Origin of the sequence: Limosilactobacillus urinaemulieris (assembly GCF_932750685.1) — a bacterium.
Taxonomy (GTDB): Bacteria; Bacillota; Bacilli; order Lactobacillales; family Lactobacillaceae; genus Limosilactobacillus; species Limosilactobacillus urinaemulieris.
In genome coordinates this window covers 1-57671 of sequence record NZ_CAKOBX010000002.1, presented here as the reverse complement: position 1 = coordinate 57671, position 57671 = coordinate 1, and the positions used below count along the sequence as shown (strand labels likewise).

The following is a 57671-nucleotide window of genomic DNA, read 5'->3' as shown; positions in this document are numbered from 1 at the left end:
GAAAAAGTATTTGCGTGGTCAACAGTCACCGTTAATGGTCAAAGTTTAGAAAGGGTGATTAACGGTCACCATCTTGACCAGAATAAATTAAGGGTTAATGCTGATATGGATAATTGGTACACCCTAAAAGGACTTGGGTATAATGCAAGTGCTGTTGTTACCTGGACGCTTCAGATTATTTCTGCAATCTTAGGAAGTGGTAATTTGACTGTTCCGTTAGCAATTTATCAGCCACAGTACGAGTGTTACGTTAGTTTTCCAACACTAATTAATCGCCATGGGCAAGGTAACCTAGTATTATTAAATTTATATCCTGTAGAAGAAGCTGCTGTTAAAACAGCAACAAGTGCAATCCAACAGCAAGTTACGTTCTTGCAACAAGGAGGGAAAGAAAATGATTAATTCATTAGCTGTATATTGTGGTGCAAGAGATGGTAATGATCAGAAATATTTAAAAGCAGCGCGACAGCTGGGTGAATGGATGGCTGCCCACCAAATTGATTTAGTTTATGGCGGTGGTCAATTTGGTTTAATGGGTGCCGTTGCTAATGGGGTTCTTGATAATGGCGGAACTGTTCATGGCATTATAACCGAAACTCTTGCTAGTCGGGGAGCAGCCTATAAAAAAATTCAGGATCTCAAAATTGTTCCTGATATGGATCACCGAAAGGAAAAAATGATGGCAATGGCTGACGGAATGTTGGCTCTTCCTGGTGGGATTGGAACTCTTGAAGAGATTAGTCAAGCTGCTTCGTGGATTACAATTGGTGAGAATCCGAAACCAGTTGCCTTTTATAATCAGGACGGGTTTTATTCACCACTTGAACAGGTGCTTAAACGCATGAGCCATGAAGGTTTTCTCGAGAAGATTTACCTTGATAGCATGTACTTTAGTGATGACTTTGATCAAATCCTTGACTTCATGGAGCATTACCATGCACCGAAGTATAGGACGTATGAGTAGGATGCGAATGCAAGCCGTGACGGGTTAGCAACTGACCACTAGGAGGAAGTTGCCATTACCAATCAACTTCAATATTTTCGATCAAAAAAAGCCACATCATCATTGTGGCTTATTTTAGTGGTTGAATTGTATAAACTTGATCGTCAGCCTCGTCAATTAATGAAACAGGACGCTGATCATTTGCTTGAATTGTAATGTGGTAGCCAAATTTATCAAGGTAAACTAATTTATCTTCACGAACTAGTTGAACTGTTGCGGGAATTTCTTGATTATCAATTCCCAATTTTAGTTCTGGAGAGATGGTGATTTTATGGGTTCGGTTGCGTTCTTGATCATAATATTGCCAAGTTCCGGCATAAAATATTGGCAACGCAGCCGATGTGTTACTTTTCTTCGCGTGACTGAACCCTAACGTACTAGAGAGCCCAGCCATTAATCCCGCGCCGAAAAGTAGCATTCCCTTTTTCTTCATATTCCATCAATCTCCTCAATTATGTGATAAGTCATTTTTCTACAAGCTTATTATACACATAATTATATGATCGAAAGATTTCATTTCTGTTAAAAACAAACAATAATTGGTATGATTAATGTAACAAGTTAAATATCTGATAAGGGAGTTGGCTTAAATGCTTAAGTTAGGAATTATTGGAACACATATTATTACGGATCAAATGTTAGATGCTGCTAAGACTACTGGTAAGTATCAATTAACCGCGGTCTATTCACGGACACTAGATCGGGCTAAGGAATTTGGTCAGCCATACGGTGCCACAGAATTTTATGATGATCTTGAAAAATTCTTTGAAGATGGTGACTTTGACGTTGTCTACATCGCGTCACCAAATAGCTTGCATTACCAACAGGCACGCTTAGCAATTGAAAATGATAAGTTTGTGATTGTTGAAAAGCCAGCATTTGTAAACCCAAGTGAATTTTCCGGGATCCAATCCTTACTGGCAGCTCACCCGAAGGCACGATTGGTGGAAGCTGCTCGTCATATTCATACGCCGCTCTATAAGGAAGGGCTAAAAAAAGTTGATGAAATGAAGGAACATTATGTTCAAGGCGCAACGATCACTGTGATGAAGTACTCCTCACGGTATGACAAGGTCTTGGCAGGGGAAGAGCCTTATCCAAATATTTTTACCTTGAAGTATGCTGGTGGTGCTTTAATGGATCTCGGTGTTTACGCAGTTTATGGTGCATTGACAATGTTTGGTCAGCCGCAATCGGTTGTCTATTACCCGACTCTATGCAAGACAGGGGTTGATGCTAAGGGTGTTGCCATTTTGAATTATGACAAATTTAGTGTGACCTTAAACTTTGGTAAGACAGCCAACTCATACTTGCCATCCGAAGTTTATGGATTAAAGGACACTCTCGTTTTTGATAGTATTTTTGAAACGCAAAAGGTAATATATTACGATGCCGATAAGAAAGCGCACCAACTTGATGCACCGGTAGAGAAGAATTCAATGACAGATGAAATGAACGACTTCGCTGACTTGTTCAATGATCCAGATAATGAAGAACAAATGAAGAAGTACAAGGGCTGGATGGATCTTTCAGAAATGGTTAACTCCGTAATGTACTCACTTCGACAATCAGCTCAATTAGAATTTCCGGCAGATAAAGATCAAGAATAGGATGGGGATAACATTTGATCGAACAATTTCAAGAAAAATTCAACCAGCAATTTAATCAACCGACTGCAATTCAAGAGGCGGTTGCCAAGCCATTAGCTGAGGATAAGTCAATTCTCGGCATCGCGCCTACTGGTTCAGGAAAGACGTTGGCATTTACCTTGCCGCTCCTTCCTAAAATTATGCCTGGAGCTGGCACCCAGCTACTAGTTCTCGCACCATCACAGGAATTAGCGATTCAGACAACTCGTGTAATGCGTGAATGGGCTAATATTATTGGCGTTAAAGTTCTCGCGTTAACAGGTGGTGCTAACCTTCGTCGACAAGTGATGAAGCTGCGTAAACATCCGGATGTCGTTGTCGGTACTCCCGGTCGAGTTCTTCATATGTTGGATAATCGCCACCTCAAACTTGGTCATCTTCAGACAATGGTCATTGATGAGGCCGATGATCTATTGCGTGACGATACCTTAGCCGTTGTTGAAGATATTGAACGTGCTACACCATTAAGTGCTCAGTTAGCATTCTTTTCTGCTACTAAGTCACCAGTGTTTAAGCAACTTTCAGTAATGTTCGGTCGGGATATCTTAACCCTTGATGTTACCGATAGTGATCATACTCGGGGAACTGTTCGGCACGGGTATATTGATGCACGGACTAATGCTCAAAAGACCGCTGTTCTTCGTCGATTGACCAGCATCAAGGATTTTCGTGGTCTAGTTTTCTTCAATAGTACCCGGACGCTGCATTATGCTGCTAGTCGTCTTCGCCATGAACATATGGCAATCGGGACTTTGGGTGGTCGCCAAAAGCAAACGCAACGTGAAAAGGCGATGCGGATGTTTCGAAAACGCCAGATTAAACTATTGTTGACAACAGATGTTGCCGCTCGAGGGATTGATATTCCTAAACTTCCAGCTGTTATTAATTTTGATTTGCCAACAGAAACGAATACTTATATTCACCGGGTTGGTCGGACTGGTCGACAAGGAGAACCGGGATTAGTGATTAATCTGGGGGATGATCATGATATTCGCGATTTAAAAAAGCTAGTGCAACCAACTGATTATCAGTTGGAGCACCTCTACATTGATAATGATCAGATTACGGATCAAAAACCACAAAGCGGGCAAAGGTCAGTTTCAGTTCGGCGACAAAACAGTCGACAATTACAACAAGAGCAGTGGAGTGACAGTACGAATGTTGAAAAAACTGTTCATCACACTCTTGGTAAGCCGACAAAGCCAAAGAAAAAGCCCCATAAGAAGAACCGGAAGAATAAGGGGATTCGTCTTAAGCACCGTCGTAAGAGTGGTATGTAATTGAGTCGGTACTTTGAATAATTAACGAAAAAGAGTAAAATTACCTTTACGAGTTCAGCCGTAAATGCGATAATACTCTTTGTCTGGTCCTATAGTATAACTGGATAGTACATCCGCCTCCTAAGCGGCCGATTCCGGTTCGATTCCGGATGGGACCATTTTGACTTAACCTAGATAAGAAAAGACGTTTTAGCAATGTATTTTCTTATCTATTTTTTTGTACTATTTTAGCGGTGCAATGAGTCATTGCTAGTAATGCTTATCGTTACTCGATATACTTAATCCAAAAATAAGGAGAGACCAATGAAATTTGGAGAACAAATTAAAGGACGACGACAGGAGTTAGGTTTGACACAAGCAGAGGTGGCCAAAAAGTTATTCGTCACTCGACAAGCAGTGTCCAATTGGGAGCACAATAAAACATATCCTGATTTGAATATGCTTGTAAAAATTAGTAATGTTTATCAAATTTCAATTGATTCTCTATTAAGGGAGGACCAAAAGTTGAAGAACTATTTAGAACAAGGGAGAGCAATGAATTCGTTTAGTGTCTCCTATGGCTTTATTTGGATAATGTTTGGGCTTAGTTATCTTCTTGATGATTCAACGAAAGTAGGTAGTGTTGCTTGGGATGGCATGGCAGCAATCTTTTTTCTTGCCATGATTTATGAAGAACTGGTAAGCCCGTTTTTTCTTGGGATCAATCGACGGACATTTTATCGGAGTGGTAAACGGCCTGACGAAAAATTATCAGTCTTTGCGAAATTATTCTACGGGGTATTTGTTTTAGCAGTTATTATTAGTGTGATTTTAGTTCATCAGGGAATGTCAGGGAGATATGCAGCTTCGGTTTTAACTATTCTAGTGGGATTTCAGTATCTTTTGCGAAAATATATATACGTGGTAAAAAGCTAAAATTAATTAGCTGTTAGAAATTTGGTTTTCTATTTCCCGGGAAATAAAGTTTATCCAGTGCAAATTTTCCCAGATATTATTAAATGTTGTACAATTAAAATAGTATTTTTGAAAAGGAGTTGTCACTGTGCAAAAGCCATTTAAAATTATGCTTTTATTTGGGACGCGTGCTGAAGCAATTAAGCTTGCACCAATTATCGAGCAAATGAAACGGTTTCCAAGTACTTGGAAACCATCAATTGTCATTGCTGCCCAACAGCGACGCCCGCTCCTTCAACAAACGATGGAGTTTTTGAATTTAACGGCAGATTTTGACTTAGATCTTTCTGGCTTAAAGAATACTGATTATGCTGAACAGTTAAGCCAGCTAATCCATAACCTTGATAACGTTATTAACGCTGGTCAACCGGATATGCTTTTAGTAGTGGGGGATGCAGTTACTAGTTTAGCTGCTAGTCTAGTAAGCTTTTACAACCATCTTCCGTTAGGACACGTTGAGGCGGGATTGCGGACTTATGATAAGTACCTACCATTTCCAGATGAAATGCACCGGCGGATTACAGATAATTTAGCTGACCTTTATTTTGCTCCAACAACTCGGGCCCGGGATAATTTGTTAAGTGAACACCACTCTGCTCAACAAATTTATGTGACCGGTAACCCGGTAATTGATTCCGTTAAGGAGCGATTAACAACTAATTTTCAGAGTGATCTCCTTGAACAGATTCCCGATGATCACCGCATTATTATTTTAACGATGCAACGGGTTGAAAGTATTGGTGCGCCAATGAAACGGGTCTTTCATACAATGAGAGATATTGTGGAGACCAATGAGGATGTTGACTTAATTTATCCGGTTTACCCCAATAGCGAGGTAATGAGTCTTGCTGATGAAGTACTGGGGAATAAAGAGCGGATTCATTTAATTCAGCCGCTTAATCATGGCGATTTCTTAAATCTTGCTGCACGGTGTGACTTTATTGTGACTGATTCTGGTGGGATTCAAGAGGAAGCGCCAGCTATTCATAAACCGGTTTTGCTTCTGCGAGAAAAAACAGAACGACAGGAAGCCGTCGATGTTGGTGCCGTTAAAGTTGTTGGTACTGATCCAACAAGTATTCAACAAGCTGTCTTTACACTGTTGAATGATCATAAAGCTTATAAAAAGATGGATCAGGCAGAGAACCCGTTTGGCGATGGTCATGCTAGTGAACGGATCCTTGATATTATTGAAAATTACCTAGATAGAAAATAAGAGCCGGTGAATGTCTTCACCGACTCTTTCTTTTAACTATCTAACTTTCTGAATTAACTCTAAAGCTTCATCGTGACTCATGTTATATGTTTTAGCTAATTCTGAAATAATCTTTTCTTGCTCTAAACCCAAATCCTTTAGCATCGTAACTGCTTTGACTTGTGCTTCCTCTTTACCTTCTCTTCGCGCATCCATCAGGTCAAGTTCATATTTCATAAAGCCATGCCTCCTTATCGGGTCTTCACGAATCCGTTTCATTTCAGTCTGTACTTGTTTGACAAGCTGATCACCTGTGTCAATTTGGGTTCCCATTAATTTGAGGAATCCCTTTAGCTTCATATTACCATGAAACTGGCTAGCCTTGGCATTGAAGATCGTAATTTGCCGTTGATCACCTAGCTTAAGCTTTGGATCATTAATACAGCGATTTTCAAACTAATATTTACTCCAGCCGCGACCAAAATAATCGAAATCGCAGAACATAATTATGTAGGTTGGATACTGTGCTAATTTTGTGTAATCGTCGCCAACGTTTAAAATATCGAAATCAATTTGCTGTTGGTAATAACGAAGCCGAAAGGGAAGATTGTGCTTATCCGCAACTTGCATTTCAACCATGAAAGTCCGCCGCTCTTCATCACGGATAAAAACATCAAACCGGACTGTTCGTGCACTGATTGGACCGGTAATTTGTTTCTGGGGAGTAATTCGCGAAATTGCTTTAATGTTTAGTTCTGGTAGGGAACGCTGAATAAGCTCTAAACAGATTTGTTTATTTTCCATTACCATCCCAAACATGATGTCATTCGTAATTGTCAAATGCTCCCATTTTTCCTCAAGTTGCTTTAGATATGATTCACGATAATCCATTTGCCACCATCCTTATTAGAGTTGAGGCTTTCAACCCTCCGAATATATAAGACGGCATTTAATTGTTTTTATATGAAAAGCAGCGAAGAAAAAATAGCAGGCTGCATCAATCACTGATTCAGCCTGCTAATATTTACTTATCTTCAATCCCACGATTATCCTTAAAGATTAACCACTTCGAGAAAATATAATTTGCGATTACAACAATAACGTTATCAATAAACTTAACAATAAACTGTTGTAATGGGGTATCGAACTTGAGAACTTGAATTCCAACATAGGTAATTACCATATCAATTACTAAGGTCAGTCCACGATAGAAAAAGAAGCGGAGAATTTCAACTAAGAAGTCACTAACGGTCGTGTAGTGAGAACCAAAGACCCACACTTTATTCGTGAAGTAGGCTACTAGGACAGAGGCAAACCATGCAATTACGGTTGCTACTTCAACATTCCAGTGAAGGCCGGGACTTAAAATTTGAAAGACCGCTAAGTTAACAACAGTAGTGACAACGCCCCAGAACAGGTAGGCAATGATTGACTTATACTTACTCCAGAGTTGCTTAATCATTACTTAGCCGCCTTTTTAACTAATTCTGCGACAAAGTTATCAAGGGTTTTAATATCATCCTCGTCTGGCGATAAGTTAATGTGGACATTATCGGTTCCCTTGGTAGCATGAGCTTTTTCAAATGCTTCGCCGAACAGGTCGACTGCCTTGCAATAATCATCAGCGTAGAAGGTATCGCCTGAACCAGCAACCCCGTAAACTTTACCAGTTAAGTCGGCTTCTTGAAGATCATCGTAGAAGTCTAATCCTTCATCTGGAAGAGCTCCTTCATCATAGGTATAAGGACAAACTACGCAAATGTCGACATCCTGAAAGTCTTCCACGTCAGCCATTGTAATTTCCGTCTCGTCGACTTCCACACCTTGATCCTCGAGTGATTCAGTAATGATATCGGCGACATCTTCGTTGTTACCGGTGATGGTTGCGTAAACAACAAGTGCTTTAGCCATTTTTATTCCCCCGTTTAAAATAAATTACGTTTCATAGTATAGCATGCTTTGCTACTTCTTTGGTGACAAGTGTTATACTAGTTTACGTATAAAATAATGAAGGGGACAATTTAATGATTACATTAAAATCACCACGCGAAATTGAAGCGATGGAAAAGGCCGGTGCTGCCCTTGCAAGTATGCATATTGGAATCCGGCAATTTATTAAGCCAGGAATTTCAAGTTGGGAAGTTGAAGACTTTGCCCGGAAATACTTTAAGGCTGCCGGTGCTAAAGCCGAACAAATTGGCTTTGAAGGGTATAAATACGCAACCTGTGTCAGTGTTAATGATGAAATTTGTCACGGCTTTCCACGGAAGAAGCTCATCTTTAAAGATGGCGATTTAGCTAAGATTGATACCGTTGTTAGTGTTGACGGCTTCTTCAGTGATTCCTGCTGGAGTTATGGAATTGGTAGCGTTAAGCCAGAAATTCAAAAGTTGATGGACGTTACCAAGAAGTCATTATTCATGGGGATTGATCAATGTGTTGCTGGCAACCGGATTGGTGATATTGGTGCCGTTATCCAACACTATACTGAAGATGAAAATGGTTATGGTGATGTTCGTGAATTTGTTGGCCATGGTATTCAACCAACAATGCATGAAGATCCAATGGTTCCTCATTATGGCGAACACGGGCAAGGACTCCGCTTAAAGAACGGGATGACAATTACCGTTGAACCAATGATTAATACCGGGACTTGGGAGGCCGATACTAGTGACCCAAGTGGTTGGCTTGCTAAAACTGCTGATGGTGGTTGGTCTTGTCAATATGAACACACGCTTGTCGTTACTGATAAGGGACCAAAGATCTTGACTTCTCAAGATCCTGAGACTGATGCTAAGTACATTTATGACGACAACTACGCCAAATACTTAAAGCATTACAGTGAAATTGCTAAAGACGTGGCTAGTCATTTTGAATAGAGTGCGAGCCAGCAGAGGGCTTGCGGAAAGCTAACAATTTCTCCCGACTAGATACTGAAAGCATCTGGGAGGGAGGTTGTTAGCTCTAGCAAGTTCCTGGCGAGCATGTTTTGACTTTGTTGCAGTCCATTAACCCATAAGAAAATAAAGCGACCGCTAAAGTTAAATAAAGAGAACGTAAAAATGCATAAATAAAATGGCAGATCTGCTAAAGAAAAATTAGTGATCTGCCATTTTATGATTTATGAGAATTGAAAGAGCAAGCTTTACTAAGAGTTATTCAAATAAAACGTTCATAATGCTCAACGATTATATTAATAAATATACATAAAACTATCGTATTAATCATTAATAATGTATTTTATGCGTGAATAAGTCGATTGATATGCATAAATAAAATTAGAAAATGATAAGAAATGTTGGAAAACTCTTTTATTTTTAGTAAAGAGGACTATACTTAAAATATTAAATAATTTCTTATTTTTATTTAAGAATCTTTGCGTTATATTATGGAGGTTTTTTATTTTGGATGAGCAGAGTAGTAATAAAAAAATGATTACTACCTTCGGCCTAGTGACGATGATCATTACTGCGATCTTTGGTTTTGGTAACGTATCAAACGCCTACTTGCAAATGGGCTACGGCAGTATTATCTGGTATGCGCTTGCAGGGATTTGTTTCTTCTTCCCGTGTGGCTTAATGATGGCAGAATATGGTTCTGCATTTAAGGACGCTAAAGGAGGAATTTACTCCTGGCTTGCCGGTTCAATTGGTGAACGAATGGCTTTTATTGGGACTTTCGTTTGGTTAGCTTCCTGGATTGTTTGGATGGTTTCCACCGCTTCCCGGATTTGGATTACTTTTTCCGCATTGATTTTTGGTAAGGATACCACTCAGCAGTGGCACTTCTGGGGAATGACTTCAACTGAAGTTATTGGTGTCCTTGGGATTATCTTAATGATTGCTTGTACCTACTTTAGTTCTCGGGGAATGACCGCGATTGCCAAAGTTGGTTCACTTGGTGGGATCTTCACCGTTGTTGTTAATATCATTTATGTGATTGCAGCTATTATTGTTTTGATTATTAACAAGGGTGTTTTGGCTCAACATTTTGATGGTGCTCAGAGCTTGATTATGTCACCTAATCCACAATTCCAGACGCCAATTGCGATTATTTCTTTCGTGGTTTATGCAATCTTCGCTTATGGTGGTATGGAATCACTTGGATCCGTTACTGATTCAATGAAGAACCCTGAAAAGACTTTCCCACGTGGCTTAATCATTGCTTCTATTTTTACAATCGGTGCTTATGTCATCATGATTTTGATGGCTGGTTGGTTTGCTAATTACAAGCATGACTTTGCAGTGTCGACAACTAACCTGGGGAACGCTACCTATGTCCTCTTTAACATCTTAGGGGTTAAATTAGGAACTGCCTTAGGTTTCTCTCACGCAGTTGCTCTCGAATGGGGTGCTGCCATGACACGGATTGTTGCCTTCTCACAGGCACTAGGATTCTTAGGGGCCCTCTTTGTTCTGATGTATTCACCAATTAAGGCCTTTATCCTTGGTTCTAACCCTGATTTATGGCCAAAGAAGCTGACTAAGCTTAATAAGGCGGGAATGCCTGCCAATGCAATGTGGCTTCAGGTTACAGTTGTTTCCATTATTATCTTCTTGGTTGCCTTTGGTGGTTCTGCCGCTCAACGGTTCTACACCATCTTAACCGATATGGCCAACGTTTCTACCTGTTTCCCATACCTCTTCTTAGTTGGTGCATTCCCATTCTTTAAGAAGCGGACAGATATTGAACGACCTTTCGTTGTCTTCAAGAACAAGGTATTGACTAATACGATTGTTTGTTTCGTTGAAATTATTTTGATTGTCGGGATTCTCTTTACCTTTATCCAGCCAATGTTAGACAAGGATTGGGAAACTGCCTTCTGGACAATCGCTGGTCCTGTCTTCTTCGCTGCAGTAGCTTTGATCTTCTACCAGATCTCTGCTAAGAAACACCATGTTAAGAATGTTATTAAGTAGGAGAGTGTGAGCAGGTAAAGAAGACTCGTAAGACAACAATTTCTCCTGACTGGATGCTGAAAGCATCTGGGAGGGAGTTTGTTGTCTATAGAGGCTTCCCTGCGAACACGTTATGACTATGTTGCAGTGGTAATGCTGGCTCTAGCAAGTTCTTGGCAAGCACGCTTTCTGAGTCGTTACCTCGAAGTATTAAAAATTAAATCGGTGCAACAAACAAGTTATCGGTGCAAAATCAGTCGATTTTGCACCGATAATCTTTAAATTGCACTGAAAAATCAGAAAAGTTTCGGTTAATTTCCGATCTTTTCTGATTTCTTTCGTTTTTAAATGGTGTGGGAATAAGCAATATTTCTTCTAAGACATTGAGAGGTGAGATATAATGTATATCAAATATATATTAACGGAGGGCGTTAAAATGACAGTTAAGATCAGACGCGTTGGAACATCGGATGTTCTTACCGTTCCTAAATCTATTAAGAAGCGGTACAAGGAATATGAGGTATACCAAGATCGAAGTGGGGCGATAGTGTATATGCCTAAACGTAGTAATCCTTTTAAGAATAGTGAATTTGTTGCAAAGCATCTTTATGATGGTGATGATACTGGCTTTATTGATGGTGGGGTAAGGGATGACGAATTATTACATTAATAAGTACCTTCCTCAAAAGCAGGATCTGATTTGGATTGATTTTGAGCCTTCTGTTGGTAAAAAAATTAAGGGGAGGCATCCAGCAATCGTGATGAGTTCTGCTAATTATAGTAAGGTCACCGGGCTGGTAATGGTCATGCCGATTACCCATGCCAAGAATAATCGATTGAGGGAGTTCTTCATACCACTGCATACAAAGGAAATCGAAGGCTATATTAATTCGCTTCAAATTTTTACGTTTAGTATTCGAAAACGCCGGGTAGAATTTACCGGAGAAATTGCTAATCCACAAGATTGGGCTCGCGCTTTGATGATCCATAATGAAATATTGAATAGCTAATAAGTGGAGGTGGCCTTTTCCCACAGTTCGCACGCAATTCAAAATAATGTATAATGAACGAGTATTACTGATGAGGAGTTGGGCAATGATCGGGAAGCTAAATAAAGCAAAATTAAAGAATTTAGTTGCAATGCTGGTCAAGCATTTTACCCTGGCCCAACTATCTAGTTCTGCGGCCACACTCGCGTACTATACGTTACTTTCAATTTTTCCGGCATTGCTGGTGATTGGGAACTTATTACCGATGATCGGTTTGGATGCGAATACCGTTCTTACCTACCTGCAAACGTTAGTCCCGGCAACGGTTTATAGCTTCATTCGGCCACTTGTCCTTGATTTTCTTCAACGAGGAAGTGGTGGTGTCCTGACCACCGGGGCTTTGATTGCTCTCTGGTCGACTAGTCAGGGAATCGCTGCTTTTCAACGAAGCGTCAATCATGCGTATGGAATTGCCGAAAATCAAAATCCAATTAGCAATCGGGTAATTTCGTTCATTTGGATGATTGTTGTTGTCATCATTATCTTTGTGATCGTCTTTCTATATGGTGTTGGTGAACAATTCCTGAAATGGCTTCAACCATTCTTGCACTTCAATCGGCACTACATCTTCCTGTTCAGCAGCTTGAAGTGGCCAATTACCTTTGCCGTTATCTTTATCGCTTTGACAATGCTGTATTACTTTGTTCCCAACGCTAAGGTTGGCCTTCGCTTTGCAGCAATTGGGGCATTCCTTGTTTCGATCTTCTGGCTATGGCTTTCCAAGTTATTTGGGTTATATACCGTTCTTTTCAGCCATGGTGTGATTGGTTATAAGACAATTGGGGCTTTCATTGCAATGATGGTTTGGCTGGACTTTTCTGGTTACCTCATCATGATGGGCGCGGCAATTAACGCAGCCCTTCAAGAAGCTCACGATGGGAAACTCGAAGAAAAAGAGCATTTCTGGCAGTTAATTAAAACGGAACATGATGATGCTCGTAAACGAATTGTAAGAAAATAGCGAGACTGGAGATAACCAGCCTCGCTATTAAGGTAAGGATTATTAAAATGGAATATTGCTATTCAGTTACGGGAGCCTTCTTTTCGTCATTGAAAAGGACTGTTGGAATTGTGTCAACATACTTCGCGGCAATTGGAGTAACGTACAACTCTTCACCGTCCTTGAAGAACAGGTGAGTATTAGTTAAGCTAATCATTGCTTGGCGGACCGTTTCAGCATCTAGTTGATCATTTGCATAGCTTAGCTTAAGAATATGTTTCTTACCAAGGCTACCTTTGAAAGTTAAATTAAGAGTTTTCATAAATTAAATCTTCCTTTCTAATCTTTAGACGAGGGAAATTGATTGAGTATTAACCACGTCTGCGCCAATCACTTTTTCGGTGGTTAGAATTTCCATGGCAGAGCTAAGGAGCTTAAACTGTTCTTCGCTGACATTTTCAGAAACGTTATTCAGGACATGCTTTACTCCCTTAGGGTGCTTTTCTCCGACTAACGTTAATTGAATCTTGGCTGCTTTGAACTTTCGTGACATGCTCATGATGAATTCTCCTTTGGTTTAATTTAATTGATAAGTAGCGGCCACTGCTTACACCTATTAACAACGAATGAGAAGCGGATTTGTAAAGAAGGAATTTTAAAATGGCAAAAATTACTAAAATTGAAGCGCAAAAAAGGCAGGGAAGGTACAACATTTACTTAGATGGTAAATATGCCTTTCCGGTAGCTGAGAGTGTATTGATCCAGTTCCGGTTGATGAAGGGGATGGAGATTGATCATGAACTCGAAGCCCAAATTACGACCGCTGATCAAATTGCCCGGGCCTATTCGCGGATGCTGGATTACTTATCTCACCAATTACGAACAGAAAGTGATGTGATCCAAAAGCTTCGGGATCTGGAAACACCAGAAGAATTTATTGAACCCGTTCTGCAAAAACTTCGTGCGCAAAAGCTGTTAGATGATCATGAATACGCTGCTAGTTACGTTCGTACTGAGATGAATACTGATCTTAAAGGTCCGGGGAATATTCGACAGAAGCTCCGTCTAAAAAAGATCGGTGAAAATGATATTGACGATGCATTAGCTCAATTTACTCTCAAACGACAATTAGAAAACGCCACAAAATTAGCCAAGAAGCTTTTTCGTCGTTACCGTTCGCAACCCATTCGTCGTCAGGAGCAAAAAGTTCGTCAGGGACTAATGACAAAAGGATATGCTAGCACGATTTATGATCAGATTAAGGACCAGGTTGAACCAGAAGAAGATCTTGACCAACAAGAAGAGCTGCTGAATCACCAGGCAGAGAAAATCTGGCACCGTTACCGTCGCTACCAAGGTTATGAGCGAGAAATGAAGTTTAAACAAGCAATGTACCGCAAAGGCTTTGATTTAGATGCTACGCAAGCTTGGCTAGATCGTCAGGATTCAGAGGAAAGCTTTTCAGACGAGTAAAATGCTGGTAAAATGTGTAAGATACGTAGAAAAGTACAAAAATAAAACTTAAAAGAGAAGTATAATGACACAAAAGAAAATTCATATTGATGAGAAAAAACTGCAACATCAGTATGGCTACCGGTTTATCAAGCGCCTTTTTGATGTAGTCGCGTCTTCAGTTGCGGTAGTGATTCTTAGTCCAGTTTTTTTAATCATCGCGATTGCAATTAAAGTTAATGATCCTGCGGGACCAGTTTTTTATACCCAGACCCGGGTCGGAAAAGATGGCAAGCCCTTCAAAATGTTTAAGTTCCGATCAATGGTTACTAACGCTGATGAGCTGTTAGAAAAGCTCCGTGATCAGAATGAGGTTGAAGGCGCAATGTTCAAAATGAAGGAGGACCCTCGGATCACCAAGGTTGGTAAGTTTATTCGGAAGTATAGTTTGGATGAACTGCCTCAATTATTGAACGTTGTTGGGGGTTCGATGAGTATTGTTGGCCCTCGACCACCGCTACCTTACGAAGTTAAAGAGTATACCGATTATGATCGCCAACGCTTAATGGTTAAGCCTGGTGCTACTGGGATGTGGCAGGTTGGTGGACGAAACGCCTTAAGTTTTGATCAAATGGTTGAACTTGATTTGACCTACATTAATGAACGTTCAGTGTGGCTTGATCTTAAGATTATGTTTGAAACTGTTAAGGTGATGATTAAGCCTAACGCTGCTTATTAAGGAGAACGACTGTGAAGACAAAAGTATTAGTTGCTGCCCATAAGAATTATGAGATGCCCAAAGACCCATTGTATTTGCCGGTCTTTGTTGGTAAAGAGATCCATCCTGATGTTAACCATACTTTCCAGGGGGATAATACGGGGGACAATATTTCAGCAAAGAATCCTTATTATAATGAGTTGACGGCGATTTACTGGGGATGGAAGAACTTAGACGTTGATGCAATGGGGTTAGTTCACTATCGTCGATACCTAAGTCTTAACCACCAAAAATCACTGGATGAGGTATTATCAAGTGAACAAGTAGCTGACTTACTTAAAGATCATGATATTATCTTGCCGCCTAAACGACGTTACTATATCGAGACAAATGAGTCTCACTACCTTCACGCTCATGAGCATGAACCATTTGAGGTAATGCGTCAGGTGATCCACCAAAATTATCCTGAATACGCAGCTGCCTTTGAAAAAGTTATGAAGCGGACATGGGCTCACATGTTTAATATGTTTATTATGAAGCGTAAACCGCTGGATGAGTATTGCACATGGATGTTTGACGTTCTTGGTGAAGTTGAAAGCCGGATTGATATTTCAAATTATTCAACCTACGAACAACGAGTTTATGGCTTTTTAAGCGAGCTACTATTGGATGTATGGCTTGAGGTTCACCCTGAATATTCGACGGTTGAAGTAAAGTACGTTTTCATGGAGCATACTAACTGGTTCAAGAAGGGCGGTAAGTTTGTTCTGCGGAAGATTACAGGACATGCGTAAAGAGGAGGCAGATTTAATTGCCTAAGTTATCCATTGTTGTTCCTTGTTACAATGAGCAAGAATCAATTCCATTATTTTATCCTGCTGTTGAAAAAGTTGTTAATAAGATGCCAGTCGAGGTTGAATATTGGTTTGTTAATGATGGTTCGGCTGATAAGACCTTGGATGAATTACGAAAGTTGCATCAACAAAATCCTGATAAAGTTCATTATGTATCCTTTTCTAGAAATTTTGGTAAGGAAGCTGGGCTATATGCTGGACTTGAAGCGACGACAGGAGATTATGTTGTTGTAATGGATGTTGATTTACAAGATCCTCCTGAATATTTACCAATAATGTATAAGTATATCTCTACGGGAGAATATGATTGTGTTGGGATGCGACGAACAGATCGTACTGGTGAAGCAAAGTTTAAATCATTCCTTAGTGATAAATTCTACGATGTTATTAACAAGATTTCCGATACTAAGATTGTTAACGGTGCTCGTGATTATCGAATGATGACTCGCCAAATGGTTAATGCCGTCTTATCTTTAAAAGAATATAACCGTTTCTCAAAAGGAATCTTTAATTGGGTTGGCTTTAAGACTAAATACCTATCATATAAAAACGTCCAACGGGTTGCTGGAACAACTGATTGGTCCACTTGGAAGCTATTTAAGTATGCTATGGATGGCATAACTGACTTTTCCGAAGCACCACTGTCAATTGCCACCTGGATTGGTGGAATGTCAGCATTCTTATCAATTTTAGGATTAATTTTTGTAATTGTTCGGAGGATTATTGAACCAAGCAGTAGCGCTTTTGGTTGGGCATCAATGGTTTGTATTATGTTATTACTTGGCGGATTGCAGCTGATGTGTATTGGAATTGTCGGCAAGTATATTGGTAAAATCTATATGCAAACTAAACAACGACCAATCTATATTGTAAAAGAGAAAAAGTAGGAGGGAAGTAGGGTGCAATATCTATCATCCAAATATCAACGGTTAATTAACCTTGAGTTAGATGGACAAATCCTTTATGAAATAGCGTTTGCCTTTTACTTTGTAATTGCTTTTCTTCAAACCTCAACCTATACTTTTTATTTTCCTGGTAACCTTCTACATCAAATTGCTTTTATTCCATTAGCGATCGTTTTGTTTAAGATTATCTTTTTTGATTCAAATACAATAAGAAAAATAACGGTTAATCTTTTAGTCCTTGCTATTCTATTCATTACTTGGCGGACATCAGGTGAGTTTATCCTCTTTCCAATGGGGATTTTTGTTTTAGGTGCTAGAAATGTAGATTTTAAGAAAATCATTTACTTATATTTAGTGTTAGGAACGATCCTTCTCTCGTTTATCTTTTTTACTTCTCTAATCGGTTTAACAAAGAATCTGATTTTCCATCGGGGAATTCATACATTAAGACGGGCATTTGGGATTATTTACCCAACTGATTTTGCTGCCCATATTCTCTACCTAGTATTGGCATATTGTTATCTTTACTTCAATAAGCTTTCGTGGAAGAGTTATACAGTATTTGTACTATTAGCAATCTTCCTCATTAAGTTTTGTGATGCACGTTTGAATGCCTATGCTTTGATTTTGGTAATTCCAGTAATGATGATCGGACAACGGGCACAAAAAGGATATATTGTTTCAAGATCGATTGCTATCTTTTACTGGGCCTTACCAGTATTGGCGGCTTATGTTACAGTTTTCCTGTCGTATCTGTATGCACCTGGACACAAGTTATTTGAACAAATGAATAGTTTATTGTCTGGTCGGCTATTTTATAGTCACGAAGCTATAAAAAAATATGGCTTTAGTCTTTTTGGTCAGCATATTCATGAAAATGGCCTTGGTGCTGTTGGTGGGATAAAAAATGCAGCTGCTGAGGGAGCAAACTATTTTTATATTGACTCAGCATTTATTCGTTTATTCGTTATCTATGGAGTAGTGATAGCTTTAGTGGTTATTATTACTATGACTATTGTTTCCTGGCAATCAATTAAACAAAGTGAATTTGCTTTAGCAAGCATTATGGTTATTGTAACGATTAGTGCAATTGTGGAACAACGTCTGCTAGATTTCGGCTACGATCCGTTTTTAATTGCTATTTTTGCGCAATGTTATTTATCAAACAAATTGATATCGGAGGAGAAAAATGAAAAACGTAACTTTAAATAATTTAATGAAAAAATACGGGAAACCAGTTTTAGTTGTTCTTATTTTTGCTATCCTCGGTGCTTTAGTAATGGGAGTAGATGCTAAAAAGAAAAAATCAACTACCTATACCGCTAGTCGCCAAATTGTAATTTCTCACAATATTCCTCAAGAAATGCGGACAATGTCAAGTGGTGCTAATATTTCAATTGTTGGTGAAGATAATAATATGATGCCAACCTATAAGGATATTGCTGAAAATGGAACCATTGCTCAAAAAGCACGAAAGCATTTGTCTAAGTCAATGAAGAAAAAATACTCAACAGATGATATTAAGAGTGCCATTGATGCTAAAATTTCACAACAATCGTTAGTGATGGAGTTAAAGGCAAAAACATCGTCTAGGGAAGCATCTGTAAAGATTGTTAACGCAACTGCAAAGGCAATGAAGGAAGAATTACCACAGCTACAACCGGGCTCGGGAAAGGTAACCCTTTTGCAAAAAGCAACCGTTAATAATACCGATAGTAAAACAACTCCTAGCACGAAAAAGTATGTAGTTGTTGGCTTTGCTTTAGGCGCATTGCTGGGATTAATTATTGAATTTGTTGTTTTTACAGTTAAGAATTTTGGACATAAAGAGTAGAAAAATGAAAAAAGTAGTTTTTACGGTTGCTGACTATGGAAAGGGCAATGATGCAGGACCAAAGGCAAAAAGAGATGTGGATTATTATTTATCACAATCTGGCTTTGAAGTAATTCATCAGCAATTAAACAACAAATCTAAGTTAGATAAAATTAAAACAGCATATTGGGTAATTCCGCGTCTATTTAACAATGTAGAAAAATTTGATGAGCTATTTTTCCAGTATCCAACTTATTCTAGCTATGTGATGAAAAAACTTATAAATAAAATGCGTTCAAAAAGTAAGAAGCTGTTCTTCATTATTCATGATGTTGAATCGCTTCGCCTTTTTCAGAATGACCAAACCTATTGGGATGGTGAACGAGCACTTTTTAACGCTACTGATGGCTTGATAGTTCATAATCATAAAATGAAACGATGGTTACAGGAAAATGGTGTTACTGTTCCAATGGTAGAATTGGGAATTTTTGATTACAACAATCCTCAAAAAATAAATCAAAATTCTGAATATGATAGAACAATATGCTTTGCTGGGAACTTAGCAAAGTCCAAGTTTCTTGATAAAATAAGTTTACAAGCTGGGAAATTAGAAATCTTTGGTTCATATCCAAGCGAACACTATTTAAAAGGCGTTTCTTATCATGGTCAAATGAGCCCAGATGAATTACCAAAGAAACTTACTCAAAATTTCGGGCTAGTTTGGGATGGCGATCAATTAGATACGTGTAGTGGTAAGTTTGGTAATTATATGCGCTATAATAATCCGCACAAGGTTTCCCTTTACTTAAGCAGTGGACAGCCGGTAATTATTTGGAAAGAAGCCGCTCTGGCTGATTTCATTTTGAAAAATAATTTAGGAATTGCAGTAAACAGCCTCGAAAATCTTGATGACATTTTAGAAAATATTACTAAGAAGCAATATTCTGAAATGAAGATGAATACTATTGAGATTGCTAAAAAGTTGCGAAAAGGTGACTTTATAAAGAGCGCAGTAAAAAAAATAGAAAATATTACTGAATAAAAAATATAGCCAGATGGTAACTGTAATTACTATCTGGCTATATTTTTAGTTTTGTTTAATTTTGTTTAACAATTTGGGCATTACTTGGTAAGCTTCCTGACCAATCCTGATAGTTTGTTTGTGAGCTACCTGCAATTGTTTGACGATCCATTCCGTCACTATCAACATGGTGAGTAACACCATATTGATCGGTCCAAACAGCAACATCGTTAAGCCCTAACTGTTTTTGACTGTTATTATTGACATTACTATTAGCAGTTGAAGAACTTGATTGTGATGATGATGTTACGCTAGCACTGCTACTAGTTGAACTTGTCTTCTTAGTAGAATTTTGCTTACTGTTTTTACTAGTCTTTTTAGTAGCTTTCTTAGTAACTTTTTCAGTTTTGGTATGTGAAGATGATGCTGTGTCCTTAGAATTCTTTTGTGAACCACAGCCAGCTAACCCAAATCCTAAGATTGTAACTAACATTCCGGACAAAAATAAACGACTAAATTTCTTCATATAAGTATCTCTCCTATATTGAAAGGTTCAAATCAACTATACTTGATAAGTATTTAATAGTATAATTATAGCATTTGCAGGAAGTTTATTACTAGTTGAATAAACGCAAACAAACTGATTTTAACATTATCTAAAATTTTCATCAATAAATAACGTTACATATGAAAGGATGAACATTCCATGACAAAGTATGACTATCTTGTAGTTGGTGCCGGTCTATTCGGTGCTACCTTTGCCTACGAAGCAGCTAAGCGTGGCAAAAAGGTCAAGGTAATTGAAAAGCGCGATCACATTGCAGGAAATATTTACACTAAGGAAGTTGACGGTATCCAAGTCCATCAATATGGTGCTCATATTTTCCACACTTCTAATAAGGAGATCTGGAATTACATTAATCAGTTTGCTGAATTTAATCGGTATACAAATAGTCCGGTTGCTAATTACAAGGGGCAAATGTATAATTTGCCATTTAATATGAATACCTTTAGTGAAATGTGGGGTGTTCGTACTCCAGCAGAAGCACTGGCAAAGATTAACGAACAGCGTCAAGAAATGGCTGGTAAGGAACCGAAGAACCTTGAAGAACAAGCTATTTCATTAATTGGTCGGGACATCTACGAAAAGTTAATTAAGGGTTATACCGAAAAGCAATGGGGCCAAAAAGCTACCGGATTACCAGCATTTATTATTCGGCGGTTGCCTGTTCGTCTGACATATGACAACAATTACTTCAATGATCTTTATCAAGGAATTCCAATTGGCGGTTATACTCAAATTGTTGAAAAGATGCTTGATAGTGAATTGATTGATGTTGAAACTGGAGTTGACTTTTTCAAGCAGAAGGACGATTATTTAGCTAATTATCCTAAGGTTGTATTCACTGGAATGATTGATCAATTTTTTGATTATCAACTTGGTGAACTTCAATATCGGAGTTTGCGCTTTGAAACTGAAGAAAAGAATGTTGGTAATTACCAAGGAAACGCGGTGATTAACTATACCGATGCTGAAACGCCATACACGCGGATTATCGAACATAAGCACTTCGAATTTGGTAAGGGCGACAAAGATAAAACGATTATTACCCGAGAATATCCAGCTGACTGGCATCGTGGGGATGAACCATACTATCCAGTTAATAACCAGCAAAATAATGAGCTTTACAAGAAGTATGCTCAACTTGCTACAGAGAAAGCTAATAATGTTATCTTTGGTGGACGGCTTGGTCAATATCGCTACTACAATATGGATCAAGTTCTCCACGCAGCCTTAGTTGCCGTAAATAAGGAGTTTAAGTAATTAGCAATGAAAGTTATCAAGAACTATTTGTATAATGCGGGATATCAAATTTTGAACATGATCATTCCATTGATCACCGTTCCTTATATTTCTCGTGTTTTAGGTGCACATGATGTTGGGATTAATGAATACACTAATGCATGGGTAACTTTCTTTTACCTTATGGGGCAAATGGGAATTACTCTTTATGGTAATCGAGAAGTAGCCTACCATCGTGATGACTTATATGAACGTTCGCGAACTTTTTGGGGAGTTGAAGCGTTACAATTATTGACCGTTTCTTTATCCCTTATTGCATATTTAGCTGCTGTTTTTCTTTTTAGTACGACTTTTAAATATTATTTTCTCATGCAGGGCCTCTGGATTATTGCAACAGGCCTTGATGTTTCATGGTATTTTATGGGGTTGGAAAACTTCAAAATTACGGTGGTGCGAAATGCACTAGTTAAATTAGCCTCTGTAATTTTGATTTTTACTTTTATCAAGTCAACAGCTGATTTAGGAAAATATATTTTAATTTTAGGTGGCGCCCAGGTTGTTGGTAATTTAACATTATGGCCCTATTTAAAGGGAAATATTGTTTGGGTTAAAATTAGTGATTGGCATCCATTTAAGCATTTTTATCCATCATTATTACTATTTATTCCAACTATCACCACACAGGTCTATCTTGTGTTGAACAGATTGATGTTAGGACATATGGATTCGCAGGCTGCCTTGGGGAATTTTGGACAATCAGATAAGATTGTCAAGTTTGTTTTAGCAATTGTTACCGCAACTGGAACAGTAATGTTGCCGCATGTGGCTAATAAGTATGCTAAGGGTGACATTGAAGGTGTACGAAATAGTTTGTATTCCTCTTTTGAATTTGTTTCATCTATTTCGATTCCAATGATGTTCGGGTTGATGGCAATTTCAAAACAATTTGCTCCATGGTTCTTAGGGAGTGGCTTTCAAATGGCTGGTCAAATTATGTTCCTTGAATCACCAGTAATTGTTTTAATTGCATGGAGTAATGTTACTGGTACTCAATATTTGATGCCGGTTAATCGAGTTAAGGAATTTACAACTTCAGTAACTATTGGCGCTGTAAGTAATGTTGCGTTTAATCTGGTTCTAATTCCGTTTTGGGGAGCTAACGGGGCAACTTTGGCAACAGTTGGCTCAGAATTCTTAGTTACTGCTTCTCAGCTAGCAATGATTAGAAAGACAATTAGCCGACGTAAGATGTTTGGGGAAGTTTGGAAATATGCAGTTAGTGGGTTAGTAATGTTTATAATTGTCAATCGAATCAGTAATACTATCCAAATGACGATTGCCAATTTAGCATTGGAAGTTGCCGTCGGAATAGTAATTTACTTATCTGGCCTGTTTATCCTTCATGCTAAGATTTTGAGCCAAGCAAAAAATATTATCGGTAAGAATTAATATATGACAAAAACCTAACAATTTTCTTGAGAAGTTGCGAGCATAAATTTTATCTTTTATACTTGACAAAGTGTTATGTTTTAAAAATTAATTTAAAAAATAGATTTCGTCCCACTTTTAGGAGGATTAAAACGTTTTGAATAGTCGCAAAAAAAGATTTAAACTTTACAAGTCAGGAAAGCAATGGATTACAGCAGCGATCGTTTCGATCGGTTTTATTGCTGGAACACAAGTAAAGCATGTTCATGCTGATACGACTAATAATCAGATCCAAACTACGCAAACTCAAACCACAGCAGAAAGTAATGCTTCTCAAAATATAACTTTGACTATTGCTAATAATGAAAATAGCAATTCTGCTAGTGCCTCAGTTGCAAGTGCTCAAGCTGCTGCAACCCAACAAAATCAAAATATCAATACTGAAACCTCATTTGCTCAAAGTAAGGTTGTAGTGAATACAACTAATCAAATAAATGCTAGTTCTCAAAGCTCTAATAATATCGATGCAGCTGATTTAAATAATCAGGCTAGTGATATTTCTGCTCAATCAGATGTTAAAAATACTGGTTGGCAAAAAGTAAATGATAATTGGCATTATATTAAAGAAGATGGAACTGCACAAACAGGTTGGTTTGAATCACCGGCTGGTTGGTGGTATTACTTTAATAATGATGGTCAATCACGGACCGGCTGGCAAAATATCAACAATAAGTGGTATCACTTTGATGAGGTTAATGCATCGGCTGATACTGGTTGGTGCCAAAGTGCTGCAAGTTTTTGGTACTATTTAGATCCAGAAAATGCTTGGGCTCATACTGGCTGGTACAAGTCGGCAGCAGGTTTTTGGTATTACTTCGATCAAAATAGTGCCAGTGGTGCAAAGGGTTGGCAGAGAATTAATAACAAATGGTACCATTTTGATGAAGTTAATTCTTCTGCAGATACCGGTTGGTTTAAAACACCAGCGGGTTTTTGGTACTATTTAGATCCAGAAAATGCTTGGGCCCATACTGGTTGGTATAAGTCAGCGGCAGGCTTCTGGTATTACTTTGACCAAAATAGTGCTAGTGGTTTACGTGGTTGGCAAAGTATAGATGGTCGTTGGTATTATTTTGATTGGAATAATGCTAGTGGTTTACGAGATTGGCAGTATATCAATAATCATTGGTACCATTTTAATTGGGATAACGCCTGGGCGGATACCGGCTGGCAAAAGATTAATGGCAAATGGTATTACATGGATCCAACTAATGCTTGGATGTTAACTGGTACTCAAGAGATTAATGGCAAGACTTATACCTTTAATTCTGACGGTTCTTGGGCTGATGGTTGGGATTGGCCATTCCCTCAAGATGGTGAAGGTTACTTTGGTGGTGGACAATTATTTGGTGTTCATGCCGGTGGTGAATTCCGATTAAATGGCTTTCATGATGGCTTAGATTTTGGTTCAATTGATCACCCAGGTAGAGAAGTACATGCTATTCACGGTGGTACTGTTAAGATTGTTGGATATGGTTCCGGATTAAGTTGGTATGCCGTAGTTGATACTGGTGAATATCTAGTTGTTTATCAAGAGGCATTCTCCAGCAAGAATAATATTCTCGTTCATGAAGGACAACAGATCAGTACTGGGGATGTTATTGGTATTCGTGATACTTCACACGTCCACATTGGTATTACCCGAGATCACAATTTTAACCGTGCTTTAGCTAGTTCATTTATTAATAATGGAACTTGGCTCGATCCACAGAAAATTATTCGTGAAGGACTATAATTTAATTAATCTGATATTTGATTAGGTATAACGAACTGATAGTTAGCGAGAAAGCTAATTATCAGTTTTTGATTAACAAGGAGTTATTGACTTATTTTTTGACTGCAATCATAAAGATATTTTATGAGAGAAGTTGGACTGGTGCTATGGCTGTTTACAATGATATTACGATGAAAAATTGAAGAGTTGTTGAAAAAATAATGCTGATTTCAATAAAAAAAGATGAGATTGGCCTAACTAACAAAACTATTATTAATATTTAACTTGCTGTTTCGTGTCAAATTGGGATAGAAAAGGCACATATTTTAGGTAAATTAGGGCTATTACAATGATGATGGCAGTTAATCTAATGTCTAGTAATGGATTAATGGGAAAACTTATCTGTTCGATTAATTCTAATTACCTAAAAATAAGTAAATATAGCAGATTTGATTTATGATATAATAACGTCGTTTCATTATAAAAATTAGGGAGGAACTTTAAATAATGAAAGATTTTTTCTGTCCAAATTGCGGTACAAAATTAAAAGCAGGAACTAAATTTTGTCCAAATTGTGGGCATAATGTTGAAAGATTTACTAAGAATAGCAATGATAGTAATCAAGATACTGATTATATTCAAGGTGCTCGAAGAGAGTCTTCAAGAACGGTTAAGTCATTTACTCAAAAATGGGGTTTTAATAAAAAACGTAATAATATTATTTTAGCTATCATTATTTTATTAATAGTCTTTTTAACATGGGGACACTTTTATTATCAAGAAGATAACCAAATGAACAGAGCAACTACTGCTATTGGAGACCCTGATAAAGCTGCTGCAAAATACGTTACTTCAACAACTTCACAAGTAAAAATTAATAATAGCACTGTTAAGCCAATTCAAAAATATTTCCAAAAATATCCTGGCGACTTAAGTAGTTTAAAGCAAAAGTTTAGTGAGGGTGAAAAATGGAACGACTATCAATTTATTCAAAAAGGACGCGCTTGGCTTATTTGGCCTCGCTATAAAATTCAGGCTGAACCAAATTATATTACAGTTAATACGGACCAAAAAGGAATGCTTATTAAAATGGACGGTAAGTCCTTAGGTACAGTTACATCTAATACTAATACAAGTGATAATGGTACTAGTGATGTTAATTCATCTGATAGTAGCAATAGTTCATATTCAAGATCATTTGGTCCATACTTGCCTGGCCTACATACATTTGTTGGTACAAAGAATGTCGATGGGCATCAATTAAAAACCACTTTAATTAGTTCAGATGATACTATTACAATTAATAATGGTATCTCAAATGATAATGCACAGTCTCTTTTATCAGGTGTTTTTCAGAATAATGTAGATGATGAAGATGAAAGTTTTGTTGACGGTCAAAATAACACTGGATACAAACAACTAGTTAAGATGTTTGATGGCTTTCAAGATGATGATGGTATTAGGAGTTATAATGCTAAAGTTAACGTTAATAGTGTTACACCAATTAGTGATAAGAAATTTAAGGTGAACTATCAGGTTAAATTCACTTTTGATAATCAAAATAATGATGACGATGATAATTCAACTAAAAAAATTCAGGTATTTAAATATACCGGTACTATCGTTAAAACCAATGATCAGAACAGTAATAATGGATTAAAAATCAAAGATCTTGGTCATGCTAAAAAGGTAAGTGAGTCAAACGAACATGAAGATTAACTTCTGACTTAACTAATATGTATAATAAAAGGCTTAGAGTTTGAAACATTCTCTAAGCCTTTTATTTGCTATATTGTTAGTTAATCTAATAGCCATGCATTATCCTGATCAAAATGATAAAGTTTACCATCAATATATTGGTAGCCAGTTACAGCATGCCCATCGTTATCAAAGTAATACCGATGTCCATTAATATTTTGCCAACCTGTTAGGATCCAAGCGTTATTCGGATCGAAGTAGTACCATTTACCATCTAATTTTTGCCAATTTGTATAAGCACTTGCATTAGTTAGATCAAAGTAATATTTGTGATTATTAATGGTTTGCCAGCCAGTTCGTGCACGACCATCATTGTCAAAATAGTACCACCAGCCACCTGGTGATTTGAACCATCCAGTAACTGCCCAGGCATTAGCAGCATCAAAGTAGTACCAACTATTATTATGACGGTACCAACCTCTATAATTAGAAGCATTGGTAGGATCAAAGTAATATTGATGTCCATTGATGGTTTGCCAACCAGTACGTGCTTGACCATTATCATCAAAGTAGTACCACCAGCCAGCTGGAGATTTAAACCATCCGGTAGCAGCATCACCACCGTTATTAAAGAAGTACCAATGGTTACTTAAGTTAAACCAACCAGTCTGCATTGCACCAAAATAGCCATTGTGGTTTGGCTGAAGATAATAAACTTTACCGTTAATTGTTTGAAGACCACTTTCTAATTGACCAGTACTTGGACTTAAGTAATACCATTGTCCACCATTGTAGCGCCAACCATGACTTAACCAGGCATTACTATCATCAAAATAATACCAAGCATTGTCTAAATATTGAAATCCTTTGAGTGCCCAAACGTTACTAGGGTCAAAGTAATAACGATTACCGTTAATTGTTTGCCAACCACGCAGCGCCCAAGCATTTGTTAGATCGAAGTAATACCAATTATTATTGATGTTCTGCCAGCCCTTGTCAGCCCATGCATTATTGTAATCAAAGTAATACCAATTATTATTAATATATTGCCAACCAGTTAAAGCCCAGGCATTAGTATAGTCAAAGTAATACCAGTTGCCAGCACCTGATTGATACCAGCCAGTTTGCGCGGTGCCATCTTGGTTGAAGTAGTACCAGTTATTATTTATTCGTTGCCAGCCAGTAACATTATTGCCATTAATTGAATATGACCATTTCCCATTATTGTTAGACCATTCGCCCGAGTTAGCTACTAACCCTTGATAATCGATCGAAATATCTAAGTCACCGTTATATCCAGGAATGCGCCCATGGGCGTTAAACTGCCATGCTCCATAGTTTTGGTTCCTTAGGTTAGCTGAAGATGGTGAATAAAGGTATTGGGCAACCCAAGTACGGTTTTTCCCGACTGTTGAACTGACATTATAAGTTTGATCATAAGAAGTTGAGGCATAGACTGCATGGTTAGTGAAGCCACGATTATTTAATTGATTCCAGAAAGCATTTAAATGATTAGCAACCCCGTAATATTTGGTAGTTGTATCTTCCATGTCAGCATAGATTAAGGTATTCTTGTCTAACCCTAATGCTTCCATTTCATTTGCTAAATAATTAGCCTCGTTGATAGCGGCATTTTGACTACCAAATTTGGCATAGTGATACACTTGAACATTTAAGCCAGCATTTTTAGCATAATTAATTTGTTGACCAGCATATCGGTTAATATAGTAGGTCCCTTCAGTAACCTTAACAATCGCTGTTTTAACTCCGAGATTTTTTAAGGTAACAAAATTATTAGGAGTCATACTAGCTTGATAACCACTAATATCAACTGCATCTACTCGAGGGTAGTTAGCGTCACCAATATTGATTACTGGTGTGCCATCATAAGCAGTTTGTGCAGCTGCTTTTACGGTTGTATATGCGGTTGCTGGTGCAGCCGAATTTTGACTGTTAATACTTAATGATTGCGTTGGTTCAGCAGTGCTTTCACTAGCTACATTATTGGAACTAGTAGCAAAAGCACTTGCTGAAGGGGCGCTTTGACTTTGTGTTGAAGCGGAATTAGCACTTAAATTGGCATTTGAATTTACTTGTTCGGTCTGTACCTGGTTAGTATCAGCTTGAACGTTTTTAGAATTTAAATATAACGAGGTTGATAAAGATAATAATGTTAATGTTGAAGCAAGATAGATATGGTTCTTCTGAGTCACTATAATCCTCCTAAAAAATTTATATAACGATAACTATTATAATTCCTAATACTAATTGTTTAATTTCAATAATATTAAGATCTGTTAACAAATTGTAATTTTTTTATGATTAACATGTAGGAAGAAATAAAAAATAGTGATATATTACTAGTGTTAAATTATTTTTATTTGGGAAGGTAATTATGAAAAAACATTTTAAGCTTTATAAATCAGGAAAGCTTTGGGTTACTGCAGCAGTTGCTGTATTATCATTTGCAGTTTCAGCTAATTTGAACCAAGCATCTGCTTCCGATAATACTGAAGTCACCTCGACTCAAAACGAGTACTTTTTAGGTAATAATGACAAGTCTCATGATTCAAATATAACTACTAACATTAACGGTTATACAAATCAAAATGGTACTTGGAAGAATACTAGTGGCCAAAGTGCGAATGGTTGGCAAACTTCTGGCAATGATTGGTACCACTTTAATAATGGTAATCAAAATAAAGATTGGCAAAACATTGATAATAACTGGTACTACATGAATCCAGATAACGCCAAGATGGAAACTGGAATTCAAAAGATAAATAATAAAACCTACTACCTAAACGAACAACATGATGGTACGTATGGTGCAATGAAGACTGGTTGGCAGTATGTTGATGGTAACTGGTATGGCTTTAAAGGCGATGGTAGTGCATATACTGGCTGGAACTATCTTCATGGTAATTGGTACTACATGAATCCAGAAACCGCAGTTCTAGAAAGTGGTATTCAGAAGATTAACAATAATTTCTATTACCTGAATGATAAGGTAGATGGGACATTTGGCGCAATGAAGACTGGTTGGCAGTATGTTGACGGTCATTGGTATGGTTTCAAAGGTGATGGTAGTGCATATCTTGGTTGGCAAAACCTTGGTGGTAACACTTATTACTTCAAACCAGAAAATGCGCAAATGGCAACTGGAGATACTTTAATTAGTGGTAATTATTATTACTTTGATCCAGCATCTGGACACCAGTTAAAGGGAATGTTAATTGATGCTAATACTAAGTTATTAAAATATTACGATTCAAATACCGGTATTCGGCAAACTGAACTTACGGTGAATGGTCACACCTATAAGTTCAATCCATTAACTGGAGTGATTGATACTACTACTCTTAATGATGGGTTAAATCAAATTGCTGGTCATGTCTATTATTACAATCGAAGTGCAAACAGCTTTGCCTTTAATAGCTGGCAAAAGCTAAATGGTGCTTGGTATCATTTCAACAATGATGGAACAGCTTCTATTGGTTGGTTCAAGTCACCAGCAGGCTTTTGGTACTACTTCAATAATGACGGAGCAAGCCTTCTCGGTTGGCAAAAGCTTAATAATAAGTGGTATCACTTTGATAATACTAATGCCTCAGCGGATACTGGTTGGTTTAAGACTCCGGCAGGTTTTTGGTACTACCTCGATCCAACAAATGCTTGGGCACATACTGGCTGGTTCCAATCACCAGCAGGTTTCTGGTATTACTTTGATAACAACAATGCTAATGCTTTAACCGGTTGGCAAAAGATTAATAATGCTTGGTACTACTTTGATAATGTTAATGCCTTTGCTTGGACTAATTGGCATCTAATCAATGGTAGTTGGTACTTCTTTGATTTAGCTAATGCTTGGGCTGATACTGGATATCATATTATCAATGGAATTGAGTATTACTTTGATCCGGTTAATGCTAATTTATACCAAAACCGCTGGGTAAATGTTAATAGCTGGACATACCATGCTGATAATAGTGGTCGTTTATGGTTCCCACAATGGTATAGCCAATTCCCAGTTGCTGAGGGATGTTCAGTTTATTCATTGGCAATGCTATTAAGTCCTAAGGAATATATTAATATGGGATATGCATTGAACTTATTACAACCACGTCAATCAGGTAACATTTATACAGGTGCTGGTTTTAGACTAGTTATTCAACCAGATTCTTTAGTAGATCTTGCTCATCACTTTGATTCTTCAGTTCGGAACATTTCAGGAAGCAGTGTTCAGGATATTATTAATATCATTAATTCTGGTCATCCAGTTGAATATTATGGTTACTCCAGATATGAAAATACTTACTGGGCAAGAAACCACTGTAAGGTAATTGTTGGTTATCAAAATGGGTGGTTCCGGATCTTTGATCCTTGTTACAATTACGCTAGTCAAGGATCGTTCGGCTGGAATGCATATGATTATGGTGCAAAAGGTTGGATCACAACCGCTCAATTTGCTCGTGAATATGCGGGACAAGCAATTACGGTTGATTAATTTATTGAGAGATTCTTATCAAGCTGATAGGAATCTCTTATTTTTTGTAAATTGTAACAATATCGGGAATAGCTTATAATTACTAAGTTAGAATAAAATAAAGCAGGAATAATATGAAACAATTAACACGAAAAGAAGTTAAACAATATTTACTAAATATCTTGGTTAATTTTGATCAATTTTGTAAGCAAAATGATTTAACAATGTACTTATGTGCGGGGACATTATTAGGTGCGGTCCGTCACCATGGCTTTATCCCTTGGGATGATGACATTGATGTGTGTATGGACCGTGAAAGCTACAATCGGTTAGTAAGTATTGCGAAGAAAGATCCAGTATTTGATAAATACTATAAGGTGATTGATTTTCAGTTTGGTGACTCGAATTACCCATATATTAAAATTATTGATTTGCGGACAAAAATGAGTCAACAATTTGGTAATGATGTGGCTGACTATTTATGGATTGATGTTTTCCCAATGGATGGGTTACCAGATGATGAAAAACAACAAAAGCGACTTTACAAGAAGATATCAACTATCCGTGAGATTTTAATGTTAAGCTTTGCCAAACCAGGACAGGGGCGAAGTTTTGCTAAGAAAGTCCTTAAAACACCATTGATCCCACTTGCTAAATTATATGGGCTTAAAAGAGCAAATAATCAATTATCGAAGCTTTCTCAGAGCTATGATTACCATAAGACGGGGCTAATTGGTGATGTTCTTTGGGGAGATTATGGTAAAGAAATTTTAACTGTCAAAGAATATTTTAAATCCACTAAGGTTACCTTTGAGGATTACACATTTGATACCTTTGCTTGTTGGGATAGATATTTAACTGAACTTTATGGTAATGATTACATGGAAATTCCACCAAAAAGTAAACAAGTTAACCATAACCTACAAGCATGGCTTAGATAAGATAATGGAAGGTAAATCATGCAAGCAGTACTAATTATCGTTCATAAAGATATTGATCAGGTTATTGAATTATCCAAAAAACTTAGACCAACATTTAAAGTAATTATTCATTTTGATAAGAAAACACCAGTTTCAGAAGCACAAAAACAGAAGCTTCAACAATTAGGTGTGGACTATTTTTCAAAAATTAGTGTTAATTGGGGAAGTTGGTCAATTGGGCAAGTTGCAGTTGAATTAATGCATCGGGCAATGCAAGATCCAGAAATTGATTATGTCCACTTGATTTCTGGACAAGATTGGCCTTTGAAGCCAGTTGAAGAGATTAAGAACTTTTATGAGGAAAATAATAATATCTATTTACGGTATTATAAAGCTGACGTAAAAAAGGGACGTGACAATGCTCTTAATTGGCAAAAGTTTTACTATAATTACGATAAAATAGATCGTCACTCTTTGTTTGGTAAAGTCTACAATCGTTTAAGCACCTGGGTTCAAAGCTTATTGAGGGTAAATAAGTTAAAGAAATTAGGAATTGATCTTGAAATCTATACGGGGGCTAATTGGTGTGACTTACCGCGCGATGCGGTCGAATATTGTTTGGATTATTTTGATAACCATGAAAACTTCCGTAAAATGTTAAAGACCGGGAGTTTCTCTGATGAATTCTGGGTACAGACAATTATTTGTAATACTCCACAATTTAAATCACGATTACAGTATGATTACCATCGCTTTATTAAGTGGGAGCATATTCATAATAGTTTTCCTGCAATTTTGGATGAACGAGACTATAAAGCAATTAAGAAGAGCAATGCGATGTTTGGGCGGAAATTTGAGAGTCCGTATTCAGATAAGCTAAGACAGTTACTACCTTAGATAGTGGGAGGAAGAAATGAAAAGAGTTCTTGTTGTTGGGGATTTTATTAGTGGTAGTGGTTTAACACAAGTTATTTTTAACGTATTTAGTCGATTTGATCCTGTAAAGTACAAAATTGATGCCGTAGGTTATGGAACTGATCCTGAAAATCTAACTGATAAAGAATGTGAAAAATTGGGATGGATGTTTGAGCGGGTTATCCCGGTTACTAAGAACCCAATTGAACACTGGAAATGGTGGAAAGCTTTCTTTAAAGAACATCATTATGATATTGTTTACTTTAATTATTCGTCTTCTTGGAATTATTTTCCCGTAATTTATGCTAAACGGTATGGAAAAGTAAAAAAAATAGTGTGCCATTCGCATAATTCTTATTTTAGTCATGAATTCTCTAATAAATTATTGATGAGAACTTTGGTGGCAGTGAATAACCACGGAAAAAGAGTATTTAGCAAATATTCAGATCAAAAAATTGCTACTTCAAAGGAAGCGGCAAGATGGATGTTCAATAAAGACGATGATGTATTTATTAGTATTAATGGAATTGACATTCCTAAATTCGCTTTTTCAACGGAGAACAGAGAAGGTATTCGGCATAAGTTAAATATTGATACTAAGACAAAATTAGTCGGCTTCGTTGGAGTCCTTCAAGACCGCAAAAATCCGCTTTTTGCGTTGGAAGTATTTGCAAATTACCATAAGTCAAATCCGAATAGTATATTTCTGATGTTAGGGAAAGGACCATTAAAAGAGCAGATCAATGAAAAAATTCAATCGCTAGGAATTAAAGATAATGTTATCCAATACGATTTTATTGCTGACGTTAATAGGTGGTATTCGGCAATGGATGCATTACTCTTTCCTAGTATGTATGAAGGTTTGTCATTAGTTGCATTAGAGTCACAAATTAGTAATTTAAAAATTTTAGCTTCAGATACTAATGTTGAGGCTATATTTGCGACTAGTAATATTAAAAAAATGCACGGATTGGACGTTGCTAAATGGGCTAGTGAACTGGAGAGTTCATTAAGTCAAAACAAGAAGCGTGATTATTTCGATAGTAATCTGGAGAAATTTAGTGTTGCTCGCCAAGCCGAAGATATAGAAAAGTTGATGTAGGGATATTTCTTACATCAACTTTTTTTAATATATTTCTTTAATAACATTATCTAATTTAGCAAAGTAATTGTCATTATAGAATTCAGCAATACTTCCTTGAATCTCTTTCTTGTCTTTAATATCGTTGATCTTACTAATTGTTTTAGTAAGTCCATCTATATTACCTGGTTCATAGGAGAAACCATTAATTTTTTCTTTGATGACATCATCATAGCCGTCAAATCGGCTGGAAATAACTGGTATACCACGAGAAATTGACTCTAAGAAAACCATTGGTAAACCTTCAAATTTAGAAGTCAAAATTACTCCATCAATGTTTTTATCTTTAAGGTAACGCCAAGGATCTTTTTGCCAGCCAGCCCAAGTAACTTTTGAAGTAATTTGATTTTTATCGATATAGGTCTTACATTTTGTTATTTCTTCTTTTGAACCATTCCCCACTATAAATAGGTTAGTATTAGAAGAATTTTTCAAACCGTCAAAAAGTTCTTTTAGATTTTTTTGGCCCTTAAAAGAGATCCTGCCAATATAGGCAATATTAACTCCATCATGTTGTTGAAAATGCCAAATATGTTCTTGCTTGATAGGATTATAAATCACCGCAACTTTTTTTTCTGACACTCCTAAACTTACCAATTGTTTCTTAATTTTATTACTGATTGCTAAATGGTAGTCTGCATATGTGATGTCATGCGGGTTAAAAAGATCTTGATCAACTAGAGAAAAGTGAATCCAGGAAATTATTTTAAAATTTGATAACTTAGCTTTACGAAGTAGTGAAGAAAGTTTAATAAATGATGGGCTAAGTGAAATAAGAAGGTCATTTTTCTTAATAGAAAAAGCTTCTTGTGTGAAAGAGAGTAGTTTAGAAAATTTACCTGAGTAATTTATAATTCTAACTTTTATATTAGAATTTAACTTACTTAACCAATAATCATTATCGGGAGCTTCAAAAATAACTAGTTCGACAGAGTTACTTTTAGCAAAATGATTGAGTACTGGAACTAACACGGTTTCAGTCCCACCATTTCCAGAGAGGTGAGATGCAACAAATTTAATCATTGGTACTTTCCTTCCATGACGTTTTAATGATTTAACTATACACCAGACATAAAGAACAGTAAATTTACTTTTAGCAATGATTGTGGATAGTTATTAGTAGTGGTAAAATAATTTTGTTCAATTTTATATAAAAGGATAGAATACATGAACAAACAATTACTAGATTTATTCAAATTAAAATTAAAAAAACCTCAAGCAACTCAAAGAGACTTGGCAACTCGGTTGAATATCTCTTTAGGAAAGGTTAATCAGTTATTAGATCAGTTGAAGCAGAATGGTTTCTTTAATGAGAAGCTGTCTCTAACGATTAAGGGAAAAGAGTACATTAAAAATCACCATCCTCAACAGGCAGTCATTTTAGCTGCTGGCTTTGGAATGCGAATGGTCCCAATTAATACTGAGGAGCCTAAAGGATTGCTAGAAATTAATGGAGAACCATTAATTGAGCGCCTGGTCAAGCAGCTTCAAGCTAAAGGGATCAAGCGGATTAAAATTGTTGTTGGCTTTATGAAAGAACATTATGAATACTTGATCGATCAATATGGGATTGAATTAATAGTTAATACTAAATACGGTGAATGGAATAACCTGTATTCATTGTATCTGGCCAATGATTATTTAGAAAATAGTTATATTGTCCCGTGTGATCTTTGGTTTAAGAACAATCCGTTTTCAGAGCTTGAAGATCAAGCATGGTATATGTTTAGTCGACAAACTAACTCGGATTCAAACTGGCAAGTAACCACTCGGGGAAACATTAAGCCGGTTAATCAAGATGGCAATCGAATGGTTGGCCTTGCATATCTGAATAATGAGTTAGGAAAACAATTAAAACAACGATTAATTGAACGGGTAGAATCTTGTGACGGGCTTAATCAGTTTTGGGAATCAACGCTAGACTTTCATGGCTCGGTGATTGATGCCAATTTGGTTGATGAGCATGAGTATGCCGAAATCAACTCTTATGAAGAATTGCGTGATCTTGATGGTAATTCCAATCATTTAAAAAATGACGCAATTGATGTGATTGAACAAACGTTAAACGTTCCTGGAGAAGCAATTAATCAGATTCACGTCTTGAAGAAGGGGATGACTAATCGTTCTTTCATCTTTTCTTGTCAGGGAAAACGATACATTATGCGAATTCCTGGAGCAGGAACTGGTCAACTAATTAATCGTCATCAAGAATACGATGTTTATCAAAAGATTAAAGAATTACCTTATGTGGAACGGACCTTGTATTTGAATCCTCAAAATGGATATAAACTAACTGAGTTTATTGAAAACTCCCGAAATTGTAATCCTAATAATTGGGACGATGTTCAACAATGCATGCACCTATTGAAACAAATGCATCAAGAGAATTTAAAAGTTGATCATCAGTTTGATTTAGCTGGTCAAATTAATAAGTATAAGCAGTTACGCAGTGCTCCTTCTGCTTATCGTGATTACGGTAAAGTTAAGCAACAAGTAGAAAAGCTCTTGCAATATATTGAGCGGTTAGATAAAGAGTGGACGCTATGTCATATTGACGCGAATGCCGATAATTTTGTGTTTGATCAACAAGGGAATATTTTCTTAATTGATTGGGAATATGCTGGAATGCAGGATCCCCATGTTGACATTGCCATGTTTGCAATCTACTCAATGTATGATCAGTCACAGCTTGATCACTTAATTGACTTGTATTTCGAACATCCGGTTAGTGAGGATATTCGGTATAAGATTTACGCCTATGTTGCTATTTGTGGCTTGCTTTGGAGTAATTGGTGCGAATATAAGCAGTCATTAGGCTTAGACTTTGGTGAATACTCATTAGCACAGTATCGGTACGCCAAAGAGTACAGTCAAAAGGTGCTTCGGTACTTGGAAAGGAAATAAGATGGCAGAAATAGAAAACGCAATTATTATGGCAGCCGGGTTGGGAACACGAATGCGTCCGTTAACCTATAAGACACCTAAACCGCTAATTAGGGTTGCGGGAAAGCCAATGGTCGAATCAGTAATTGAAGGACTGCACCAAAATGGAATTTATGATATTTCGATTGTTGTTGGTTACTTAGCCGAGCAGTTTAATTATCTGGGAGAAAAGTATCCCGAGGTAAAGCTAATTAATAACCCGTACTATAACCAGTACAATAATATCTCATCATTGTATGTGGCTCGTAATGAATTAAAGAACACGGTAATCCTCGATGGTGATCAGTTAGTAATGAATCCCAAATTATTAAAGAGGGAATTTGCCCATTCTGGATATGCCGGAGCAAAGATTAGTCAGTTTACTGATGAATGGATTATGCATCCCGATCAATATGGTAAGATTTTACAATGCGATCGTTCGGGAAATGATCATGGCTGGCGCTTATATAGTCTATCAAAATGGCAGGCGGAAGATAGTCTGCGTCTGAAAGACTATTTAGAAGAAGAGTTTGAACAAGCTCATCACTACGATATTTACTGGGATGATATTGCCATGTTTGATTACTTTGATGAGTTTTCATTATATGTAATGCCAATCACGGCTAACGATATTATCGAAATTGATAGTGTCGACCAATTGAAACAGGTTGATCAGCAACTGACAAAGAGAGGATAGGATCGTGAAAAAGTATAAACAAATTGACTGGTCCTTAGTTACTATTCCGATTATTGTTGTTTTTGGCTTGAGTTTTTTATTAGAACGCTTCCCTAAAAATTCACAACTCATTTTGGAAGATATTCGGTCATTCTTGAATAATCAATTATCGTTTCTCTATATTTTGGTGGGATTGTTCTTTTTTATCAGTACACTGTACGCTGCTTTTTCAAGGATTGGCCGAATCAAGCTCGGTGATTCAACAGACAAACCCGAATATTCAAATCTTCGCTGGGGAGTCATGATTTTTACTTCGACCATGTCAGCCGATATTATCTTTTACGCCTTATGCGAATGGCTGATGTATTCCAGTGAGCCGTTTATCAAGCAAAAAGGGACAACAATGGAATGGTCGTTAACCTATTCGTTATTTCATTGGGGCCCGATTGCTTGGTCGTTTTACCTAATGTTGGCGGTGGCATTTGCCTATATGCTATATGTGACCAAAAACAAACGACAGAAATTTTCAGAAGCCTGTCGACCATTACTGGGTAAATATACTGATAGCATAGCGGGAAAATTGATTGATCTGATTGCGATCTTTGCTTTGATCGCAGGAACGGCGACAACTTTCTCGATGTCGATGCCTTTATTGTCGCAAACGGTTGGTGTTCTTTTTGGAATCCGTCAAGTTAAGCAACTGTCGATTATTTTAATTTGCGTGGTTGTTTCAATTTATTTGATTGCTTCAGTGATTGGAATGAAGGCAATTTCGCGGTTAAGTACGATTTGTTATGTCTTCTTTATTGGCTTATTACTCTATGTTTTACTTTTCAGCGGTTCTTTTAGTTATATTGTCGATGCCGGTGTCCAGGCAGTAGGGAATTTAACCCAAAATTTCATTGGGATGGCGACGACAACTCATAGCCATAGCTTTACCCAAAACTGGACAATCTACTACTGGTCATATTGGATTGTTTGGTGTGTGGCCACGCCATTTTTTATTGGTAGTATTAGTCGGGGACGAACAATTAAGGACGTAGTTTTACGCGGTTATGCTTGGGGACTAGGTGGAACCTTCTGTGCTTTCATTGTGTTAAGTAGCTTTGGCATGTCACGCCAAGTACAAAGATTAGTCAACGCTACTCAACTAATCTCAGATGGCAAAAACTATGCCCAGGTAGCCATTAAGCTAATGGAGACTTTGCCCCAGTATCGCATTGCCTTGATTCTTTTGGCTTTAGCAATGATTGGTTTATATTCAACCGTGTTTGATTCCATTACTATGGTTATCTCTAAATATTCATATAAGCACTTATCAATCGAAGAAGAACCTAGTAAAACTATTCGAGGCTTTTGGGCAATTGTGTTTATGCTATTGCCAATGGCACTGTTAATCGGTAATAGTAATATGTATAATATTCAGTCGGTAGCTATTATAGCGGCATTGCCGACAATGATTGTGATGATTATGATCGTGGTTGGGTTTTATAAGGAGAGTAGAAGAGACAAATGACAAAGAGAAGTAGTCGAAATTCGAGTATTGAATTACTTCGGATATTAAGTATGTTTGCGATCGTACTTCATCACTATGCATTAAAAGGAACTTTTGATTGGAATCCTTACAATCCTAAATACTCTGGTGCAATTAAAGTTAACTTGTTCCTTCATTATTTTGGGAAACTAGGCGTAGTACTTTTTGTTATGATTGGAGCATACTTTTTATGTGAAAAGCAGTTTAATTTTAGACGCCCAATAAATTTGATCGTTACTACAGTCTTTTATAGTTTTGGATTATATTTCGTGTTCAAGCTATTTGATCCAACCGGAATATGGGGGACTGATAGTGTAGTTAGAGTGTTGCTACCATTTCCCTTGCCGAGTGGATATTGGTTTGTATATTCGTATATTGTAATGCTTTTTGCAATGCCATTTTTAAATATCATTATAAGAAGTTTAACCAAGCAAAAATTGTTATTGCTAATAATTGGCTTGATTTTATTGTGGTCATTTCTTTCAATTGGCTTACAAATATTTGATAATAAGCCTGATACATTTGTCGATAGTTTTGGATATACACCAACTACTTATTTCTTTTTAATATACTTTGTTAGTGCTTATATTAGAAAATATAGTGGAAAGATTTTAAATTCCAAAGGTTATACAATGATTGGTGCCTTAATATGCGTATTGATAGCGATACTTTTGTCAACTTTAGCAATTAATGAAAAGTTATTTAATGGAATTGCTGACTTATTTGATGTGAATAGCCCTCTTGTTCTACTTACGTCTATATTTATATTTTCTTATTTTAAGAACAGCCATTTTAATAGTAGGATAATCAATTACATTGCTGGTTCAATGTTCGGTGTTTATTTGATTCATGAGGACTCGTTTATTAGGCCATTCATTTGGCAAAATATTTTTTCTTCAAAGGTATATGCTGGATCTGGGATTAAATATTTGTTAGCAGGATTATTGTTTTCGTTAATTGTTTTCATTATCTGCATTTTGATAGACATTATTTTTAGAAGGTTAATTTTTGAAAGAATTATTAAAAAGATAGTTAAGTATATTGATGCTTTTCTTGTTAAAGTTGAATTAACTATTTTATGTAGAAGGTATAAATAATTTAGAGGTGAGTGATTTGCAAATGAAGCTTAGAAAGTATATGGGGGAGAAAGGAGAAATCTATCTACTCTCTTGCTTCTTTATACTGTCTTTTATAGTTACCTACTTTTATTTCTATAAGGGTTACTTTAAAGTAGGATTTGATGATATAGTTCATTTTCAAGTGTTTGAATCAATCGCTAATGCATTTGAGAATCATAGATTACCACCACTCGTAAATTTTATAGGCTTTTCTGCAAATGGTGAATCATTTAATGGAATGTACCCATGGGTAACTTCTCTTATTTTTGTTATACCTAGATTACTAATTAATAATGTGATTTTAGCATTGTATTTTTCAATGAGTATTTTATTATTTATAACTCTATTTAACTGTTGTTTACTTTTGAAAAACTTTACCAATAAAAAGAGCGTTTTATTTTTTGGCTCAGTTATATATAGTTTTAATCAGTATAATCTTATAAATATTTATAATAGGGGAGCTCTGGGTGAAGCATTGGGATTTGCTTTTTTACCATTAGTGTTTTTAGGAATTATTAAAATTTGGCAAAAGGAATATAGGGTAGGGAGTTTATTCTTAGCCCTTGGAATGAGTTTAGTAATTAATTCTCATATTTTAACAACAGTAATATGTTGCTTATATTTAATAATATTTGAGCTGTTTAGATTATTATTGAGGAAATTAGACTTTAAAGAAATAAAGTCTATTATTGTCGCTGCTTTTATTACTATAGTAGCTTCAGCTTATACTTTAAGTAATATAATTAAACTATCATTAAAAAACGATCTCACCACTCCTTGGCGAAACATCCTAACGTTAGATTGGAATCAATTTGTGGCTGGCTCAACCAAGGCCACATTAGCTTTTCAAACATATAATTATAATTTTGGTATGTTTATATTAATAATAATGATTGTTATGGTAGTAATGCTGTTTAGATCTTGTAAAAATACATCTTGGAAAAAGTGGATAATAATTTCATGCATAACATTTGTATTAACTTTTTCTTGGGTACCGTATAAGTATATAGGATTGACTAAAAGTCCTTTAGGTACCATTCAATTTGCTAGCAGAATGCTAAATTTTGTAATTCTATTTTTAGTGATTGGGGTAACTATTTTTATTGACAAGAATTATAGGAATAATTACAAAAAGGGACTTATTATTTATAGTCTTCTAATGTTACTGTTTGCGGTATTTACAGAAATTAACTACGTAAATAACAAAAAAGCTAGTTATAATTTAACAAATGAAAATATAAATAAATATGTATATGGAAGTAATTATGCAGAATCTGATTATTCACTTAAAGATAAACATAATCATAACTGGTCAGTAATTTATAAGTCAGAGGTTTTTCCATTAAAAGATAATTTACATGAGTACTATAATGGAGTTCAATTTAATGTTTATTCATCTCAAAGGAAGCCAAGTTATATAAGATTTTTGACTTATAATGGAATAAAATATGAGGTTTACGTAAATAATAAAAAAATAATGCCAAATTATAGCTTAGGATTATTAAGGGTGCCTCTAAATAAAGGGATAAATACTTTAAATATAATTTCTAAGGCTCAACTTAGCGAATATATTTTCTTTGTAATATCAATTATAAGTACTATTATGATAATTCTTACTTTAATAATGAAAAAAGAGATCTTTGATAAAAAAGAAGTGCCTTAAGGATTAGGGTTCCAATTAGCAAAAGAAGTTTTCACCTAATTGGAACCTTAATACTTTATTGTAAGTGTTTTTAGAATATATTAAACTAGTATAGATATTGCGCAAAAATAAATTATTTAATGAAAGGAAAATAACATGTCACCAAAACAACTTGCTGAAGCAGTTAATAAGCGGCGGACATTCGCCATTATTTCACACCCGGACGCGGGTAAAACGACAATTACTGAACAACTCTTACTTTTTGGTGGGGTTGTTCGTGAAGCGGGGACTGTTAAGGCCCGAAAGACTGGTAACTTTGCTAAGTCTGACTGGATGGAAATCGAAAAGAAGCGGGGAATTTCCGTTACTTCATCTGTTATGCAGTTTGATTTCCAAGGGAAGCGAATTAATATCCTTGATACTCCAGGGCACGAAGACTTTTCTGAAGATACTTATCGGACCTTAATGGCGGTTGACTCCGCAGTAATGGTTATCGACTCTGCTAAGGGGATTGAGCCACAAACTAAGAAGCTTTTCCAAATTTGTAAGATGCGGGGAATTCCAATTTTTACCTTTATGAACAAGTTTGACCGGGATGCCCGTGATCCACTAGACTTGTTAAACGAGGTTGAAGAGACTTTAGGAATTGAAACTTACCCAATTAACTGGCCAATCGGTTCTGGCCGACAATTTAAAGGAATTTATGACCGCTTTAACCGCCGAGTTGCTTTAACTCACCCCGCTGATGAAGATAATCCATATTTACCGTTGGACGATGATGGTAATGTTAAGGGCGATAATCCATTGGCTAATGATGGTGAATGGCAAGATGCTTTAGATGAAATGGAATTAGTGGATGTTGCTGGTAACCAGCTTGATCGGGATAAGATTGCGGCCGGTGACCAAACGCCAGTTTTCTTCGGCTCTGCATTAACTAACTTTGGGGTGCAAACTTTCTTGGAAACTTACCTTCAGTTTGCCCCAGCGCCAAGTGATCACCATACAGAAAATGATGGGGATGTAAAACCGCTCGATCCAGAATTTTCTGGTTTTGTTTTCAAGATCCAAGCTAATATGAACCCTCGACACCGTGATCGGATTGCTTTCGTCCGAATTTGTTCAGGTGAGTTTGATCGGGGAATGGATGTTACTCTTGAACGAACCAAGAAGCCAATTCGTTTGTCTAACGTGACTGAATTTATGGCAGATACCCGGGAAAACGTTGAAAATGCGGTTGCGGGTGACATCATTGGGTTGTATGATACTGGAAACTTCCAAATTGGTGATTCGATCTATACTGGTAAAAAAGACATTAAGTTTGAAAAGCTTCCACAATTTACCCCTGAATTATTTATGAGAGTAACGGCAAAGAATGTGATGAAACAAAAGTCCTTCCATAAAGGAATTAACCAGTTAGTTCAAGAAGGGGCAGTGCAGTTATTCCGTTCATACACTTCTGGAGACTATATTCTCGGTGCTGTTGGGCAACTTCAGTTTGAAGTTTTCAAATTTCGGATGCAAAATGAATATAATTCTGAAGTGGTGATGGAACCAATGGGGAATAAGACAGCCCGCTGGATCGCTCCTGATCAGCTTGATGAGAAGATGTCGTCATCACGGAATATCCTTGTTAAGGACATTCATGATCAACCATTATTCCTGTTTGAAAATCAATTTGCCGAGAACTGGTTCAAGCAGAAGTACCCTGATGTGAAGCTGATGGCGAAGTTGTAGGAAAAATATTGGGAGAAATTGATGGTAGGTAAAAAAGAATAGAATGGGTTGATATTGCTAAGGGAATTGCCATTTTGTTGATGGTAATCGGTCATGAAGTTCCTTCAGGTTTATTGTATGTATTTATTTTTTCTTTTCACATGCCACTATTTTTCATTCTTTCGGGTTATACATCTCGAAAGACGAAAACATGGCAAGTAGTTATTCAGAAGAGTAAAAAAATGTTTAAACAGGTATGGTTACTTGCGGCATTGATGATTGCTTTATTAGGAATTGAAACTTTGTTACTGAGACAGGTATCTTTATCAAAAATGGTTGAAAATGATATTCATGGTATATTTATAGGTGCAAATGCAGTTCCTAATGTAAGTGTAATGTGGTTCTTATTTGTTTTCTTCTGGTCTAAGTTACTTTTTGATGGATTACAAGTGTTGTTTCCTAATCAATACAACGGCATGATTTTAGGAGTTTTAGCACTATTTGGATACATGGTTTCTAAACATATTTGGTTGCCACAAGATTTTGATTTGGTACCTATCGCAGCTTTCTTTATGTGGATAGGGTCATATTGGAGAAAAATTAATGATAATGTGGATAATAATTCTATGGCTTATATGGGCGGCTTATTAGGATTATTCATCTTATGGATTTACTGTATTCAAAATAGCTTAAGTATTGAAATGGCTCTCAGACATTTCCCAAATTTTATCTTATGTTTATTGGAAGCAGTGGCTGGCACTGTAATTATTTCGTATATCTCTAAAGCGTTTAGTACAAAGAGATTCTTTAATGGGATTAAGCTAGTTGGAAAACATACATTAGCTGTATTATGTATTCATCATTTAGATTTATACTGGGTTTTATGGGGAAAGTTTATTTCAACATGGGAGCTAGCTGTTATATTGCGACTGATAGTTGATGTGACCATTCTAGTAATATATGTTATTATTCTGGGTTGGTTAAGAAAAAGAAGATTGGCTAATAAAGTGTACTAACATAAAAAGGCATTGAGTTTACTCAACGCCTTTTTATTGTTGAAAAACAAATAATACAATTACTCATGACTTACTTCTGCATTACTTGGTAACGGTCCCGACCAGTCTTGGTAATGAACTTCCGTGCTACCTAGGATTGTCTGACGATCCATGCCATCACTATCAACGTGGTGGGTAATTCCGTATTGATCGGTCCAGGTTGCAACATCACCAAGGCCTAACTGAACACCGTTATTATGTTGAATTTTATCTGATTGATTTGGAATAATTGGACCAGCGTTGTGAACAACCTGAGCGTTACTTGGTAAAGCTCCTGACCAGTTTTCGTAGTGATCTTGAACGCTTCCAGGAATAGTTTGATGATCTAAGCCATTACTGTCAACATGGTGAATAATTCCGTATTGATCAGTCCAAACGGCAAGATCATTAGTACCTAGTTGAGCAGCTTTTTGCTGTTGGGGAGCAACATTGTTCTTTGTGACTAATGCTGAATTATTAGCTTGCTTAGTTGTACTAATGGTTTGTTGATTCGTTGAGGATGGTTGAGCAAAGTTTTGACTAGGAGTATTAGCTGCTAATTTATTATTAGTAGTAGCTTCAGTTTCTTTATTAGTTGATGATTGGCTACTAGAATTTTCTTGCTTAGTTTCTGTAGCAGCTTTTTTATGACTGCTTTGTTTAGTAATCTTAGTACTAGTAGGTTCATGATTTGCCTTATGGGTAGCTACACTACTAGTTGCACAGCCACCTAACCCTAGCGCAAGTACACATACTAATAAGCTATCGATTATTTTATTTTGCATCTTTAACATAATGTAGCACCCCTTTCTAAGCTATTATCTAGTTTCCTTTCATCTATATTGTAACATTTTTGAAATATTTAAGTAACAAATATGCAATGTGATGAAGAAAATAAAGCTTATTGACAGCAATAGAAGTAATTATGAAAGTAATATAAACTTAAGAAGTTTATTATCAGCAGTTTCAAGAAGCACTAATAATGAAGTAAATGAATCAGGTAGAAAGATCTCTATCTAGTTTTTTTATTTGGTGTTAATATAAGAATTGTTTAATTTTATGGAGGGGTAAGATCTGATGAAAAATCACTTTAAATTGTATAAAGCTGGCAAACTTTGGTTAACTGCTTGCATTACAGTGCTTGGAATTATGGGTGCTTCGAGTGTCTACGCTGATGATCAGCAATCAACCGTTACGGTAACTACTCAGTCAAATGTTGCTGCTCAGGTTCAAAATAACGTTACTAGTGATCAACTTAGTAATTTAACAACACCAACAGAGATTAATGGGTACACTAAGCAAACAGATTCTAACGGTACTACTAGTTGGAAGAATACTAGTGGACAAACGGCAAATGGCTGGCAAACTAGCCAGAATGATTGGTATTATTTCAATAATGGTCAAAACGCTACTAATTGGCAATATATCAATAATAATTGGTATTACCTAAACCCGCAAAATAGTGCGATGAAGACGGGACTACAAACGATTAACAATAGTAAATACCTTTTAAATCCACAACACGATGGCACATATGGTGCAATGCAGACTGGTTGGCAATCTGTTAATAATAATTGGTACTACTTTGCTAATAATGGTGTGGCTGTGAACGGCTGGCAATGGTTAGGGAATAATTGGTACTACTTTGATCCATCCAGTTCAATTATGCAAAGTGGTTTAAAACAGATTAATAACCATGGTTACTACTTAAATGATCAACATGACGGCACATATGGTGCAATGAAAAATGGCTGGCAACAAATTAATGGCCATTGGTATGGCTTTGGCGGTGCTAATGATGGTGCTGCCTACACTGGTTGGCATCTTATTAATAATAATTGGTACTACTTCAATCAAGATGGAGAAGCACGGACTGGTTGGCAAACGATCAACGGTCACCGTTATTACTTTGATCCAACTAATGCTTGGGCGCTTAAAAGTTGGCAAGTGCTGAATAATGACTGGTACTACTTTGATAACAATAATGCCTGGGCTTTAACTGGTTGGCAATGGTTAGGTAACAATTGGTATTACTTTGCTCCTACAAATAATGCAATGCTTGCTGGTCTTCAGACTATCAATAACAACTTGTATTACCTTAACGATCAACATGATGGTACATACGGTGCGATGAAGACTGGTTGGCAATTAATTAATGGCAACTGGTACTACTTCAACAACAGTGGTTCAGCATTATCTAGTTGGCAAACAATTAATGGTAACCGTTATTACTTCGATCCTACTAATTACCAAATGTTCACAGGTGTTCGCTCAATTAATGGCGACTACTACTTCTTTAGTCCATCAGGAAGTCAACAAAAAGGTTTAGTCTATAATCCAGCATCCGGTTCACTTCAATATTATGATTTAGTAACTGGAGTTCGTCAAAATTCTGCTATAGTTGATGGACGAACATTATTATTTAATTCAGCAACAGGTGACTTAGATCTTACTAGTCTTAATGAGGGATTAAATAGTCTTGGTAATAATCGTTATTATAAGCAGGGAAACCAATTGTTAGCTAATGCCTGGGAAAAGCTTAATGGTAACTGGTACTACTTTGGTAATAATGCAGCAGCCACTACTGGTTGGTATAAGTCTAATGCTGGCTTCTGGTACTACTTTAACCAGGATGGAACTGCCAAGACTGGTTGGCAAAGCATCAATGGTCACTGGTACTTGTTTGATGCTAACAATGCAAATTCAGTTCTAGGCTGGTACCAATCACCGGCAGGTTTCTGGTATTACTTTGATCCGGAAAATGCATGGGCTCATACTGGCTGGACATTTGTGGGTCATAACTGGTATTACATGGATCCAACTAATGCCAATATGTGGACTGGCGGTCACTGGATTGATGGTCACTGGGTAAACCTGCAAAGTAATGGTGCTTTTGTTGGCTTTAGTCAACGGGTAATTAATTGGTTCTTGGCCCGTGAAGGCAAGTTGACTTATTCGATGTATGGTTCACGAACTGGAGCTGATGGAACTGCTGACTGTTCTGGATCAATGACTCAAGCTGTTTGGAGCGCTGGTGGTCATACACCTGCCCATACTTATTCCACTTTAGATTTGGGTAATTACTTGCTTCAAAATGGTTACTACCTTGCAGGACGTGGCCGTGGCGTTCAAAATGTTCAATACGGTGATATTGTGATTTGGGGTAACCCAGGTGCTTCTGCTGGTGGAGCAGGTCATACGGTAGTCATCTCTACTGCAGGCCCAGATCCAATGTGTATCTCAACTTGTGGATACTACTGGAGTTCAAATCCAAATTCTCGGTATGGTGCTGCTGGTCAAGCTGTTCAAGAATTTAACTATCAATGGTATTGGAACGATGATGATCGGCCATACCAAATGGTTTACCGTCCTAACTTCTACTGGGCATAATGATAATGAGATCTCATCAGTTGATGGGATCTTTTATTATTAATTGCGGTGTTAATTCTAAAATAGATGTTGTAAAATAATTGTGATTAAGCGTAAAAAAGGAGAATCATCAATGACTAACAAGAGTCTTCATTCTCATAAATTGAGAAATACGATTTTAGTTGCCAGTGCTGCTTTGACACTTGGATTATTATCCTCTAACACTAAAGTAAGTGCTGATAACATTGCCACTGAAAACACAGGTTATGTAGTTAAGGCAAATACTTCTGCTAGTTTAGCCGCAACTCCAGCAGCTAATAGTTATGCTGCTGCAAGCTCAGCAATTAGTGCTACACGTACTGCTAGTGCCGCTAAGTCTGCCGCTAGTTCAGCAATTGCTAGCGAGTCTTCTGCAATTGATTCTGAATATGCTGCTAAGAGTGCAGCTCAAGCTAAAGCAAATTCAGCAGCTGAAAAAGAATTATCTGATGCTAATTCTTCAGCTTATGCAGTTGCCTCTAGTGCTGTAAATACTGATCCAACAAAGATTCCTGGGATCGAATCAGCTGCCCCAACAGAATACAAAGTATATAGTGATGCTACTTCAAGTGCTAATGCCGCATACGCTCAAGCAAGTGATTCGGCTGCCCAAGCTTCAACCGCTGCATCAGCTGCCAAGGTAGCTAGTGATAATGCTGCTGAAGCCTTAGATGCTGCTAAGAAGGTCGCTGAATCAGCTTCAAGTGATGATAAATCAAATGCTGAAGCCGCAGTTACAGAAGCAGAAAAAAAGAGTGCTGAAGCAAAGAGTGCATATGAAGAAGCTCAAAAGAAGAGTGAAGCTGCTCAAAAGGAACTAGCAGAAGCTAAGAAAACTCGGGAAAGCGCATTAGCAACAGCCAAGACCTTATTTATCGGTGCACTTGCTCAAAGTGGTTTCTTAAATAAGCTTGAACAAAGCAATCGCAATGCTTTACAAAAATTGAAGGAAGAAAATCAAGCAAAACTAACTGCAATCGAAACAGAAAAAAACAATACTCTTGCTTCAATGAAAAGTACAATTAATGGTTATTTGAAGGATCAACTGGCTTACTTGAATACTAATCCGTTTTTACCAACAGGAACTCCTAATAGTTGGGGAACTAAAGAAGTTAAACAAGAAGATGGTACTACTGAAACTGTTTGGTATTATTATGGAAAAGATGGTAAAGCTCTACAAGGTTGGCAGCAATTAGGTGGCAACTGGTTCTACTTCACACCAAGTGATGGTTCCATGGTTACTGGAATTCAAAAGATTGATGGGAATATTTATTACCTTAACATTAATCATGATGGTTCTTATGGTGCGATGAAAACTGGCTGGCAAAAGGTTGATGGCAAATGGTATGGCTTTAAAGGTGACGGAAGTGCATATCTTGGCTGGCAATTACTTAATAATCACTGGTATTATTTCGATACTGATGAAGGATATGCCTTAACTAGTTGGCAAAAGATTAACGATCATTGGTACTACTTTGATCCAGTTAACGCCTGGGCGCAAACAGGTTGGTTTAAATCTGGAGCTGGTTTCTGGTATTTCTTCGATTACAGTAATGCCTGGGCCCTTACTGGTTGGCAACGGCTTAATAATCGTTGGTACTACTTTGATCCAGTCAATGCTAGTGGTCAAAGAGGCTGGTTCCAATCACCGGCTGGCTACTGGTACTTCTTTGATTACAATAATGCCTGGGCATTAACTGGCTGGCAATGGCTAAATGGTCACTGGTACTGGTTTGATAACACTAATGCATCTGCATATACTGGCTGGCAATGGTACCGTGGTTATTGGTACTTCTTCAACCAAGAAAATGCTTGGATGTCAACTGGCTGGACAACCAATCGTGATAACAATGAGTTATATTACCTTGATGCAGCAGGTCATCCAGTTACTGGTTGGCAGATGAGTCAAGACGGTACTTGGTATTACTTCCAATCAGGTAGTTACGCTGCTGCTACTGATTGGCAATGGCTAAATGGTCACTGGTACTACTTTAATCCAGGTTATCCAAAGCACGGTGCAATGATGACTGGTTGGCAAAATATCAATGGTAAGAGCTACTACTTCTACAGCAATGGTTACTGGAGTGGCTACTAATAAGTTAAATTAATATTTTATTGATTGAGAACGTTTTGGCTTAATAAGGGTCAAGACGTTTTTTGTAACAAAAAATTTCACTAATATTACAAGACGGCAACATTCGTTAACAAACTGACGACATTCGACTTTTTAAGAAAAATTTATTGTATAGTAGTAACCGTTGAAATTATTGATGAACGAATTAAAGGGAGTTGTATTTTAGTTTATGAGTAAGAAACATTACAAGTTATATAAGAGTGGCAAGCAATGGTTAACTATGGGAATCACTATTGCTTCATTAGCTTTTGGTATAACAATGGCTACTGACGCTCAAGCCGATGTAGTTGCTCAAGACAATGCAACTTCGACTACTCAAGTTGCTCAATCACAACAAACTGTTGAAAGTGCAACTGTGGCAGCTAGTTATGCAAGTACTAATAATAGTGTTGCTAGTGCAAGTAATAATGTTGTCTCAGCACAGCCAGCAACAACTAACAACTTTTCCACTAATGTTGCTAGTCAAGCTAGTCAAACAACTTCAGTAGCCCAAAATGGGTTAGTTAAAGAAAATGGTAATACTTATTACTACAATAATAATGCCAAAGTTACTAATGAATGGGAACAAGTAAATAACAATTGGTATTACTTTGGCAATGAAGGAAATGCCCAAACTGGTTGGTACCAATCACAAGCTGGCTTCTGGTATTACTTCAATAACGAAACTGCTCAAGCAGAAACTGGTTGGCAAAAGATTAACAATAACTGGTATCACTTTGATGAAACCAATGCTAATGCAAGTACTAGTTGGTATCAGTCCAATGCCGGTTTCTGGTACTACTTCGATCAATCAAATGCCTGGGCTGAAAAAGGTTGGCAGAAGATTAACAATAACTGGTACTACTTCGATAATACCAATGCTAATGCTTTAACTGGTTGGCAAAAGATTAATAACAACTGGTACCACTTTGATGAAGGTAATGCCTGGGCTAACACCGGCTGGTACAAGTCTAACGCTGGTTTCTGGTACTACTTTGATACTACTAATGCCTGGGCTTTAACTGGTTGGCAAAAGATTAACAATGTTTGGTACTACTTCGATACCACCAATGCTAATATGCTTACTGGTACTCAAACGATTGATGGTAAGACATATAATTTTGGAGCCAATGGTGCCTGGTTAGATGATCATAGTGAAGCCGTAAATAAGGCAATGTCAATGCGTGGTCGTGCTTATGTATGGGGTGGTAATAATCCATCTACTGGTTTTGATTGCTCTGGGTTAGTTCAATGGGCATATGGCTTAGGAGCTAACTATCGAACAACTTACCAACAACAAGCATTAGGTACTCACCACTATGACGTTGCGAATGCTCCTAAGGGTGCGTTGCTATTTTATGGTAGTGATAGCGCACCATACCATGTAGCGATCTCTCTTGGTAATGGTGCATATGTTCATGCTCCAGAACCTGGTGACGTAATTAAAGTTGGTTACACTAAGTACTACTCAGCAAGTTACTATGTTGTGTTGTAATTAGTCTTAGAATATAAGATAATAGATGAAATAATTAATAAAGAAGGAGCATTATTATATGAAAAAACTTATGGCAACTGTTGCTGCCGGTGCATTAATGATTACTTTAGCAGGCTGTGGTAATTCAAGTAGTTCTACTAAGGATAATTCAAGTAATGATGCATCTTCAAGTAAGGTTGTAAAAAGTGCAAAAACTTCTGGTAAGACTGCAGCTACTTCTACTAGTCAAAGTAAGAAGGCAAGTGAAAAGTCAGTATCTAGTTCTGCAGTAACAAGCAGTTCATCCAGTAATGTTACTTCTAGTAGCAAGTCTACTACTGCTACTTCAACATCAGAGCAAAGCACTCGTGAACAAATGACAGCACAAGATGCCAAAAATATTGTTAAAGAACATATCGGTAATCAGTTAAACAATGCTGGTATCTCAGGTAAGCCAGCTACTGGATTACCTTCAATCGATGAGGTTGATGGATATACGGCTGTTCAAAATGGAATTAACGATTGGACTGTTAGTGGTAACGGTCATTCATTCCATGTTACGGCTACTTCTGTTACTGGAAAATAATTGAATATAATATAATCCATAGTCTACTGTGACGTAGATTATGGATTTTTATTTTGGACTAAAAGTTATTGCGGATAGGCTGAATTGCTTTATAATTACAGTGTTAAAGATTATTTTTGGAGGATTTTTAATGAGAAAAATAGGTTTAGTAATTGTTACGTCGCTACTTGCTGTAATTTTAGCAGCATGTGGTAACACACATAATAGTAATTCATCTTCTAGTTCGAACAATACGAAAGTTGCTAAAAAGGCAGCTAATAGTACTATCATGAATACTTCTAATAATTCAACGCTCGATCCTAATCAGCTAACGCCAGCTCAAAATGCTGCGCTAGTTCTTTATTATACTGGTGAGCATATGCCAGGGTCTGATCAAAATGATTACTCTAAGGATATGGATGTATCTGGTCAAGGAGCGGTTGTAAAAATTTATAATAAGGATAGTGTTCCTAAGGGAGAGGGACCGCTTTATAAGGATTATCCTGATGGTGCAGATCTTTTATACTATGTGAAACTTAATCAAAAGGATAGTGAACATGGAATAGATAGTACTTACTACACAATAGCTGGGAATAAGACTTACATCTCTGATAGCGATGCGGGAATATCTCCCGATGGGGTAACTAAAGCTGAAATGGTTGCTTATGCTAAGCAGCATCATGCAGTTAAGCGGATTATGAATGTTGCTAACAATACTAAGGTTCAAGACATGCGGAATCAATCTGCATCAGCAAATAATTCACATAATTTATCAACTCAGCAACTGGGAACCCTTGTTGCTTTATACCAAGAACCAGATTGGTTTAAGGATGGAATAAGTGATGGAATGATGTGGTATGGAAGCAACTCGAATGGCTTTAGTTACGTTACCGCTAATGGTGATCCAACTAGTTGGCTGTATTTTAAACAGAATGGCAACGATGTAACGATTAAATATGTTGATCCAAAAGAGGGACAATCAGTAGCAGAAGCTTCGACTACAACAAAACACGTTACGGTGTCGGGATTAATTCGTGATTACTACACTAATCAATCACAGAAAGATGAAGTTAATGGTTACGCTAATAAGTTAAAGCCAGAATCAGATTATAACGATAATTAATAAAAGAAGTCATTCAGAATCATATCAAATTCTGAATGACTTCTTTTATTATTCGTGAGTTGTGACTGGTCTTTGAACTGTATGGGTTGCAGTATTTTCAGATACATGACCTGTAGTTGCAGCAGGAGTTCGAGTTGTTTGGTATTCGTTACGAATAGTTGACTGGGTTCTTCTTTCCGTTTGGGGAACCTGAGTAGTAACTTGCGAGCTCCTTATTTCTCCATAGGTTCTCGCACTATTAGAATAGGTGGAAGTATGTTTTTGCGATGATGTTTTACCACCAATAACATAATCACTCCCGTTACCACTACCTGGATCGTTGTAACTAGCACCGCCCGGTAAGACAAAGTCTGTATTAGTTACACCATTATAGAATGGCTGAGATTTGTACATTCTCGTTTCGTGGTTAACAACTTTCTTAGGTTTAAGACCTAGTTGTTTACGAATGAGTTTAGAAATACGATTAATTTCTTTTGGACTAGCAATTTGGAAAGAAACACCATCAATTGTGGCATCTTGTCCCTGGAAATGGTAAGTTGTGACATTATCCATAGCAGCATGGTAATTACCGTATAGTGTTGCAATATCGTCAACTGGAATATTTGTTTTTACGCCATCTTTAACTGCATCAAGAATATTATTAGCAGTTCCAATAGAGCCGGATTTCTTAAATTTCTGAATAACGCTTTCGATAATTTGTTGTTGACGTTTTTGCCGTCCGTAATCATTATTTGGATCACTATAACGCATTCGAGAATACTTAAGAGCTAATTCACCATTAAGGTGTTGCTTTCCTTTCTTGAAGTGGTGTCCTTCATAAGTGAAAGCAAAAGGATTATCTACAGTTACACCACCAACCGTATTAACAACCTTTTTTAAGACTCCCATGTTAATAACGGCATAGTAATCAATCGGGACATCTAATAGCTCAGAAACAGCTTTAACGGTCTTTTTGGGACCACCGATTGAATATGCCGCATTAATCTTTACATATGTAGGACCTTCCTTAGTTGGAACGCGGACTAAAGTATCACGGGGAATACTGGTCATAGTTATTCTCTTTGTTTTAGGGTTAATTGTGAATAATTCAAGTGAATCAGTATTTCCACCTGTATTTCCACGGTCCAAGGCACCAACATCGGTTCCCATTGTTAGAACAGAAACAGGCTCACCTTTTTGGAGTTTCTTGCTGATTTTACCATCGCCACTACCAAAAATATTATTAGCAGCCGAATTGATCTTATGGTATTCGTAGCCTCCACCGAGTAATACCAAAATAACTAGTGCCCAAATAATATTTTTAACCCAGCGAGGAGTTCGGTAATGATGAACTTCTGGTGTATTTGGATTCATATTTGATGAAGTTCTCCGTGGCTTATTATTTGAAGACTTAAATTTTGGTAACTTAAATTTTGACATTTTGGATTCATGATTTTGCTTCTGATCCTGAGCTACCTTATCATGGATCCGTTGTTCCATCTTTTTTCGATATTCTTCACGTGTCTCGTGATTGTCATTCATATTTTGTACCTCAATCAAAAGTTTTTAACCTTATTAATATACTATAAATGTAAGGGTCATTTCAATTTGCTAATATTAGCTTAACAATTCTGTAAACATTTCGTTCTATAATGCCATTTAGTGTAGAATTATGATATAAGATTATTTCGATAAGCTATGGGGGAAGATTAATGAATAAAAATCTTGTGAAAATAACGACAGTTGCGGCACTGACCACCGCAATAGGGATTGGGATTGTTGAAAATAATGTTCTCGCTGATACACAACCAGGAGATACAGCGACAAGTGTTGATTCTGGTAATGTAAATAATAATCAACCTACTATCAGTAATGTTGTCCAACAACAAGCTTCAGCAACAACGACAGCACTCTATTCTGCAAATCTAAATACGCAAGAAGCACAGTACGTAAACTTCCCACAAGGATATACTCTTGATAAATTAAGGGGTATTTCTAATTCTACTGAAGCAAATAATTTTCAGCAGACAACGATTAGTGGGATGAGTATGAATAACTACCAATCAAATAGTACTGCTGCCAAAGAATATGTAAATGTTAATAACATTAGTCCTGAACAAACGATCCAAATGAATCAGTATGGAGTAGGCTTAGTAAATCAAATTAGAAGTGAGTTTGGCTTGGAGCCTTTTCAATTAAATGACGAAACGATAGATCAAGTTCGGTCAATGGCGTTGGAATATCAAAATAAGAATGAATCATTAATGAATGGTCATTGGCATGATCCAGAAATTCTTAACAATCATAGTGAAAATATTGCTGCTCAACAGATTTATAATGACAATATAAATGGCTTAATCGTCCGTCCTTTTGCAACTGCTAAGGGAAATGAATTTATTAACAATAATGCTGTTCCTGTATTTAGCATAACCACAATGGATGATTTACGGGCATTAATCTACTATGGTATAATGGGAATGCTTTTTAATGATGCTTCAGATGGTTTTGGTCATGCGCAAAACTTTTTGACTAATCCACAAAGTATTAATACGCTTGGGATCTATCCTTCAATTACTAAGTCAATTGGTACAGGAACATATAGTGATGGTTCGAAATTTAATTTTAATTTGTTAAATATTGACATGCACTTTATTTGGGCTGAAGGAGATAATAATTCTAGCATGGCTGAAGAATATAATACTCCTGGCTGGCATTTAGTTGATAATAAGTGGCGACATTTTGATCAGGCTGGATTACTAGAATTAGGGTGGAAGTGGATCAATGGTAATTGGTATTACTTAGATCCAGCTACTGGTAATATGCAAACTGGTTTGAAGAATATTAATAATAATGTGTACTACCTAAACAATAGTGGTGCAATGGTAACTGGCTGGCAAAGGGTAAATGGTAATTGGTATTACTTCCAAAATAATGGTGCCGCTTTGACAGGCTGGCAATTCATTAATGGTCACTGGTATTACTTCACTGGTCAGGGAGTTGCTGAAACAAATTGGCAATGGATTGGAAACCATAAGTATTACTTTGATTTAGATAATGCATGGACGTTAACCAATTGGCAAAATTTGAGCGGTAATTGGTATTACTTTGATGTGAACAATGCTTGGATGGATACGAATTGGCAGTGGATTGATAATAATTGGTTCTACTTTAACCCTAGTTATGGTCAAATGATGACAGGATTACAAACGGTCGGAAATAGTTTGTACTTCTTAAATACGCAACATGATGGCAGTTATGGAGCTATGCGAACTGGTTGGTGGAATATTAATAATAACTGGTATTTCTTCTATAATAACGGAGCTGCAGCAAAGGGATGGTTCCGGTCTGGTGCAGGAAACTGGTACTACTTTGGTAACGATGGTAAAGCGTTGACAGGTTGGCAAAAGATCAACGGGCATGGTTATTACTTTGATACTGTTAATGCCTGGGCAGTACGTGGATTTCAGTTGATTGATAACAGTTGGTATTACTTCGATCCAATAAATACTTGGCAGAATAGTGGCTGGCAATTTATTGGTAATAACTGGTTCTATATGAACTCAACGACTGGCCAAATGGAGAGTGGGTTGCAAACGGTTAACGGAAAGGTATATTTCTTAACCACTCAACATAACGGTTTGTTTGGAGCAATGACTACTGGTTGGCAAAAGGTTAATGGAAAATGGTATTACTTTGATGCTACCGGTTCAGCACTAATCGGCTGGCAAAAGATCAATGGTCGTTACTACCACTTTAAGAATAATGGTGAAGCAGATACTGGGGATGTTTACTTAACCAATAACGGACAAAGTAAGCTTTACCATTTTGATGAGCAAAATGCATGGTTAACTGAATAAGTTGATTAAGAAAGGTTGGCGTTGAGTCAGCCTTTTTGTATTAGCTTGTTAGCTAAATAATTAAGTGCTAAAATAAAACCGTATTTTGTTACTTTTGGGGAGGAATAATCTTGAAAAAGAAATTATGGTTGGTTTCAACCACTGTTTTAGCAGGATTAGCGCTTGGAATTACTAGTGTTAGTGCTGATACTAGTGTAAGTACAAACAGTAGCAATATGAATAGTACTACTGTTGCTACTACTAATAATGTAAATACAGATAGTAGTGCTGTATCGACTCAAGTAAGTAATAGTGATGCAGCAGTTACGAGTGCTTCTGCTGATACTAATGTACAAGGTAGTAATGTTGCAAATGAACAACAAACTACGACTGTTGCTCAGTCTGTCACAGCCACTACCAGTCAAGCACGAGCAGATTGGTACTCTGGTTATTCAACTGGCTGGCAATCAAGTCGGAATTATGATGGTACCTATGATTGGACTTATCGTAAGACTGATGGTACGCGAGCAGAAGATGAATGGCTATTGATTAACGGTTCCTGGTACTATTTTGATGCTAGTGGGGAAATGGTAAACAATGGCTGGCACTATGCTCCATGGTATGGACAAGGAAATTC

At 36.9% G+C, this 57671-nt stretch carries 50 protein-coding genes, 1 tRNA gene and 3 pseudogenes (1 of these 54 running past the window's edge); 42 read left to right on the top strand and 12 right to left on the bottom strand.

Going from position 1 to position 57671, the window contains the following annotated elements; genetic code table 11:
* Nucleotides 1-402, top strand: the 3' portion of a protein-coding gene (locus MR181_RS01620; RefSeq protein WP_242334110.1) for a lactate/malate family dehydrogenase. It extends 528 nt beyond the left edge of the window; 402 of the gene's 930 nt are visible here — the last part of the coding sequence; its start codon lies off the left edge, out of view; its stop codon occupies nt 400-402.
* Nucleotides 395-964, top strand: a complete 570-nt coding sequence (locus MR181_RS01615) for an LOG family protein (protein ID WP_242334107.1) — start codon at nt 395-397, stop codon at nt 962-964. Before MR181_RS01620 ends, MR181_RS01615 begins: the two co-directional genes overlap by 8 nt.
* A gap of 109 nt (nt 965-1073) precedes the next feature.
* Here the strand turns inward: MR181_RS01615 and MR181_RS01610 are convergent, their stop codons facing one another.
* Nucleotides 1074-1436, bottom strand: a complete 363-nt coding sequence (locus tag MR181_RS01610; protein WP_102168474.1) for a DUF4828 domain-containing protein — start codon at nt 1434-1436, stop codon at nt 1074-1076.
* A gap of 157 nt (nt 1437-1593) precedes the next feature.
* Here MR181_RS01610 and MR181_RS01605 point away from each other — a divergent pair, with 157 nt between their 5' ends.
* The 5 genes from MR181_RS01605 (at nt 1594) to wecB (ending at nt 6102) form a co-directional block, all read left to right on the top strand.
* Nucleotides 1594-2613: a Gfo/Idh/MocA family protein gene (locus tag MR181_RS01605; protein WP_242334104.1), complete on the top strand. Its 1020-nt coding sequence runs from the start codon at nt 1594-1596 to the stop codon at nt 2611-2613.
* A 14-nt stretch (nt 2614-2627) separates the two neighbouring features.
* Nucleotides 2628-3932 carry a DEAD/DEAH box helicase gene (locus tag MR181_RS01600; RefSeq protein WP_242334101.1) on the top strand — a complete coding sequence of 435 codons (1305 nt, stop codon included), beginning with the start codon at nt 2628-2630 and terminating at the stop codon, nt 3930-3932.
* Nucleotides 3933-4017: 85 nt separating this feature from the next.
* Nucleotides 4018-4090 (top strand) — tRNA-Arg (locus MR181_RS01595).
* A gap of 145 nt (nt 4091-4235) precedes the next feature.
* Complete coding sequence (locus MR181_RS01590; protein ID WP_242334098.1) at nt 4236-4847, top strand: helix-turn-helix domain-containing protein; 612 nt, start codon at nt 4236-4238, stop codon at nt 4845-4847.
* A gap of 127 nt (nt 4848-4974) precedes the next feature.
* On the top strand, nt 4975-6102 hold the full coding sequence (wecB, locus tag MR181_RS01585; protein WP_242334097.1) for a non-hydrolyzing UDP-N-acetylglucosamine 2-epimerase: 1128 nt from the start codon (nt 4975-4977) through the stop codon (nt 6100-6102).
* 36 nt (nt 6103-6138) lie between these two features.
* Here wecB and MR181_RS01580 read toward each other — a convergent pair whose 3' ends face one another.
* The 4 genes from MR181_RS01580 to MR181_RS01565 form a co-directional block, all read right to left on the bottom strand.
* Nucleotides 6139-6414, bottom strand: a complete 276-nt coding sequence (locus MR181_RS01580; protein WP_242334094.1) for a hypothetical protein — start codon at nt 6412-6414, stop codon at nt 6139-6141.
* Between the two features lie 123 nt (nt 6415-6537).
* Nucleotides 6538-6972: an Rpn family recombination-promoting nuclease/putative transposase gene (locus MR181_RS01575; protein WP_242334091.1), complete on the bottom strand. Its 435-nt coding sequence runs from the start codon at nt 6970-6972 to the stop codon at nt 6538-6540.
* A 133-nt stretch (nt 6973-7105) separates the two neighbouring features.
* Nucleotides 7106-7543 carry a GtrA family protein gene (locus MR181_RS01570; protein WP_003716743.1) on the bottom strand — a complete coding sequence of 146 codons (438 nt, stop codon included), beginning with the start codon at nt 7541-7543 and terminating at the stop codon, nt 7106-7108.
* Nucleotides 7543-7992 carry a flavodoxin gene (locus MR181_RS01565; protein WP_242334088.1) on the bottom strand — a complete coding sequence of 150 codons (450 nt, stop codon included), beginning with the start codon at nt 7990-7992 and terminating at the stop codon, nt 7543-7545. The genes MR181_RS01570 and MR181_RS01565 overlap by 1 nt, the downstream gene beginning before the upstream one ends.
* Nucleotides 7993-8105: 113 nt before the next feature.
* Between MR181_RS01565 and map the strand changes: the two genes are divergently transcribed.
* The 5 genes from map (at nt 8106) to MR181_RS01540 (ending at nt 12989) form a co-directional block, all read left to right on the top strand.
* A complete protein-coding gene (map, locus tag MR181_RS01560; RefSeq protein WP_242334086.1) occupies nt 8106-8960 on the top strand; it encodes a type I methionyl aminopeptidase in 855 nt (284 codons plus the stop codon).
* 525 nt (nt 8961-9485) lie between these two features.
* Complete coding sequence (gene yjeM, locus MR181_RS01555) at nt 9486-11000, top strand: glutamate/gamma-aminobutyrate family transporter YjeM (RefSeq protein WP_242334083.1); 1515 nt, start codon at nt 9486-9488, stop codon at nt 10998-11000.
* A gap of 415 nt (nt 11001-11415) precedes the next feature.
* Nucleotides 11416-11649 (top strand): antitoxin of toxin-antitoxin stability system, encoded by a 234-nt coding sequence (locus tag MR181_RS01550; protein ID WP_191911473.1) that lies wholly within the window; start codon nt 11416-11418, stop codon nt 11647-11649.
* The gene (locus MR181_RS01545) at nt 11630-11989 is read left to right on the top strand and encodes a type II toxin-antitoxin system PemK/MazF family toxin (RefSeq protein WP_242334080.1); all 360 of its coding nucleotides are present in this window, start codon (nt 11630-11632) and stop codon (nt 11987-11989) included. The genes MR181_RS01550 and MR181_RS01545 overlap by 20 nt, the downstream gene beginning before the upstream one ends.
* Nucleotides 11990-12059: 70 nt before the next feature.
* Nucleotides 12060-12989 (top strand): YihY/virulence factor BrkB family protein, encoded by a 930-nt coding sequence (locus MR181_RS01540; protein WP_242334077.1) that lies wholly within the window; start codon nt 12060-12062, stop codon nt 12987-12989.
* Nucleotides 12990-13047: 58 nt separating this feature from the next.
* Here the strand turns inward: MR181_RS01540 and MR181_RS01535 are convergent, their stop codons facing one another.
* Both MR181_RS01535 and MR181_RS01530 read right to left on the bottom strand, forming a co-directional pair.
* Entirely contained in the window at nt 13048-13290 is a 243-nt protein-coding gene (locus MR181_RS01535; protein ID WP_242334072.1) for a DUF2922 domain-containing protein, read from the bottom strand.
* 24 nt (nt 13291-13314) lie between these two features.
* A complete protein-coding gene (locus tag MR181_RS01530; protein WP_191911432.1) occupies nt 13315-13527 on the bottom strand; it encodes a hypothetical protein in 213 nt (70 codons plus the stop codon).
* Between the two features lie 101 nt (nt 13528-13628).
* On the opposite strand from MR181_RS01530, the gene recX reads away from it, so the two are divergent.
* From recX to MR181_RS01495, 7 genes are all read left to right on the top strand, one after another.
* Nucleotides 13629-14441 carry a recombination regulator RecX gene (gene recX, locus MR181_RS01525; RefSeq protein WP_242334069.1) on the top strand — a complete coding sequence of 271 codons (813 nt, stop codon included), beginning with the start codon at nt 13629-13631 and terminating at the stop codon, nt 14439-14441.
* Between the two features lie 64 nt (nt 14442-14505).
* Nucleotides 14506-15159, top strand: coding sequence for a sugar transferase (locus tag MR181_RS01520; protein WP_102168461.1), 654 nt, complete (start codon nt 14506-14508; stop codon nt 15157-15159).
* Between the two features lie 11 nt (nt 15160-15170).
* A complete protein-coding gene (locus MR181_RS01515; protein ID WP_242334066.1) occupies nt 15171-15932 on the top strand; it encodes a DUF4422 domain-containing protein in 762 nt (253 codons plus the stop codon).
* Between the two features lie 17 nt (nt 15933-15949).
* Nucleotides 15950-16879 carry a glycosyltransferase family 2 protein gene (locus tag MR181_RS01510; protein ID WP_242334064.1) on the top strand — a complete coding sequence of 310 codons (930 nt, stop codon included), beginning with the start codon at nt 15950-15952 and terminating at the stop codon, nt 16877-16879.
* A 12-nt stretch (nt 16880-16891) separates the two neighbouring features.
* Nucleotides 16892-18109: a hypothetical protein gene (locus MR181_RS01505; RefSeq protein ID WP_242334061.1), complete on the top strand. Its 1218-nt coding sequence runs from the start codon at nt 16892-16894 to the stop codon at nt 18107-18109.
* Entirely contained in the window at nt 18087-18731 is a 645-nt protein-coding gene (locus tag MR181_RS01500) for a YveK family protein (RefSeq protein ID WP_098045301.1), read from the top strand. Before MR181_RS01505 ends, MR181_RS01500 begins: the two co-directional genes overlap by 23 nt.
* 4 nt (nt 18732-18735) lie before the next feature.
* Nucleotides 18736-19752 carry a glycosyltransferase gene (locus MR181_RS01495; RefSeq protein WP_242334058.1) on the top strand — a complete coding sequence of 339 codons (1017 nt, stop codon included), beginning with the start codon at nt 18736-18738 and terminating at the stop codon, nt 19750-19752.
* A 55-nt stretch (nt 19753-19807) separates the two neighbouring features.
* Here MR181_RS01495 and MR181_RS01490 read toward each other — a convergent pair whose 3' ends face one another.
* Nucleotides 19808-20257, bottom strand: a complete 450-nt coding sequence (locus MR181_RS01490; protein ID WP_191913415.1) for a hypothetical protein — start codon at nt 20255-20257, stop codon at nt 19808-19810.
* 180 nt (nt 20258-20437) lie between these two features.
* Here MR181_RS01490 and glf point away from each other — a divergent pair, with 180 nt between their 5' ends.
* From glf to MR181_RS01470, 5 genes and pseudogenes are all read left to right on the top strand, one after another.
* Nucleotides 20438-21556, top strand: coding sequence for a UDP-galactopyranose mutase (gene glf, locus MR181_RS01485; protein WP_242334055.1), 1119 nt, complete (start codon nt 20438-20440; stop codon nt 21554-21556).
* Nucleotides 21557-21562: 6 nt separating this feature from the next.
* A complete protein-coding gene (locus MR181_RS01480; protein WP_242334052.1) occupies nt 21563-22984 on the top strand; it encodes a flippase in 1422 nt (473 codons plus the stop codon).
* 136 nt (nt 22985-23120) lie between these two features.
* Nucleotides 23121-23969: pseudogene (locus MR181_RS08895) on the top strand (KxYKxGKxW signal peptide domain-containing protein); the annotation flags it as partial.
* A 201-nt stretch (nt 23970-24170) separates the two neighbouring features.
* Nucleotides 24171-24758 (top strand): annotated as a pseudogene (locus tag MR181_RS08890) (peptidoglycan DD-metalloendopeptidase family protein); the annotation flags it as partial.
* A gap of 486 nt (nt 24759-25244) precedes the next feature.
* Entirely contained in the window at nt 25245-26456 is a 1212-nt protein-coding gene (locus MR181_RS01470; protein ID WP_242334046.1) for a zinc-ribbon domain-containing protein, read from the top strand.
* Between the two features lie 80 nt (nt 26457-26536).
* On the opposite strand, the gene MR181_RS01465 is transcribed toward MR181_RS01470, so the two are convergent.
* Complete coding sequence (locus MR181_RS01465) at nt 26537-28648, bottom strand: GH25 family lysozyme (RefSeq protein ID WP_242334043.1); 2112 nt, start codon at nt 28646-28648, stop codon at nt 26537-26539.
* Nucleotides 28649-28830: 182 nt separating this feature from the next.
* Here MR181_RS01465 and MR181_RS01460 point away from each other — a divergent pair, with 182 nt between their 5' ends.
* The 4 genes from MR181_RS01460 to MR181_RS01445 all read left to right on the top strand — a co-directional run bounded on the left by MR181_RS01460 (nt 28831) and on the right by MR181_RS01445 (nt 33858).
* Nucleotides 28831-30942: a KxYKxGKxW signal peptide domain-containing protein gene (locus MR181_RS01460; protein ID WP_242334038.1), complete on the top strand. Its 2112-nt coding sequence runs from the start codon at nt 28831-28833 to the stop codon at nt 30940-30942.
* Between the two features lie 113 nt (nt 30943-31055).
* Nucleotides 31056-31862 (top strand): LicD family protein, encoded by an 807-nt coding sequence (locus MR181_RS01455; RefSeq protein ID WP_098045490.1) that lies wholly within the window; start codon nt 31056-31058, stop codon nt 31860-31862.
* A gap of 18 nt (nt 31863-31880) precedes the next feature.
* On the top strand, nt 31881-32738 hold the full coding sequence (locus MR181_RS01450; RefSeq protein ID WP_242334035.1) for a beta-1,6-N-acetylglucosaminyltransferase: 858 nt from the start codon (nt 31881-31883) through the stop codon (nt 32736-32738).
* A 16-nt stretch (nt 32739-32754) separates the two neighbouring features.
* Nucleotides 32755-33858: a glycosyltransferase gene (locus tag MR181_RS01445; RefSeq protein WP_242334033.1), complete on the top strand. Its 1104-nt coding sequence runs from the start codon at nt 32755-32757 to the stop codon at nt 33856-33858.
* Nucleotides 33859-33882: 24 nt separating this feature from the next.
* Here MR181_RS01445 and MR181_RS01440 read toward each other — a convergent pair whose 3' ends face one another.
* Nucleotides 33883-34920: a glycosyltransferase gene (locus MR181_RS01440; protein WP_242334030.1), complete on the bottom strand. Its 1038-nt coding sequence runs from the start codon at nt 34918-34920 to the stop codon at nt 33883-33885.
* A gap of 144 nt (nt 34921-35064) precedes the next feature.
* On the opposite strand from MR181_RS01440, the gene MR181_RS01435 reads away from it, so the two are divergent.
* The 7 genes from MR181_RS01435 (at nt 35065) to MR181_RS01405 (ending at nt 44518) form a co-directional block, all read left to right on the top strand.
* Nucleotides 35065-36801: a phosphotransferase gene (locus tag MR181_RS01435; protein ID WP_242334028.1), complete on the top strand. Its 1737-nt coding sequence runs from the start codon at nt 35065-35067 to the stop codon at nt 36799-36801.
* Nucleotide 36802: 1 nt separating this feature from the next.
* Nucleotides 36803-37516 carry an NTP transferase domain-containing protein gene (locus tag MR181_RS01430; RefSeq protein ID WP_242334025.1) on the top strand — a complete coding sequence of 238 codons (714 nt, stop codon included), beginning with the start codon at nt 36803-36805 and terminating at the stop codon, nt 37514-37516.
* 4 nt (nt 37517-37520) lie between these two features.
* A complete protein-coding gene (locus MR181_RS01425) occupies nt 37521-39011 on the top strand; it encodes a BCCT family transporter (RefSeq protein ID WP_242334022.1) in 1491 nt (496 codons plus the stop codon).
* The gene (locus tag MR181_RS01420) at nt 39008-40126 is read left to right on the top strand and encodes an acyltransferase family protein (RefSeq protein WP_242334019.1); all 1119 of its coding nucleotides are present in this window, start codon (nt 39008-39010) and stop codon (nt 40124-40126) included. Before MR181_RS01425 ends, MR181_RS01420 begins: the two co-directional genes overlap by 4 nt.
* A gap of 22 nt (nt 40127-40148) precedes the next feature.
* Complete coding sequence (locus MR181_RS01415) at nt 40149-41810, top strand: glycosyltransferase family protein (RefSeq protein WP_242334015.1); 1662 nt, start codon at nt 40149-40151, stop codon at nt 41808-41810.
* A 135-nt stretch (nt 41811-41945) separates the two neighbouring features.
* Entirely contained in the window at nt 41946-43523 is a 1578-nt protein-coding gene (locus tag MR181_RS01410) for a peptide chain release factor 3 (RefSeq protein WP_242334012.1), read from the top strand.
* 38 nt (nt 43524-43561) lie between these two features.
* A complete protein-coding gene (locus MR181_RS01405) occupies nt 43562-44518 on the top strand; it encodes an acyltransferase family protein (protein WP_340139455.1) in 957 nt (318 codons plus the stop codon).
* Between the two features lie 59 nt (nt 44519-44577).
* On the opposite strand, the gene MR181_RS01400 is transcribed toward MR181_RS01405, so the two are convergent.
* The gene (locus MR181_RS01400; protein WP_242334009.1) at nt 44578-45330 is read right to left on the bottom strand and encodes a superantigen-like protein SSL4; all 753 of its coding nucleotides are present in this window, start codon (nt 45328-45330) and stop codon (nt 44578-44580) included.
* A 283-nt stretch (nt 45331-45613) separates the two neighbouring features.
* On the opposite strand from MR181_RS01400, the gene MR181_RS01395 reads away from it, so the two are divergent.
* From MR181_RS01395 to MR181_RS01375, 5 genes are all read left to right on the top strand, one after another.
* The gene (locus MR181_RS01395) at nt 45614-47926 is read left to right on the top strand and encodes a peptidoglycan amidohydrolase family protein (RefSeq protein WP_242334007.1); all 2313 of its coding nucleotides are present in this window, start codon (nt 45614-45616) and stop codon (nt 47924-47926) included.
* A gap of 112 nt (nt 47927-48038) precedes the next feature.
* Entirely contained in the window at nt 48039-50039 is a 2001-nt protein-coding gene (locus MR181_RS01390) for a hypothetical protein (RefSeq protein ID WP_242334004.1), read from the top strand.
* Between the two features lie 208 nt (nt 50040-50247).
* Complete coding sequence (locus MR181_RS01385) at nt 50248-51552, top strand: NlpC/P60 family protein (protein WP_242334002.1); 1305 nt, start codon at nt 50248-50250, stop codon at nt 51550-51552.
* Between the two features lie 58 nt (nt 51553-51610).
* On the top strand, nt 51611-52117 hold the full coding sequence (locus MR181_RS01380) for a hypothetical protein (protein WP_242333999.1): 507 nt from the start codon (nt 51611-51613) through the stop codon (nt 52115-52117).
* A gap of 130 nt (nt 52118-52247) precedes the next feature.
* On the top strand, nt 52248-53219 hold the full coding sequence (locus MR181_RS01375) for an Lreu_0056 family protein (RefSeq protein WP_242333996.1): 972 nt from the start codon (nt 52248-52250) through the stop codon (nt 53217-53219).
* Nucleotides 53220-53267: 48 nt separating this feature from the next.
* Here MR181_RS01375 and MR181_RS01370 read toward each other — a convergent pair whose 3' ends face one another.
* Nucleotides 53268-54740: an LCP family protein gene (locus MR181_RS01370; RefSeq protein ID WP_242333993.1), complete on the bottom strand. Its 1473-nt coding sequence runs from the start codon at nt 54738-54740 to the stop codon at nt 53268-53270.
* A gap of 170 nt (nt 54741-54910) precedes the next feature.
* Here MR181_RS01370 and MR181_RS01365 point away from each other — a divergent pair, with 170 nt between their 5' ends.
* The gene (locus MR181_RS01365) at nt 54911-57055 is read left to right on the top strand and encodes an SEC10/PgrA surface exclusion domain-containing protein (RefSeq protein WP_242333989.1); all 2145 of its coding nucleotides are present in this window, start codon (nt 54911-54913) and stop codon (nt 57053-57055) included.
* 110 nt (nt 57056-57165) lie between these two features.
* Nucleotides 57166-57671 (top strand): annotated as a pseudogene (locus MR181_RS01360) (hypothetical protein); the annotation flags it as partial.

Excerpts from the sequence above, each read along its gene's own strand:
- MR181_RS01415 (WP_242334015.1), top strand. The coding sequence starts at position 40,149 with ATGAAGCTTAGAAAGTATATGGGGGAGAAAGGAGAAATCTATCTACTC.
- MR181_RS01540 (WP_242334077.1), top strand. The coding sequence starts at position 12,060 with ATGAGGAGTTGGGCAATGATCGGGAAGCTAAATAAAGCAAAATTAAAG.
- glf (WP_242334055.1), top strand. The coding sequence starts at position 20,438 with ATGACAAAGTATGACTATCTTGTAGTTGGTGCCGGTCTATTCGGTGCT.
- MR181_RS01610 (WP_102168474.1), bottom strand. The coding sequence starts at position 1,436 with ATGAAGAAAAAGGGAATGCTACTTTTCGGCGCGGGATTAATGGCTGGG.
- MR181_RS01385 (WP_242334002.1), top strand. The coding sequence starts at position 50,248 with ATGAGTAAGAAACATTACAAGTTATATAAGAGTGGCAAGCAATGGTTA.
- MR181_RS01435 (WP_242334028.1), top strand. The coding sequence starts at position 35,065 with ATGAACAAACAATTACTAGATTTATTCAAATTAAAATTAAAAAAACCT.
- MR181_RS01575 (WP_242334091.1), bottom strand. The coding sequence starts at position 6,972 with ATGGATTATCGTGAATCATATCTAAAGCAACTTGAGGAAAAATGGGAG.
- MR181_RS01470 (WP_242334046.1), top strand. The coding sequence starts at position 25,245 with ATGAAAGATTTTTTCTGTCCAAATTGCGGTACAAAATTAAAAGCAGGA.
- MR181_RS01490 (WP_191913415.1), bottom strand. The coding sequence starts at position 20,257 with ATGAAGAAATTTAGTCGTTTATTTTTGTCCGGAATGTTAGTTACAATC.
- MR181_RS01430 (WP_242334025.1), top strand. The coding sequence starts at position 36,803 with ATGGCAGAAATAGAAAACGCAATTATTATGGCAGCCGGGTTGGGAACA.
- MR181_RS01445 (WP_242334033.1), top strand. The coding sequence starts at position 32,755 with ATGAAAAGAGTTCTTGTTGTTGGGGATTTTATTAGTGGTAGTGGTTTA.
- MR181_RS01370 (WP_242333993.1), bottom strand. The coding sequence starts at position 54,740 with ATGAATGACAATCACGAGACACGTGAAGAATATCGAAAAAAGATGGAA.
- MR181_RS01580 (WP_242334094.1), bottom strand. The coding sequence starts at position 6,414 with ATGGGAACCCAAATTGACACAGGTGATCAGCTTGTCAAACAAGTACAG.
- MR181_RS01500 (WP_098045301.1), top strand. The coding sequence starts at position 18,087 with ATGAAAAACGTAACTTTAAATAATTTAATGAAAAAATACGGGAAACCA.
- MR181_RS01535 (WP_242334072.1), bottom strand. The coding sequence starts at position 13,290 with ATGAAAACTCTTAATTTAACTTTCAAAGGTAGCCTTGGTAAGAAACAT.
- MR181_RS01480 (WP_242334052.1), top strand. The coding sequence starts at position 21,563 with ATGAAAGTTATCAAGAACTATTTGTATAATGCGGGATATCAAATTTTG.
- MR181_RS01390 (WP_242334004.1), top strand. The coding sequence starts at position 48,039 with ATGACTAACAAGAGTCTTCATTCTCATAAATTGAGAAATACGATTTTA.
- MR181_RS01440 (WP_242334030.1), bottom strand. The coding sequence starts at position 34,920 with ATGATTAAATTTGTTGCATCTCACCTCTCTGGAAATGGTGGGACTGAA.
- MR181_RS01520 (WP_102168461.1), top strand. The coding sequence starts at position 14,506 with ATGACACAAAAGAAAATTCATATTGATGAGAAAAAACTGCAACATCAG.
- MR181_RS01495 (WP_242334058.1), top strand. The coding sequence starts at position 18,736 with ATGAAAAAAGTAGTTTTTACGGTTGCTGACTATGGAAAGGGCAATGAT.
- MR181_RS01615 (WP_242334107.1), top strand. The coding sequence starts at position 395 with ATGATTAATTCATTAGCTGTATATTGTGGTGCAAGAGATGGTAATGAT.
- MR181_RS01400 (WP_242334009.1), bottom strand. The coding sequence starts at position 45,330 with ATGTTAAAGATGCAAAATAAAATAATCGATAGCTTATTAGTATGTGTA.
- MR181_RS01545 (WP_242334080.1), top strand. The coding sequence starts at position 11,630 with ATGACGAATTATTACATTAATAAGTACCTTCCTCAAAAGCAGGATCTG.
- MR181_RS01375 (WP_242333996.1), top strand. The coding sequence starts at position 52,248 with ATGAGAAAAATAGGTTTAGTAATTGTTACGTCGCTACTTGCTGTAATT.
- MR181_RS01455 (WP_098045490.1), top strand. The coding sequence starts at position 31,056 with ATGAAACAATTAACACGAAAAGAAGTTAAACAATATTTACTAAATATC.
- map (WP_242334086.1), top strand. The coding sequence starts at position 8,106 with ATGATTACATTAAAATCACCACGCGAAATTGAAGCGATGGAAAAGGCC.
- MR181_RS01550 (WP_191911473.1), top strand. The coding sequence starts at position 11,416 with ATGACAGTTAAGATCAGACGCGTTGGAACATCGGATGTTCTTACCGTT.
- MR181_RS01365 (WP_242333989.1), top strand. The coding sequence starts at position 54,911 with ATGAATAAAAATCTTGTGAAAATAACGACAGTTGCGGCACTGACCACC.
- MR181_RS01530 (WP_191911432.1), bottom strand. The coding sequence starts at position 13,527 with ATGAGCATGTCACGAAAGTTCAAAGCAGCCAAGATTCAATTAACGTTA.
- MR181_RS01590 (WP_242334098.1), top strand. The coding sequence starts at position 4,236 with ATGAAATTTGGAGAACAAATTAAAGGACGACGACAGGAGTTAGGTTTG.
- MR181_RS01420 (WP_242334019.1), top strand. The coding sequence starts at position 39,008 with ATGACAAAGAGAAGTAGTCGAAATTCGAGTATTGAATTACTTCGGATA.
- MR181_RS01450 (WP_242334035.1), top strand. The coding sequence starts at position 31,881 with ATGCAAGCAGTACTAATTATCGTTCATAAAGATATTGATCAGGTTATT.
- MR181_RS01395 (WP_242334007.1), top strand. The coding sequence starts at position 45,614 with ATGAAAAATCACTTTAAATTGTATAAAGCTGGCAAACTTTGGTTAACT.
- recX (WP_242334069.1), top strand. The coding sequence starts at position 13,629 with ATGGCAAAAATTACTAAAATTGAAGCGCAAAAAAGGCAGGGAAGGTAC.
- MR181_RS01570 (WP_003716743.1), bottom strand. The coding sequence starts at position 7,543 with ATGATTAAGCAACTCTGGAGTAAGTATAAGTCAATCATTGCCTACCTG.
- MR181_RS01410 (WP_242334012.1), top strand. The coding sequence starts at position 41,946 with ATGTCACCAAAACAACTTGCTGAAGCAGTTAATAAGCGGCGGACATTC.
- MR181_RS01380 (WP_242333999.1), top strand. The coding sequence starts at position 51,611 with ATGAAAAAACTTATGGCAACTGTTGCTGCCGGTGCATTAATGATTACT.
- MR181_RS01605 (WP_242334104.1), top strand. The coding sequence starts at position 1,594 with ATGCTTAAGTTAGGAATTATTGGAACACATATTATTACGGATCAAATG.
- MR181_RS01460 (WP_242334038.1), top strand. The coding sequence starts at position 28,831 with ATGAAAAAACATTTTAAGCTTTATAAATCAGGAAAGCTTTGGGTTACT.
- MR181_RS01565 (WP_242334088.1), bottom strand. The coding sequence starts at position 7,992 with ATGGCTAAAGCACTTGTTGTTTACGCAACCATCACCGGTAACAACGAA.